Genomic DNA, 55,742 nt, shown 5'->3' on the forward strand with positions numbered 1-55,742 from the left:
CGACAGGCTCGTCCGGGCCGGAACGGTGGTCCGGGACCTGCTCGTCGTCGACGTGCTGCGTGGTAACCGCCCGGCCGCCTCGGAGCGCACGGTCGAACGCCGGTTTCGCGCCGCGACCGGGCTGTCGCGGGGCGCGGTCCGGCAGATCGAACGTGCCCGTACGGCGGCCGAGCTGCTGGCCGCCGGCCACCCGACTGCGGATGTCGTCGCCAAGCTCGCCTACTACGACGAGCCGCACCTGGCGAGGGCACTCCGCGCCTACGTCGGACGGACCGTCGGGCTGTTGCGCGCGGGCGTCGGCGGCCCGATCGCCCTCGACCTCGATCAGCGCCTGACGTCGTAGACCAGTTTCAGGATGCCGTTCGAGTAGCTCTCCGACTCCCGTAGCGTCAGTAGGTGCTTGTCCCGGTCGGCTCGGCCGAACAGGCACTTGCCGGCGCCGAGCAGCACTGGGAAGACCAACAGGTTGTACTGGTCGATGAGGCCCGCGTCGGACAGTCGCCGGGCCAGCTCCGCGCTGCCGTGAATGAAGATCGCGCCGCCCTCGCCCGCCTTGAGCGCCGCGACGTCCTCGGTCGACCGCAGGATCGTCGTCGGCCCCCACCCACCGACCAGGGCGTCGTCAGGCAGCGTGGCCGACACCACGTACTTGGGGAGGTCCTTGTAAGCGGCGTGGTCCTCCGAACCGGGCCAGACCGGCGCGAACGCCTCGTAGCTGCGGCGGCCGAACATCAGCGCCGTCGTGTCGGCGAGCTCCTCGCCCTTGAGCGACCAGGCTTCCGGGACGAACTCGAGATCCTTGAACACCCACCCGCCGCTGCGGTGCTCCTCCCCCGGCCCGCCGCCGGGAGAATCCACGACGCCGTCGAGCGACATGAAACCGGTGTAGACCAGGTCACGCATTGTGCCGTCTCCTCCTGCTCGGGCGGGCTGCCGGGTCCACACTAGATCGCGGCCCCGGCAGTCGTCTTGGACCAAAACGACAACAGGCCCGTCGGCGCCTTCGTCGAGGCTCAGGTGCCGACGTACGCCGCCAGGTGCTCGCCGGTGAGGGTGGAGCGGGCGGCGACGAGATCGGCCGGGGTGCCCTCGAAGACGATTCGGCCGCCGTCGTGGCCGGCGCCCGGGCCGAGGTCGATGATCCAGTCGGCGTGCGCCATGACGGCCTGGTGGTGCTCGACGACGATCACCGACGTGCCGGAGTCGACGAGCCGGTCCAGCAGGCCGAGCAGTTGCTCCACGTCGGCGAGGTGCAGGCCGGTGGTCGGCTCGTCGAGGACGTAGATGCCGCCCTTCTCGGCCATCCGGGTGGCCAGCTTGAGCCGCTGCCGCTCGCCGCCGGACAGGGTGGTCAGCGGCTGGCCGAGGCTGAGGTAGCCGAGCCCGACGTCGACGAGTCGGTCGAGGATGGCGTGCGCGGCCGGCGTACGCGCCTCGCCCGTGCCGAAGAACGCCTCCGCCTCGGTCACCGACATGGCGAGCACCTCGCTGATGTCGCGGCCGCCGAACCGGTACTCCAGTACGGACGCCTGGAAACGCCGCCCCTCGCACTCCTCGCAGGTGGCGGCGACGCCGGCCATCATCCCCAGGTCGGTGTAGATGACGCCGGCGCCGTTACAGCCGGGGCAGGCACCCTCGGAGTTGGCGCTGAACAGCGCGGGCTTCACACCGTTGGCCTTGGCGAACGCCTTGCGGATCGGTTCGAGCAGACCCGTGTACGTCGCGGGGTTGCTCCGCCGGGAGCCGCGGATCGCGCTCTGGTCGACCGACACCACACCGTCGGTGCTGGACACCGAGCCGTGGATGAGCGAGCTCTTGCCCGAACCGGCCACGCCGGTAACCACCACGAGCACGCCGAGCGGGATGTCGACGTCGACGTCCCGCAGGTTGTGGGTGTTCGCGCCCCGCACGGCGAGCGTGCCGGACGGTGTACGCACCGACGACTTCAGCGCGGCCCGGTCGTCCAGGTGCCGCCCGGTCAGGGTGTCGCTGGCGCGCAGCCCCTCGACGGTGCCCTCGAACACCACCTCACCACCGCCGGTGCCGGCGCCCGGACCGAGGTCGACGACGTGGTCGGCGATGGCGATGGCCTCCGGCTTGTGCTCCACGACCAGGACGGTGTTGCCCTTGTCGCGCAGGCGCAGCAGCAGGCCGTTCATGCGGGCGATGTCGTGCGGGTGCAGCCCGATCGTCGGCTCGTCGAAGACGTACGTGACGTCGGTGAGCGACGACCCGAGGTGGCGGATCATCTTGGTGCGCTGTGCCTCGCCACCGGAGAGCGTGCCGGACGGGCGGTCGAGCGACAGATAGCCCAGCCCAATCTCCTCGAAGGAGTCGAGGAGGTGTTGCAACCCGCTGAGCAGCGGCGCGACCGACGGGTCCTGGACGCCCCGGATCCAGGCCGCGAGGTCGCTGATCTGCATGGCGCAGACATCGGCGATGTTCTTGCCGGCGATCTTCGACGAGCGGGCCTCGGCGCTGAGCCGGGTGCCGTCGCAGTCGGGGCAGGTCGTGAACGTGACCGCCCGGTCCACGAAGGCACGGATGTGCGGCTGCAACGTGTCGATGTCCTTGGCGAGGAACGACTTCTGGATCTGCGGGATCAGGCCCGAGTACGTCAGGTTGATGCCCTCAACCTTGATCTTGGTCGGTTCCCGGTGGAGCAGGTCCTGCAACTCCCGCTTCGTGTACTTGCTGATGGGCTTGTCCGGGTCGAAGTAGCCGCAGCCCCGGAAGATCCGGCCGTACCAGCCCTCCATGCTGTAGCCGGGAATCGTGATCGCGCCCTCGTTGAGCGACTTGCTGTCGTCGTACAGCGCGGAGAGGTCGAAGTCGGTGACCGCGCCCATCCCCTCGCAGCGCGGGCACATGCCGCCCAGGCGGTTGAAGGTCGCCTTCTCGGTCTTCGTCTTGCCCGCGCCCCGCTCCACGGTGATCGCGCCACTGGCCCGGACCGACGGGACGTTGAAGGAGAAGGCGTTCGGCGAGCCGATGTGCGGCTGCCCGAGCCGGCTGAACAGGATGCGCAGCATCGCGTTGGCGTCGGTGGCGGTGCCGACGGTGGAGCGGGCGTTGGCCCCCATCCGCTCCTGGTCGACGATGATCGCGGTGGTGAGCCCGGCCAGCACGTCGACCTCGGGCCGGGTCAGCGTCGGCATGAAGCCCTGGAGGAAGGCGCTGTAGGTCTCGTTGATCATCCGCTGTGACTCGGCGGCGATGGTGCCGAACACCAGCGAGCTCTTGCCCGAGCCGGAGACACCGGTGAACACCGTGAGGCGACGTTTCGGCAGCTCGACCGTGACGTCCTTGAGGTTGTTGACGCGAGCGCCCTGCACCCGGATCAGGTCGTGGCGGTCGGCGACGTGTGCCGCGGGCGAGTCCGTGGCCTTGCTCATCGTCTCTCCATCTGCTCGGGTGGGCGGGGCCCCGGTCACGCTAGAGGTGGCCGCGTGACCTGCGCTTCTCGATTCCTGATGGGTCTGGTGACCTGCTTCGCCGTACAGGACGGCAGCCCGGCGGTCGACAGCGCCGCCTCCCGGCGGTAGGTGCTGGGGGGCATACCGACCAGTTCGGTGAAGCGGGTGCTGAAGGTGCCGAGCGACGAGCAGCCGACCGCGAAACATACATCGGTGACGCTCATGTCGCCACGACGCAGCAGGGCCATCGCGCGCTCGACGCGCCGGGTCATGAGATAGCTGTACGGGGACTCACCGTAGGCGAGCCGGAACTCCCGGCTGAGGTGCCCCGCCGACATGTGGACGCCCCGGGCGAGCGCCTCGACGTCCAGCGGCTGCGCGTACTCCCGGTCGATGCGGTCGCGGACGCGACGCAGCCGCGCGAGGTCGCTGAGGCGCTGGCTCTCCGTGGATCGGCTGGTCACCCGCAAAATCGTGCCACAGAACCCCGACAAGAAAGGCCCGCCGGACGGCCGAGCCGGACCCGAGCCGCGCGGCGGCGGGTGGGGCGGTCGTCGGGGCGTACCGTCAGGTGGTTTCGCGGCGGGCGCGGGCCCGGCGCTTGCCCTCGTGCATGGCCTGGACGCGGGCAACCGGGATGGCGCGGCCCTCGGTGACCAGGTCGGCGGGGATCTGCTGGGGTTCCGGCAGCAGCGCGAGCCACGGGTCGGTCCCGGCGAGCAGCGCCGGGACCGTCCGGATGGTGAAATCCGCCGGGGTCACCTCGGTCAGGTCGGCCCAGTCGACCGGGAAGGAGACTGGCATCCCGGGCCGTAGTCGCGGGCTGTACGCGGCGACGACCGTCGCCCCGCCGGAGCGGGTGGCGTCCACGAACACCTTCCCGCCCCGGTCCTCGCGGATGTACGCCGTGGTGGCGAGCGCCGGGTCGAGCCGTTCGGCGCGGACGGCGAGCGCCCTGGTGGCGGCCGCCAGCTCCTCGGCGGTGGCATCGCCCGTGACCGGGACGAAGACGTGCACGCCCTTGGCGCCGCTGGTCTTGACCGCTCCGACCAGGCCGGCGTCGGCGAGCGCCTGGCGGACGAGCAGGGCCGCGTCGACCGCCGCCCGGAACCCGTCGCCCTCGGGCGGGTCCAGGTCGAGCACCAGGTGGGTCGGTCGGTGCAGGTCGGCAACCGTGGCCAGGGTCGGGTGGTACTCGACCGCGCGCTGGTTGGCGAACCAGAGCAGGGTCCGCCGGTCGTCGCAGAGGGCGTACGAGATCTCCCGGTGCGACGCCTCGGCCCAGACCGGCGTCCGGCGTACCCAGTCCGGGGTGTAGCGGGGCAGGTTCTTCTGCATGAACGGCGGCTGGCCGGGGCGGACCCGGATCACCGACAGCGGCCGGTCCCGGAGTTGCCCGATGATCGGCTCTCGGACTGCGTCGAGGTAGTCGACGAGGTCGCGCTTGGTCGCGTTGTCACGGTCGGACAGCGGCTGGTCCAGATTGGTCAGGGCCACGCCGTCGCGGGTCTCGTCAGCCTCACTCACCCGATCACCCTCGCGGCCTCGGCGTCCTCGGTCAACCGGACGCGGCGCTTCGACCCCGAACGATCGCGAGGCCCGCCGTCGCCGGACCGCCCGGCGGCCGGCCGCGACCCGGTGACCAGCGCCAGCAGCAGCGCGGCGAGCACGAGGGCGGCGGCCACCGCGTACGCGACCCGGTAACCGCCGGCCAGCGCGGCCACCTCGGCCTGACCGGCGGCCCGCAGGCCGTCGCTGCGGGCCGCCGCGAGGGTCGCCAGCGTCGCCAGGCCGAGCGCTCCCCCGACCTGCTGGGTCGTGTTGGCCAGACCGGAGGCGAGCCCGGCGTCGGCGTCGGTCGCGCCGGCCATGGCCAGCGTGGTGACCGCCGGCAGGGTCAGGCCGCCGGCCACCCCGAAGATCAACATCGCCGGGAGTACGTCGCCGACGTAACTCCCGTCAGCGGACAGCCGGGCCAGCAGCAGGAAACCGACGGCGGCCAGGCCGAGCCCGGTCACCAGCACGGCTCGGGCGCCCCAACGGGCGATCAGTCGGCCCGCCAGGCCGAGCGACACCACCGCGATCACCACGGGGGTGGGCAGGAACGCCCAGCCGGTCGCCGCCGCGTCCAGCCCGAGCACCAGTTGCATCTCCACGGCGAGCAGGAACTGGAAGCCGAAGAACGCGGCCACCATGAGGAACTGCACGCCGTTCGCCGCGAGCAGGCCGGGCACACGCAGCAGCCGGGCCGGCAGCAGCGGGGTGGACGCCGCGCGCTGGCGTACCGCGAAGCCGCCGAGCAGCAGCGCGGCGAGCGCCACCGCGCCGAGGGTTCGCGGGCTGGTCCAACCGTGCTCGCCCGTACCCACGATGCCCAGCACGGCCGCCATCAGGCCGGCGGTGGCGAGCAGGGCGCCCGGCACGTCGAGGCCGGCCCGCAGACCGACGCCCCGCTCGGCGGGGAGCCGACGGACGGCGGCGAGCAGGATCGCCACCCCGATCGGGAGGTTCACCAGGAAGATCGAGCGCCAGCCTGCCAACTCGGTCAGCACTCCCCCGGCCACCGTGCCGACGGATGCGCCGGCCGCCCCGGTGAAGCTGTAGACGGCGATCGCGCGGGCCCGCTCGGCCGGCTCGGGGTAGAGCCGGACGATCATGCCGAGGCTGACCGCCATGGCCAGCGCGCCGCCGACGCCCTGGCCGAACCGCGCGCCGACGAGCAGGGCTGGATTGCCGGCCGCCGCGCAGGCCACCGAGGCCACGGTGAACAGCGCGACGCCGGCCAGGAAGACCCGACGTCGGCCGAGCAGGTCACCGAGGCGACCGGCGAGCAGCAGCAGCCCGCCGAACGCCACCAGGTAGGCGTTGACCACCCAGGCCAGCCCGGCGGCGGTGAAGCCCAGGTCGCGTTGCACGGCGGGCAGAGCCACCGACACGACACTGCCATCCAAGATGATCATGAGACTGCCGGCGCACAGCACCAGCAACGCCGGCCAGCGGGACGGGGTCGCTCGGGCCACGGAATCCTCCTTGGTGCACGGTTTGTTACCGACGCCATCGTCTGTGACCATGAGCGGGAGCGGAAGGAGGCACTGTCGTGTCCCAGAGGAACAGCGATGTGTCCGCCCTGGTGGAGGCCGAGCTGACCTGCTCACCCGGCAACGTGCCCTTCACTCCGGGGCAGGCGCGCGCCTGCACGGTCCGCGAGGTGCTCGACCGGGTCGGCGGCAAGTGGAGCATCGGCATCCTGGTGGCGGCCTCGCACGGACCGGTGCGCTTCACCGAGCTGGAACGGCACATCGAGGGCATCAGCCGCCGGATGCTCACGCTGACCCTGCGCAACCTGGAACGCGACGGCCTGCTGCACCGCACCGTCTATCCGACCGTGCCGCCCAAGGTCGAGTACGTGGCCACCCCGATGGCGCTGGAGCTGTACGAGTCGCTGGTGGCCCTCACGAGTTGGGCCGAGCGGCACCGCCGGGCGATCGCCGAGGCGCGGACCAGGTACGACGCGGAGCACGCGGACTAGACAGGAAACCGGGTGTGGGGAACGCCACCCGGTTTGTCTGACCGATCGGTCAGGGTCTGACCGATCGGTCAGGCATGCTGGTTCACGGAGGTGGACCGGTGATGGCGAGAGCGGTGTCCGAGACGCACGGCGAGATCCTGGCCGCGGCGGCGCGACGGTTCGCGGTGACCGGCTACCGGGGCACCTCGTTGCAGGACATCGCCCGCGAGGTCGGCTGCTCCAAGGCCACCGTGCTGTACCACTTCGCCAACAAGGAAGCCCTGCTCGCCGAGCTGATGGCACCGGCCATCACGGTGCTGACCGACCTCGACGACCAACTCAGCGGCCTGACCGGCGCGGCCGCCCAGGACGTCGCCGCGGTCGGTTTCGTCGACCTCGCGGTCCGGTTCCGGCGGGAGATCGCCGTCCTGCGCGGCGAGTTCCCGGAGCTGCTGTGCCAGCCGGCCTTCGCCCACATCCAGCAGATCTCCGAACGGCTGCGCGACGCGCTGGCCGGCCACTCCGACCGCCCCGGTGCCCGGATCGCCGCGCTGGTGCTGCTAGCCGGCATCTCCGAGGCGTGCGCCGAGTTCGTCGACATCCCCGACGACGAGCTGCGTCCCGCCCTGCTCACCCTCGCCCGGCGGGCCGTCGAACCCGTCGGAACACCCCAGCCCCAACCACCCACGACCGAGGACAAGGACTCCTGATGGCCACCCTGCTCTACCGGCTCGGCCGGGGCGCGTTGCGCCGGCGACGGCTCGTCGTCGCGCTCTGGCTCGTCGTACTCGTCGGTGCCGGCCTCGCCGCGGCGACCCTGCGCGGCCCGACGGCGAGCAACTTCACCATGCCCGGAACCGAGAGCCAGCGCGCGCTGGACCTGCTCAGCGAGCAGTTCCCCGCGGCCAGCGGCGCCACGGGCACGATCACGCTCAAGGCGCCCGGGGACGGCCAACTGGCCACCCCGGAGGGCCAGGCCGTGGTGCAGGAGCTGGTCCAGCAGGCCGGGACGCTGCCCGGCGTCGTCGGCGCGGTCAACCCGCTCCAGGTCGGTGCCGTCTCGCCCAACGGCCGGTACGCGCTGGTGCAGGTCCAGTTCGCCACCGGGGCGGACGAGGTGACCGACGCGCAGAAGACCGCGTACGAGGAGGTCGGCGCGGCCGCCAAGGCCAAGGGCTGGCAGGTCGCACCGGGCGGTGAGGTGCTGGGCGGGGAGCCGGAGATCGGCTCGACCGAGGCGCTCGGCGTCCTGGTCGCCGCGATCGTCCTGATCATCACGTTCGGCTCGCTGGTGGCCGCCGGCATGACCATGCTCAACGCGCTGATCGGCGTGGGCGTCGGCATGGCCGGCCTGTTCGCGCTGAGCGGCGTCATCGAGTTGACCAGCACGGCGCCGATCCTCGCGCTGATGCTCGGCCTCGCCGTGGGCATCGACTACTCGCTGTTCATCACGTCCCGGCACCGGCAGAACCTGCTCGACGGCCTGCCGCCGGACGAGGCCGTCGGCCGGGCCGTCGGCACCGCCGGCTCCGCGGTGGTCTTCGCGGGCGCCACCGTCGTCATCGCGCTCGCCGGACTGGCCGTGGTGGACATCCCGTTCCTCACCGTCATGGGTCTCGCCGCCGCCGGCACCGTCACCGTGGCCGTCCTCGTCGCCATCACCCTGCAGCCGGCGCTGCTCGGCTTCGCCGGCCGTCGGGTGCTCCCCGCCGGCTGCGGGCGCTCGCCAACGAGGGCACGCCGGCCACCGACGCGGACCTCGACCGGTCGGCCCCGGCCGAGGACCGCACCCGGTTCGGCTTCCGCTGGGCCCGGTTCGTCACCCGTTTCCGCGTACCCGTCATCCTGGTCGGGCTGCTCGGCCTGGGGCTGCTCGCGCTGCCCACGCCCGACATGCGGCTGGCGTTGCCGGGCGCGGCGACGGCCGCCGTCGGCTCTCCCGCCCGGGTGGCGAACGACCTGACCGTCGAGGGCTTCGGCCCGGGCTTCACGGGCCGACTCGCGGTGGTCGTGGCCGGCGACGACGCCCAGGCGACCGCAGCCGCCGTACCGCAGGTCACCGCGCTGCTGCAACGTACCGAGAACGTCCTCGCGGTGGCGCCGCCGCAGCTCAGCCCGGACGGCCGGACGGCGCTGCTCGGCGTGGTGCCCAAGACCGGCCCGACCGACGAGGCCACCGAGACGCTGGTGCACGACATCCGGGACTCGGTCAGCGGCATCCGCGGCGCGGACGTCCTGCTCACCGGCGTCACCGCGATCGGCATCGACGTCTCCGAGAAGCTCTCCGACGCGCTGCCGGTCTACCTGCTGCTGGTGGTCGGGCTGTCGGTCCTGCTGCTGATGCTGGTGTTCCGCTCGCTGCTGGTGCCGGTCAAGGCCGCGCTGGGCTTCCTGCTCACCGTCGCCGCCACGTTCGGCATCACGGTGGCGGTGTTCCAGCAGGGACACCTCGCCGACCTGGTCGGCCTGGACACGCCCGGCCCGCTGATCAGCTTCCTGCCGATCCTGCTCATCGGCATCCTCTTCGGGCTCGCCATGGACTACGAGGTGTTCCTGGTGTCCCGGATGCGGGAGGACTTCGTACACGGCGAGAGCGCCCGGGCGGCCACGATCAGCGGCATGGGGCACGGCGCCCGGGTGGTCACCGCCGCCGCGCTGATCATGATGTCGGTGTTCGGGGGCTTCGTCTTCCTCGACGACCCGGTGATCAAGTCGATGGGCTTCGCGCTCGCCATCGGCGTGGCGATCGACGCCTTCGTGGTCCGCATGACCATCGTCCCGGCCGTGATGTCCCTGCTCGGTGACCGCGCCTGGTGGCTGCCCCGCTGGCTGAACCGCGCCCTGCCCAACGTCGACATCGAAGGCGAAGGCCTCCGCGACCACCTAACGGCGCAGGAACCCACAAGGGTCTAGCCCCAGTCTGGTCGATCATGGAGTTGTGGTGCCCGTCGCGCCCTGACTCGGGCACTTCGTCCGGCACCACAACTCCATGATCGGCGCGGGCCCGGTCACACGCCGGCCGGGTACGTCTCCATCTCGCCGGGGACGGCGGGAACCGCCAGCGGGTGCAGGGCTGTCGTCTCGTCGCACCAGATCAACGCGTCGTAGCGCGCGGCCAGGCGCGTCGGCACATAGTTGCCCCAGGACTCGAACGACGGGTCGTAGACCACCCCGATCGCCCGGTGGTCCGCCGGCTCGGTGACCCAACCCGGCTGGTCGTCGCCGCCGAAGACGAGCACCGCCCGCTCGGGCATCAGCTCGTGCAGCCGCCGCTCCACCGAGCCCTCCCGTGCCGGCGGCACCACCATCGCCTCCCAGGGCGAGCCCCACCGCGGAGCGGCGATCACCGTGCCCCGGTAGGTGCCGAACCCGATCAGCGCCACCGCGTCGTCGCCGTGCCGTTCGCGGGCCAACTGACCAATGTTGACCATCCCGTCTGCGGCCATGTCGGTGGCCCGCGCGTCCCCCACGTGCGTGTTGTGCGCCCAGACGATCCCTCGGGCGTCCGGGCCGTAGCGATGCAGCAGCCGGTCCAAAGTGTCCTGCATGTGGGTGTCGCGGATGTTCCACGAGTCCGGACCGCCGGCCACCATCGCCCGGTAGTAGCGCTCCGCGCCGGCCACCACCTCCGCGTTCTGCCAGGCCGAGAAGCGGTCCGGGCCGTCCGACATGGCCTGTTCCCGGGTACGCGCCAACAGCCGGACCACCTCCTCCTCGCACCGGGCGGAGACGAACCGGCTCGCCGCGCCGTACTCCTCGACCCGCTTGCCGTACGGCTCGAAGCACCGGTACGCGTCCTGCGCCGCCTCCAGCGAGGTCGGGTCCTCCTCCCCCAGGTAGTCGAAGATCGCCTGCATCGACTCCCAGAGGCTGTAGACGTCGAGCCCGTGGAACCCGGTCCGCTCACCCTCCGGCCGTTGCAGGTTCCACGCCCGCAGCCATCGGCAGAAGCGCGCCACCTCGGCGTTGGCCCACATCCAGGTCGGCCAGCGCTCGAAGCGTTCCAGCGCGCTCTGCGGATCGAGAGCCCCGCCGGGCGCGGCGGTGACCGAGCGGTGCACCCGGTCGCAGTCCGGCCAGTCGCCCTCCACGGCCACGAACGAGAAGCCGCACTCCGCGATCAGCCGACGGGTCAACTGCTCACGGAGCCGGTAGTAGTCGTAACTGCCGTGCGTGGACTCGCCGATCATCACCACCCGGGCGTCCCGAACGCGCTCCAGCAACGGGTCGAAGTCGCTCGGCGCGCCGAGCCGCTGAACCAGCATGGCAGCGGCTACCCGGCGCTCACGCCGACAAACCGTCGGCGCGTCGCGAGCCGACACGCCGTCAGCGTGTACGCCTGACACGAGCGGGTAGCCAACCGACATGACCGTGTCAGGCGTGCAGTTGCAGGAGTACCTGGCCGGGCTCGACTACCCGGTCTCCCGCGAGGACCTCGTCCGCTGGGCGCAGGAGAACGGCGCCGACACGACCATGCTGCACCTGCTCCAGGCCCTACCACCCGAACAGTTCGACAATCCCGAAGAACTAACCGAGGCCCTAACAACCCCCACCTGACCCCACCCCTCCGGCGGCCCAGACCCCACGCCCCAGACCCCGTTGATCATGAAGTTATTGCCACCCGGCCCGGCGTGTCGGAGCAATAACTTCATGATCAACGGGGTCGAGCGAGGGGGTGCGGGGGTGGGACGGGGTTAGGGGAGGGGGATCGTGCGGGATTGTTGGCGGGCCTCCTCGGCGGCGGCGATGATCGTGACCACCTCACGGCCGAAGCGGACGTCGCAGCGATGGTCGCGGGCACCGGACTGGACCTGCTCGACGAGCTGGTCGATCGCCACGCCGAACGCCGTCGCGGCGTCGTTCTCGCCGTGCGGCACGGTCTCGATGCCGTTCTCGCCGTAGAACACGAACTCCCGGGCCATGGCCTCGGTCGGCGCGTCGAGGGAGAGCGAGGCGCTGCTGGTCGCGCCGCCCTCGTGGGTGAGCAGCAGGTGCACCATCCCGCTCGGGCCGTCCATCGCGGCCACCTGGGTCACCCTCCCCAGCACCGGCAGGAGGATCGAGAGCGCGTGCGGGGCGATGTCCCAGAGCGCGCCGTGCTCGCGACGCCACAGCGAGCCGCCGTACGGGCTGCCGTCCTGGAAGATCGACGCGAACGCCGTGGTGCGGCCGTGCTGCCAGCCACCGGCGGCGGCGGTCGACGCGAGGAACGCGGTGACGTTCGGCTGGAACCGCTGGGTGAAGAACACCACGGAGGCCACTCCCGACGCCTCGGCGGCGGCGACCACCCGGTCGGCGTCGTCCACGCTGAGCGCCAACGGCTTGTCGAGCAGCAGATGCCGGCCGGCGTTGGCGGCCCGGACCGCGATGTCGGCCTGCACGTCCGGCGGCAGCGCGACGGCGACGGCCTCGCACTGCTCAATGAGGGCGTCGACGTCGGCGTACGCGGGCACGCCGTACCGCTCGGCCAGCGCGGAGGCCCGCTCCGGGTTGCGCCCCCACACCCCGACCAGTTCCGCGTCCGGGTGTGCGTGCAGCGCCTTCCCGTGCGTCTCGATCGCCCAGTGACCGGTGCCGAACAAGCCGAACCGCAGCACGTGTACCTCCGCCGTCTCCCCCGCCGTGGCGGCGCCACGGACCTGATCCACGCTAGTCGCCCCGCAGGCCACGCCGGTGGCGGGTCGCCAACCCGACGAGTCTGGAGGTTCGCCGGCCGCCGTCCGGCGTGCTCGTGATGTCCCTGGTCTGGCGTCGCCCGCGTTGCCCGCGTCTCCCTGCGCCGGGGGGCGAGGGGTAGGTGACGTCCTTTGCTCTGCTTCAACCCAGGAAACACCCGACGTCCGATAATCGGACGCCAGGTGTTTCCTTGAGTGAAGCAGAGCAAAGGACGTGAGGTGGAGGGTGCCGTGCCCGCGCGACGGCAGCCGAGGGGCGCGACGGCCGGGCAGCGCGCGGCGGGTACTACGACGGTTAGTAGGCTGTGCCGGTGACCGAGGCGACGACCGGGTGGGCCCGATGACCAGCGCGGCGGCCGGCTCGCCGGTGGACGGGCTCCTCGCGACGGTGTCGATCGTGCTGTCGCTGCTCGTCGCTGTGTGGGCGCTGGTCGCGGCGGTACGCCACCGGCCGCCGGACCGGGTGCAGTTCGCCGGTCTGGCCGTACTCGAATTGGTGTTGCTCGCGTTGGGTGTGCTGGCCCTGGTGGCGGTCGGCGGCGGCGACCGGCCGGGCGAGCCGGGCGCGTTCTTCGGCTACCTGGTCACGCTGGTCTGCCTGCCACCGCTGGCCTGGGTGCTGGCCCGGATGGAACCGACCCGGTGGGGGTCGGCGATCGTCTGCGCGGTCTGCCTGGTGACGCCGGTCGTGGTGGTGCGGTTGCAGCAGACCTGGGAGGTCCTCGGTGGTTGAGACCCGTCCGGCCCGGCAGCGCACGAACTCCGGCCCCGGCCGTCTGTTGATCGCCGTCTACCTGCTGTTCGCCATCGCGGCGACGAGCCGGGCGGGCCTACAGATCGCCACGAAGTTCGACGAGGCGCCGGTGGCGTACCTGCTCTCCGCCCTGGCCGCGCTCATCTACATCGTGGCCGCGGTGGGGCTGGCCCGGGCCGGGCACACCGGTCGACGGGTGGCGCTGGTGTGTTGTTCGGTGGAGCTGGTCGGTGTCGTCGCGGTCGGCATCCTGAGCCTGGCAGACAAGGCCCTCTTCCCCGACGAGACGGTGTGGTCGCAGTTCGGTAGCGGGTACGGCTACATCCCGCTCGTCCTGCCGGTGCTGGGCCTCTTCTGGCTCTGGCGCACCCGCCGCGACCCGGCCTGACCGACCGGGCCGCGGGACGGAAGCGGAGCGGGTCAGGCCCGCGGGCCGCCGGCCACGTAGATGACCTGGCCGGAGACGAAGCCGGCGCCCTCGCTGGCCAGGAACGAGATGGTGTGGGCGACGTCCTCCGGGCGTCCCGGCCGGCGCACCGGGATCTCGGCGGCGGCGTGCTTCTGGAGGTCCTCGAAGTCGACCTTCATGCGAGCGGCGGTGGCCGCCGTCATGTCGGTGACGATGAAGCCGGGCGCGACGGCGTTGACGGTCACCCCGAACGGCCCCAGCTCGATGGCGAGCGTCTTGGTGAAGCCCTGGAGGCCCGCCTTGGCGGCGGCGTAGTTCGCCTGCCCCCGGTTGCCCAGCGCGGAGGTGCTGGACAGGTTGACGATCCGCCCCCACTTGCGGTCCACCATGTGCTTCTGAGCGGCCTGGCTGAACAGGAACGCCCCGCGCAGGTGTACGCCCATGACCGTGTCCCAGTCGGCGTTTGTCATCTTGAACAGCAGGTTGTCGCGCAGCACGCCGGCGTTGTTGACCAGGACGGTGGGAGCGCCCAGTTCGGCGGCGACCCGCTCGACGGCGGCCCCGACCTGGTCGCGGTCGGACACGTCGGCGCCCACGCCGAGCGCACGACCACCCACGCCGGCGATGGCGTCCACCGTCTCCTTGGTGGCGGCCTCGTCGATGTCGACGACCGCCACCGCCATTCCGTCGGCGGCCAGCCGCCGGGCGGTGGCGGCACCGATACCGCGCGCGGCTCCGGTGACGATGGCGACGCGCTGCTCCTCCGACATGATTACCTCCGGGTAACTTTGGGGTGATCGGAGGAGCTTAGCCTCAGAACCCCCGACCCCGGCATAGGCGAATCCACCGGTATCCGTACCCGGAGACCTTCACCGTGCCGAGCTTGCCCAGCTCGCCGTAGCCACGGTCGGTGAGCACGTCGATCGGCAGGTCGGCCTCCGCTTCGAGGCTGCTCAGATCCACCTCGACGTCGTCGGTACCCAGGTTGTGCAGGAAGACCATCGTGCCGGTCGGTCCGTCCGCGCGGTGCGCCAGCACCCCGGGCGGCATCGCCACGTCGATGTGCGTGGTGGAGCCGGAGCCGATCTCGGGGGCTTCCCGAAGGGTACGGATCATGCGCTCGAACCAGGCGAGCAGCGACTTCGGGTCGCCACGCTGAGCGGTGACGTTGACGTTCTGGTAACCGAACTCACCCTTGTCGATCACCGGGCGGACCAGCTTCTCCGCATCCGCCGTGGAGAAGCCGGCATTCGGCTTGTACGACCACTGCATCGGCGTACGGATCGCCTCCCGTCCGGGTAGCGACAGGTCCTCGCCCATCCCGATCTCCTCGCCGTAGCGCAGCACCGGAGTGCCGCGCAGGGAGAACTGCAGGGCGTACGCCAGCTCGATGCGCCGCCGGTCGTTGCCGAGCATCGGGGCGAGCCGACGGCGGATGCCCCGGTCGTAGATGCGCATGTTCTCGTCCGGGCCGAACTCGGCGTACACCTGGTTGCGCTGTTCGGTCGTCAACCGGGACAGATCGATCTCGTCGTGGTTGCGCAGGAAGGTGGCCCACTGCCCACCGACCGGGAGCTTCGGCGTGTCACGCAACGCCTCGATCAGCGACTCCGGGTCCTGCCGCGCGAGGGCGAGCATGAGCCGGCCGTTGAGCATGAAGTCGAAGAGCATGTGGATGCGGTTTCCGGAGCCGCTGGCGTCGCCGAAGAACGTCGGGAGCTGGTCCGGTTCGACGTTCGCCTCGGCGAGCAGGACGCCGTCCCCGCGCCGCCACTGCACGTGCTGGCGCATCTCGGTGAGGAACTCGAAGTCCTTCGGGGAGTCCGGGTTGCCCGGCTCGGTCAGCTCGATGATGAACGGCACCGCGTCCATCCGGAAGCCGGAGACCCCGAGCTGGAGCCAGAACGACATGATCTTCTTGACCTCGGCCCGGACCTCCGGGTTGGCGAAGTTCAGGTCCGGCTGGAACCGGTAGAAGCGGTGGTAGAACCACGCCTTCGCGGTGCGGTCGTAGCTCCACGTCTCCTTCTGCTCCCCGGGGAAGACCATGCCCTGGTGGCGGTCGTCCGGCTCGGTGTCGGACCAGACGAACCAGTCCCGGTACGGCGAGTCGGGCGAGGAACGGGCGGACTGGAACCAGGGGTGCTCGTCCGAGGTGTGGTTGACCACCAGGTCGATGATCACGCGGATGCCCCGGTTCTGCGCCTGGTGCAGCAACTCGGCGAAGTCACCGAGGGTGCCGAAGCGGGGGTCCACGTTGTAGAAGTCGGTGACGTCGTACCCGTCGTCGCGGTTCGGCGACGGGTGGATCGGGTGCAGCCACAGGCATGTCACGCCCAGCCGGGCCAGGTAGTCCAACCGGCCGATCAGACCACGGATGTCGCCCACACCGTCGCCGTCGGAGTCGGCGTACGTGTCGATGTCGAGGCAGTAGACGACGGCTTCGGAGTACCAACGGTCACCCATGCCGCGAAAATCTCTCCAGTTGATCTCCACGGCAAACCTGACGGACGGCGGCGGTCGGTACCCTGCCCGGCATGGAGACCGACCTCGTACCGCCGAGCGATGAGTTGGACTGGTCCGGGGGCCGGTGGTTGCACCCGCCGGTGCGCGCCGAACACGGTCCGGCCGGTGAGCTGCTCGTCGAAGCCGGGGCGGAGACCGACTTCTGGCGGCGGACCAGCTACGGCTTCGTCCACGACAACGGACCGGCGCTGCTCGCGCCGCTACCCGTCGGCGCGGCCATGGAGGTGAGCTTCCGGCTCGACTTCTCCGCGCAGTTCGACCAGGCCGGCGTGCTGGTCCGGGTGGACGAGCGAACGTGGGTCAAGGCGGGTGTCGAGGTGAGCGACGGCGAGTCGCAGCTCGGTGCCGTGGTGACCCGGGAGTTCTCCGACTGGTCGGTGGCCCCGGTGCCGGGGTGGGCGGGTCAGGAGGTGACCGTGCGGGTCAGTCGGGCCGGTGACGCGCTGACCGTACGGGCGCGGGTGGCCGACGCGCCGTGGCGGCTGGTCCGACTCGCCCCGCTGGACCCGGAGGCCGAGGCGATGGCCGGTCCGTTCTGCTGCGCGCCGACGCGCGGCGGCCTCACGGTGGCTTTCACCGCCTGGCGACAGGGCCCGGCCGACACCGCGCTGCACCCGGAGGGCTGAACCCGTCCGTGGCGCCGATCACCCGCAGGTGTGCCCCGCCGATCATTGGGTAAGACAACCCGATCCCCCCGCAGGACCGTCGGAAGGATGACCAATGGCGTACGCCCAGACTGGTGACCCCTCCGAGTTCACCGGCCTGACCGGATGGGTGGCGTCCGTCATCGAGGCGATGGGTCCGGTCGGCGTGGCCCTGCTGGTCGCGTTGGAGAGCATCGTCCCGCCGATCCCCAGCGAGATCGTGCTGGCGATGGCGGGTTTCCTGGCCCACGAGGGTCAGTTCAACGTCGTCCTCGTCATTGTCGCCGCGACGGTCGGCTCGCTGGTCGGCGCGCTGGTGCTCTACTGGCTCGGCGCGGCGCTCGGCGAGGAACGGCTCAAGCGCTGGCTCGACCGCATCCCCCTGGTGGACCGCGACGACCTGGAGAGGGCCGACCGCTGGTTCGAGCGGCACGGTCGTTGGGCGGTGCTGATCGGTCGGGTGGTGCCGGTGGTCCGCAGCCTGGTCTCCGTCCCGGCCGGGGCGAACCGGATGCCGCTGGGCCAGTTCGTCCTGCTCACCACGATCGGCAGCGGCGTGTGGAACGCCCTCATCGTCGGTTCCGGTTACGCGCTGGGCAGCCGGTGGCAGAACGTCGAGCGGTACAGCGACTGGTTCAACTACGCCATCGGCGCGGTCTTCGTCGTCATGGTGGTCAGCTGGGTGGCTCGCAAGATCCGCCGTCGCCGCCAACGCGACGACCGGCGGTCGGTGACCGCCGGTCGCTGATCCGCGTCCTCGCCGCGATCAGGGCACCTGATGCCCTACGGCGGGTGCCGGCGCTGCCTGCGGCCGGCGCAGCACCACCTGCTCCAGCGCCGACCATGCCGTCGTCGTCACCAGGTAGATCACCGCGGCGAGCGGCAGCACCAGCGCCACCACCACGGTCGTGAACGGCAGCAGGGGCAGCAGCCGACCGAGGGTGGCCGCCCCCGGCCCCTCGGTGGGCGTACCGGCCACCGTGCCGACCGCGGCCGACGCACGCCGAGCCCGGCGTGACGACCAGCAGGCCAGCGCCAGCAGCAGGACCAGCAGGCCGGCGAAGAGCGGTCCGGCCGCGCCGGCCAACCCGTCGCTGAGGTGGTGACCCAGCGGTACGCCGGCGAGCCGCTCGTCGAGCAGTCCCGTGCCACCCTCGTCGGTGGCGAACAGCCGGTACAGGACCAGCAGGAACGGCGCCTGGCTCAGCAGCGGCAGGCAGCCGGCGACCGGATTCGCGCCGGCCGAGCGGTACAGCGCGAACACCTCGCGCTGGAGGGTCGCCGGGTCGTCGGCGTACCGCTGCTGTAGCTCGCGGACCTGCGGGGCGAGCGCCGCGCGGCGTCGCTCCCCGCGGACCTGCGCGACGGTCAGCGGGGTGATCAGCAGCCGGACGGCGACGGTGAGCAGCACGATGGCGGCGACGGTCGCCGTTCCGTCGGCCAGCGGTTCGAGCAGATCGGCGAGCCAGGACAACGCGCTGCCGGCGACGCCGACGACGGTGGAAAGTGGTGCGAAGGCGAGCATGGGAAACCCCTCGGTCCGATTCCGGTGGGTCCTGGAGCCGTCCTGGACGGCACGTAGGACCGATGACGGTGGGATCGGCCGCGCGGCGAGGTCGCTACGCGGCGCGGGGGCGTCCGGGTGCGCGGGGGCGGGGTCGTCCGGCGGCGTCCGGATCGATCTGGCGGGGTGTCCGGCGGCTGCGGGCCCGGGCCCGCAGCCCGGCCCAGCGTCGCGCGACACCGGGTGCGCGGGACGGGCCGAGCGGGCGCGCGGCGAGCAGCGCGGCGACGAGGACCAGGGCGGTCAGCGCGGCCCCGGCGAGCAGGTCGGCCGGACGATCAGCGAGCACGCCGAGCTGGGCGAACGCGGACATCCACGTGGCCCAGAGGAATCCCAGCAGTACCGGCACGGGCTCAGCATATGACCCGTTGTCACGTCCCCCGGCCGGATCGCCGACGGTCCGGCCGACACGCCGGAGACGCCGTGCCGTCACCACGTTTCCGGGCGTTACCACCGTGGGTAACCACACGTCCGACCGGCGCGGATGGACCGCGGGCGGCAGAAACGGACGGTGGTGCGCGATGACGGGGCAGGTGGCGGAGGCGCACGGGACGACTGCGGGGACCGATGTGCTCACCGTTGGCGTCGAGGAGGAGTTCCTGCTCGTCGACCCACACACCGGCGCCGCGGTGCCCGCCGTCGACCTCGTGCTGGAGCAGGTCCCGGCGGAGCTACGCGGTCAGGTCGAGCGCGAGTTCCAGACCAGCCAGATCGAGATCGGCTCGCCGCCCGGGCTGGAGCTGTCCTCGATCCGGCACTCCCTCGGCGTACTCCGTAAGGCCCTTGCCGACGCGGCCGAGCGGGCCGGCGTACGGCTGCTGGCCATCGGCACCGGCCCGGTGGACGGCCCGGTGCCGCCGGTCGTCGACAAGCCCCGCTTCGACCGGATGATCGAACGGTTCCGGCTGCTCGTACCCGGTCCCGGCAACAACGGCATGCACGTGCACGTGGGCGTCCCCGATCCGGAGACCGGCGTGCAGGTGCTCAACCACGTCCGGCCGTGGCTGCCGACGCTGCACGCGGTCACCACCAACTCGCCGTTCTCCCGTGGCGAGGACACCGGCTACGCGAGCTGGCGGTCGGTGGAGTGGGAGCGCTGGCCGTCGGTCGCGCCGACGCCCTTCCTGGAGTCGCACGAGCACTACCAGCGGCTGATCCGCCAGTTGATCTCCAGCGGGGTGATGCTGGACGAGGGGATGCTCTACTGGTACGCCCGGCTGTCGGCGAAGTACCCGACCGTCGAGCTGCGCATCGGCGACGTCTGCCCGACCGTGGACGACGCGGTGCTGGTCGCCGCGCTGGTCCGCGCGCTCGTGGCCACCGCCATGGACGACGTCGAGGCCGGCCGCCCCGCGCTGCGGACCGACCACCACCTGCTGGTCGGCGCGCACTGGCGGGCCGCCCACGACGGCCTGGAGGGCGAGGGCGTCGACGTCACCACCGGCGAGTTGCGTCCCGCGTGGGAGTTGCTGGACGAGTTCGTGGAACGGCTGCGACCGGCGCTGGAGCGGCACGGTGACTGGGCCGAGGTGTCCGACCTGCTGGGCGGGCTGCGCCGCCACGGCACCGGCGCGGCCCGGCAGCGCGCCGTGTACGCCCGTACCGGACGGCTCGTCGACGTCGTGCAGGACGTGGCGCGACAGACCCGCGGTTGAGCGCCCACGTGACAGGATGATCCTGTGGCGCAACGACTGATCGTCATCGGCGGGGACGCCGCCGGCATGTCGGCGGCGTCCCAGGCACGCCGCCGCCGCGACCGGGACGACCTGGAGATCGTGGTCTTCGAGCGGGGCCACTTCACCTCCTACTCGGCCTGCGGCATCCCGTACTGGATCTCGGGGCTGGTGCCCGGCCCGGAGCATCTGATCGCCCGCGCGCCGGAGACGTTCCGCACGAAGTTCGACATCGACGTGCGGTTGCGCCACGAGGTGACGGCCATCGACCTCGAACGGCGCGAGGTGGTCGTCCGGGACCTGGACCACGGCGACGAGGTCTCCGAACGCTTCGACGAGCTGATGTACGCGACCGGCGCGACACCGACCAAGCCACCGTGGGCGCAGGCGGACGTGGCCGGTGTGTTCGGCATGCAGACCCTCGACGACGGCGCGGCGCTGCGCGACTGGCTGGACGCCGAACCGCAGCCCCGCCGGGCGGTGGTGGTCGGCGGCGGCTACATCGGCGTGGAGATGGCCGAGGCGATGATCCAGCGGGGCCTGTCCGTCACGCTCGTCGAGCAGGCCGCGCAACCCATGTCGACGGTCGACGAGGACATGGCCGAACTCGTCGCCGACGCCATGCGCGGCCTCGGCATCACCATCCGCAGCGGCATGGCGGTGACCGGCCTCGAGCAGCGGGACGGCCGGGTGTCCGCCGTGGTCACCGCCGAGGGGCCGATCCCGACCGACGTCGTGGTCCTGGGTCTGGGCGTACGCCCCAACGTCGCGCTCGCGGAGGCCGCCGGGCTGCCGCTCGGGCCGACCGGCGCGATCCGGGTGGACCGGCGGATGCGGGTCCCCGGCTTCCCGGGCGTCTGGGCGGGCGGCGACTGCGTGGAGACCCTGCACCGGGTCAGCGGGATGCCGGTGTACATCCCGTTGGGCACCCACGCCAACAAGCAGGGCCGGGTGGCCGGCATCAACATCGGCGGCGGGTACGCCACCTTCACCGGCGTGATCGGCACGGCCGTGACCAAGGTCTGCGAACTGGAGGTCGGTCGCACGGGCCTGCGGGAGCGGGACGCCTCGGCGGCCGGCTTCGACTTCGTCTCGGTGATCGCCGAATCGACCAGCCGCGCCGGCTACTACCCGGGCGCCCGGCCGATGACCGTCAAGCTGATCGCGGAACGACCCAGCGGCCGTCTGCTCGGCGCGCAGATCGTCGGGTGGTCCGAGGCCGCCAAGCGGATCGACACTCTGGCCGTCGCGTTGTGGAACGGCATGACCGTGGACGACATGACCGCACTGGACCTGGGCTACGCTCCGCCGTACGCACCGGTCTGGGATCCGGTGCTGATCGCCGCCCGCAAGGCGGTCGACGCGCTCGCCGCTCTCGATCGCTGACCCGCGCCCGCCGTGGAGGTCCACCCCGTGACCCAGACCCCGACCAGGTCCGCCGCGCGCCGACGACCGACCATGGTCGACGTCGCCCGGCACGCCGGAGTAAGCCTGAAGACGGTCTCCCGGGTGGTCAACGACGAGCCGGTGGGTCAGGAGCTGCTCGGCCGGGTGCTGGCCGCCATCACCGAGTTGGGCTTCCGGCGCAACGACATCGCGCGCAACCTGCGCTCGCGGCAGCTCAACGCCACCGTCGGGCTGTTGATCGAGGAGATCGCCAACCCGTTCTACGCCACGATCGCGAGCGTGGCCGCCGAGATCGCCGCCGCGCACGGCACGATGCTGATCACCGCCTCCTCCGAGGAGGATCCGGAGCGCGAACGCGCCGTCCTGCAGGACTTCACCCAGCGCCGCGTCGACGGGCTGCTGGTCGTACCGGCCGGCCCGGACCACTCGTTCCTGCGCCGCGAGGTCGAGCTGGGCATGCCGGTGGTCTTCCTGGACCGGCCACCGCAGGGGCTGCTCGCCGACACCGTGCTGCTGGACAACTCCGGTGGCGGCCGGGCCGGGGTCGAGGCCCTGCTCGACGAGGGGCACCGGAGGGTGGCACTCCTGCTCGGCGCGCCCAGCGTGCCCACCATGCGCGAGCGGCTGGTCGGCGCGCGTACGGCCCTGACGGCAGCCGGCATCGAGTCGGACGAGTCACTGGTCCGCGACCGCCTGATCGCCCCCGAGGACGCCGGGCGGGCGGTCGGCGCGCTGCTCGACTCCGCGAACCCGCCCACCGCCTTCTTCTGCGGCAACAACCGGCTGACGGTCGGCGCGTTGCAGGAGTTGCACCGCCGCGGCAGCGACGCGGCGCTGGTCGGCTTCGACGACTTCGAACTGGCCCACCTGATGCCCCGACCGCTGACCGTCGTCGCCTACGACACGCGCGAACTGGCCCGGGTGGCCACCGAGCGCCTCTTCGAGCGGATCGCCGGAGACGACTCCCCACCGTCGACGACGGTCCTCCCCACCCGCCTCCTACCCCGAGGCCTCCTCTAGCTCTCGGGGCGCCGCCCGCCGGCCTGCCGGCCTGCCCGCCTGCCCGCCGATCTTGCACTTTCTGTTGCCGTTTTGCGCGGGTCCGAACGTTTCGTCGGGACAGGAGGTGCAAGATCGCGGAGGTCTCGGGGTGGCGGCCACGGCGATCATGGACTGTCGGGTTGCGGGCCGGCACGGTTGGTGAGGCACGCGAAGGTTCAACACGAAACGGGCCCACCCGAATCAGTGCCCGCCGCAGCTCCGCACACGGCGCACCGACAACGACAGTCCCGCCCACCCGCCTCCAACACCGAGGCCGCGCCCGCGCCCGCGCCCGCGCCCGCGCCCGCCGATCTTGCACTTTCTGTCGCCGCCTTGCGCGGATCCGACCGTTTCGCCGGGACAGAAAGTGCAAGATCGCGGAGGTTCAGGGGTGGTGTCACGGCGATCATGGACTTGCGGTGCCTCGCTTATGCCGCAAAGCACCACGGAACGCCCACCACAAGTCCATGATCGACCCGGGCGGGGGCGGGGTGGCGGGGCGGAGTGGGGGCGGGGTGGGGTGGGTCAGGTTGTTGTGGTTAGGCGGGCTTTTACTTCGGCTTGGGTTGGGGGGTTGGCGCCTCGGCGGGCGCAGGTCAGGGCGGCCACCGTGGCCGCCTGGCGCAGCACCGTCGTCCACTGCTGCTCGGTCACGGCGGCGAGCCGTACGGTCGGCCGGTCGCCGAGCGCGTCGATGTCGGCCAGCGCGGCGAGCAGGCCACCGGTGAACGAGTCGCCCGCGCCGACGGTGTCCACCACCGTGGTGCGTACGGCCGGCTGCTCGTGCAGCACCCCGTTCGGGGCGAGCAGCCATACGCCCTCACCACCGCGGGTCACCACCGCGCAGGACACTCCGGCCTCGCGCCACTCGGCCATCACGTCGGCGATCGACCGGTCCGGGTAGAGCCAGGCCAGGTCCTCGTCGCTGGCCTTGACCAGGTGCGCGAGGGGCACCTGCCGGCGTACCCGCTCCTGCTCGGCGGCCCGGTCCGTGACGATGCTCGGGCGCAGGTTGAGGTCGATCGAGAGGGTGAGCCCGCCGCGGTCGCGTTCGTGGGCGAGCAGCCCTTCCAGCGCCTGCGCGCCGGGGGCGAGCGCGAGGGCGAGCGACCCGGTGTGCAGGGCCGTCGCCGAGGAGTCGGCGAGGTCGGGTAGTTCCTGCGGCGTCCACTGCCAGTCCGCCGCGCCGTCGAGCCGGAACTCGTAGCTGGCCTGGCCGGTGGCGTCCAGGGTGGCGACCGCCACCGAGGTGGGCTCGGACGCGCGGACGGCCCAGCGCAGGTCCACGTGGTTGGCCGCCAAGTAGTCGGCGATCTGCCGGCCGTATTCGTCGGGGCCGAGGCGGGCCAGCAGCCGTACCGGCTGGTCGAGCCGGGCCAGGGTGACCGCCACGTTCGCCGGCGAACCGCCCGGAACCGCCCGCTGCCCGTCGGCGGTGACCACCAGGTCGATGAGGGCCTCCCCCGCCACGACGATCATGCGGTCACCGTGCCCGGGGCGAGCGGGCCGGGGCCACCGAGGCCGTCGGCCGAGCGGGACAGCAGCACCGCCTGGTACGCGTGGTACACGTCGGGTCGACCGTGCCAGACCGTGTCGGCGGGCAGGTTCCGCGCGTCCAGCTCGTGCCGCCAGCCGGTGCCGTCGATGAGGTAGCGGCGCGCGTACGCCCAGAAGACCCGGTACCAGTCGGCGTACACGGCGTCTCCGGTGCGGCGGTGCAGGGTGACCGCCGCACCGATGGCCTCGGCCAGCACCCAGTGCATCCGGGAGCGGACCACGGGCCGGTCGTCCCAGTCGATCGTGTAGACGAAGCCGTCCGCGCCGTCGACCGCCCAGCCGCGCCGCAGGGCGGCGGCGAACAGGGTACGGGCGTCGGCGAGCAGCCAGCCCGGCGGTTGCGGCAGGACGGCTTCCAGTTCGAGGAGCAGCCGTGCCCACTCCAGCCAGTGGCCCATCGTCGAGCCGTACGGCCGGAACGGGTCGGCGGGCTGGTCCCGGTTGTAGTCGAGCAGCGGCGTCCAGTCGGCCGTGAAGTGCTCGGGCAGCCGCCAGTCGTGCCGGGCGGCCTCCGTGTGCACCAGGTGGGTGGCGATCCGCAGCGCCCGGTCGGTCCAGCTCGTGTCCCCGGTGGCGGCGGCAGCGGCGAGGAACGCCTCGACCATGTGCATGCTGCTGTTCGCGCCCCGGTAGTCCTCGGTGACCGTCCAGTCCCGGTTCCACGACTCGCGGACCGCGCCCGCCTCGTCGTCCCAGAACCGGTCCAGGATCACGCTGAGCGCGTCGGCGAGCAGCCGGTCCGCGCCGGGTCGTCCGGCCCGGGCGGCGCTCGACGCGGCGAGCAGCACGAAGGCGTGGTCGTACCCGGCCTTGCGCTCGTCGATCGGTGTGCCCTGCTGGTCGACCGCGTTGAACCAGCCGCCGTACCGGTCGTCGCGCAGCAGCGTGTCGAGCGCGGCGACGCCGTGGTCGACGATGGCGGCGGCATCCGGGTCGCCGTTGCGGTGGGCGAGCGCGGCCACGTGGGTCATCCGGCAGGTGATCCAGGTGTAGACGGCTTCACCCCGGTCCGGGGTGCGGTCGTCGGTCAGCCACCAGAAGCCACCCTCGGGTCGGACCGAGCGGCGGGCCGTGTCGAGCAGCGTGCGGGTCTGGTCGGCGAGGAACCCGTCCAGGTCGGGCAGGTCGGGCACCCCTGCCGGGGCAGGGGTCGGTTCGGCGTCGAAGCGGGGCGCGTCGGTCATCTCAGCTGGTCACCGTCGAGGTGCGAAGGGGCATACGGCAAGGATCGGCGGACGGACCGGGTCCGCGCCGGCAAACCCGCTAACGGTACGCCCGGAGCTGGTCGACCGAAGGGGGTACGGCGCAACGAGGATCATGAGGAACATCATCCCGTTTGCCCGTTGACATCGTTGTCACCCCTCAACCCTGCTCCGACGGCCGGCTCACTGTCAATTCGCGTCCCGTGCCTAGTAGTGATCGTCGATCGGCCGACGCGCCTCCTCGAACAGCGCCGGCCCCTCGTAGCGCACCGGAGGCAGCGGCGGGGTGGCCGGCTTGACCTCCTCGAACTGCTCGCTGGAGAGCGCGTACACGACCCGGCCGAGGCCGGAGCGGTCGATCGCCGTCGCGCACATCGGGCAGGGCTGGCAACTCGTGAACATGGTGGTGCCGGCGGCCACCTCGGCGGACAGCTCCCGGGCGGCCCAGCGGGCCAACTTCAACTCCGGGTGGGCGGTGATGTCCGAATCCGAGACCACGGTGTTGTGGTCCTCGACGAGGACGACACCGTCCGCGTCGACCAGCAACGAGCCGAACGGCCGTTCGCCGGACGCCCCGGCCTGGCTGGCGATCTCCACGGCGCGGCGGAGGAACTTCTCGTCGTCGGGTGTCACACGGCCTCCCGGGTCACGTCCTGCTGCGGAACGGGGCGAGTGTGGCGCGAATCTGGTCGCCCGCGCCCCAATCGTCGTCGAACTGGGCCAGCACCGCGAGGTGCTGTCGCAATTGGACGATCGGCATCCGGGCCCGCCAATCATCATCGAGCGACGTCAGCTCGGCGTAGACGTCGAAGAACCGCCGCGCCTCGGGCGGGGGCGACGTCGTCCAGACGTGGGCGAGGTCGACCTCGGCCCACAGGTAGGACACCGCCGGGTCGATCAGCGCCGGCTCCCCGTCCGGCGTGGACAGGATGTTCTGCGCCCACAGGTCGCCGTGCGTGAGGCACGCGGGCCGGGCCGGCAGCAACTCGGGCAGCCGCGAACAGAGCCGTTCCAGCGCCACCCGGTCCTGCCGGTCGAGCGCGGCGTCGACACGGGGCTCGCCGAGCCACCGGAGCAGCCGGTGCTGCGCGAAGAACGCGAACCCGTCGTCGTTCCAGGTGTTGACCTGTCGGCGACGCCCCAGCCAGTTGTCCCGGTGCCAACCGAAGCGCGGATGCGTCGTGCTCAGGTGCAGGTGGGCCAGCAGATGCGCGAACCGCTCCCAGAACGCCTCGCTGCTCGGCCTCGGCCGCAGCAGCGACAGCACCAGCACGTCCCGGTCCGCGAGGAGCACCTCGGGCGTCGGCACGCCGCCCAGGTCGCGCAGCGCGGCCAACCCGTCGGCCTCGGCGGGGAAGACGTCGTCGGCCGGCGGCTCGGCGAACGCCTTGACGAACACCGGCGGCGCGTCCCGGCGGGTGGCGATGCCCGCGAGCGCCGCGAGCCCGCCCGCCGCCGGCTCGACGGCGACGACATCGCGCATCCCGGCGCGCAGCAGGCTCTCCCGTAAGAACGGCCCCGGTCGCATCACGACAGGCTCCCGGATGTCCGATCCGGTGTCCACCCGGTATGCCACCCGCCCAGGGCGCGGGCAGGATGGCGGGATGGAACTGCCCGAGGGGCTGGGTTGGGTACGAGCGTCAGCGGTGGGCCGGGCCTGGCTGACCGCGCTGCCCACGCTGGTGGCGGAGTGTGCCGAGAGGTGGTCGCTGCGGCTCGGTCCGCCGTTCCGGTACGCGTACGCCTCGCTGGCGCTCCCCGCCGATCTGCCGGACGGTACGGCGGCGGTGCTCAAGGTCCAGTTCCCGGACGAGGACAGCCGGTACGAGGCCCACGCGCTCGGCCACTGGGCCGGCGACGGCGCGATCCGGCTGCTCGCCCACGACCCCGAACGGCGCGCGCTGCTGGTGGAGCGCTGCCGACCCGGTACGCCCCTGCACGAGCTACCGATGGACCGGGCGCTGGACGCGGCGGTCGACCTGCTGCCCCGGCTCTGGCGACCGGCCGGCGCGCCGTTCACCCCGCTCACCGAGGAGGCCGCCGGCTGGCTCGACCGGATGCCGCGCAGTTGGGAACGGGCCGGCCGGCCGTACGAGCGGCGACTCCTCGACGCGGCGCTCGCCCTGCTGGTCGACCTGTCGGCGAGCCAGGGCGAGCAGGTACTCGTCAACCAGGACCTGCACGCCGGCAACGTGCTCGCCGCCGAGCGCGCCCCCTGGCTGGCGATCGACCCGAAGCCGCTGATCGGCGAGCGGGAGTTCTCGGTGGTGCCCCTCGTACGCGGTCCGGAGCTGGGTCACTCGCCGGCCGCCGTCCGGCACCGGCTCGACCGGCTCAGCGCCGACCTGGGGCTGGACGTCGACCGGGTCCGGGGTTGGACGATCGGTCACTGCCTGGCCTGGAGCATCGCCGACCAGGTCGTCTTCGCGCACCAGGTCGAGGTGGTCCGCTGGCTGCTCGGAAACGACTGACGCCGAGGGTCAGCCGGCCTGGCAGGTACGGCACCAGTAGAGGTTGCGGCCGACCAGCTCGCCGCGACTGACCTCGGTGCCGCAGATGTGGCAGGGGGCGCCGGCGCGGCGGTAGACGTACACCTCGCCGCCGTGGCGGTCGACGCGCGCCGGCCGACCCATCGCCCCGGGTAGGTGGGCGTCGCGGACGGTGTCGATCCGACCGTGGTCCAGGGCGAGCCGCATCAGCGCGACCAGGTCGGCCCAGAGGGCGTCCCAGCCGGCCCGGGTCAGCGTCCGACCGGGCATCGTGGGTGGCAACCCGGCCCGGAACAGCGCCTCGGTCACAAAGATCAGGCCGGTGCCGGCCACCACCGACTGATCCAGCAGCAGGGCCGCGAGGGGCGTCGGGCTGCGGGAGATCCGGGCGTACGCCCGCTCGGGGTCGGCGTCGGCGCGCAGCGGATCCGGGCCGAGGCGGGCCCGCAGGGCGTCGACCTCGGGCGGGGTGAGCAGTTCGCAGGCGGTCGGACCGCGCAGATCCAACCAGTGCCGGTCACTGGCCAGTCGCAGCCGCACCTGGCCGACGGGTTCGGGGGGCGTCCCTGATCCGTCGGTGAACTTGCCGTACAGCCCGAGGTGCACGTGCAGGGTCACCTCGTCGGCGAAGTGGTGCAGCAGGTGCTTGCCGTACGCCTCGGTGCCGTCCAGGACGGTCCCGGAGAGCCGCGCGGCGCCGTCGGCGAAGCGGCCCTGCGGGCTGGCGGCGTGCAGCTTGTCACCGGCGAACAGCTCGGCGTGCCGGGCCGCCAGGCGGTGGATCGTGTGTCCCTCTGGCACGGGTGCCAAGGATAGCCAGTCGCACCCGGGGCGACCGGGTCAGCCGTGGCGCTACTCCTTCGCGCCACGCGCCGGGCGGATCGGCACCTGATCGGCGGGCATACCCGGAATCGGTGTCAGGAAACGCCCAGGTGGGTAATTCGGGGTCGCAGCGCGTGGGTGCCACCCCTGAACGTCGGCCACCACGCATTCAACAGGAGGTGTGCAGTGGTCAGGATTCCTTCGCTGTCCCGGCGGTCCGAGCAGACGCCGACGAGGGACGAGAGCCTTGACGGTCCCGATACCCCGGTCACCGAGACGGGCCGGACCGACGACGACGGCCGACCGGTCGTGACCGACCGGGACGCCGACCAGACGACGTACCGCAGCACCACGGCGACCGGCGACGCCACCGCGACCGCCGGACGGACCGGGCGCACCGGCGAGGCCGAGCGACGGGCCGCGGAGCGCGCGGCCGTGGCCCGCGCCGCCACCGCCCGGCCGGTGGAGACCGACACCGCCCGCACGACGGAGGGTGAGAGCCGGTCCGACGTTGCCCGCTCAGGTGCCGCCGCCGCGACCGTCGCGGCTCCGACCATCGAGCGCGACAAGGACCTCGACGGTACGAGCCGAGGGCCGGAGCGCGACACGGACCTCGACCGGACGACGACCCGGCGGCCCGACGTGACCGACCGTCCGGTCGACACGACCCCCGCTCGCGACACCGAGCCGGAGCCGGTGACGCGCGGCCCGAAGCCGCGGGCCAGCCTGCTCGCCACCCTCGGCCTGATCGTCTCCGTCGTCGGCGCGCTGTTCGTGCTGAGCGGCACCCTGGCCGGGTACGGCATCGGGCTCGGCGCGTTCGGCGCGGTGCTGTCGGTGCTCGGCCTGATGGCGACCCGCCGCCGGCACGTCGCCGGCAAGACCGACGCGCTGTTCGGCATCCTCATCGGCCTGGCGGCCGTGGTGGTCGGCGTGCTGGCGATGACCGGTCAGTTCGTCTGGCCGACCACGGACGGCGACTGGGTGCAGCGCCTCCGCGAGTGGCTTGACTCACAGTTTGTGGATCGTTTCTAGCGGGCACTGTTCCGCTCGCCGGTGGTGCACCGGCGAAGAGCCGGCGGTTCGCCGGCAGCCCGACGGTGGTTCACCAGCAGGGCGACACCCTTTCAGGGGCGGCGATTCGCCGCCCCTGAAGTGTGTCCGGGGCCCGCGCCGGCCGTCTCGAGCGGGGGACATCGCCCGCACCCGCACCCCTCCCCCTCCCTCAACCCCCGCATTGCGGTCCCTCCCCGCCTCTCCCTCCCGTTCCCCGCTCCTCCCCCTCCCCCCTCCGTTCGTCCTTTGCTCTGCCTCCCCCTCCCTCCTTTCGTCCTTTGCTCTGCTTCAACCCAGGCAACACCGTCTGTCCGATTACCGGACAGCGGGTGTTGCCTCCGCTGAAGCAGAGCAAAGGACGCGCTCACTACCCTCGCCCCCGGGGCCGCGCCGGCCCGTGCACGGACGGTGTCGCGCCCACGGACGACGTCACGGGCATGCGGACGGTGTCGTCGCACAGCGGTGGCGCGGCTGCCCCGGAGCACCGGCCAGCACTGACCCGCCCATCCACGCAACGAATCGCAGCCGAACAGCCATCAGACGCAACGGATCTACGGTCTGCGCAACTCTCGGTGGTGGATCCTTTCGCTGACGCCGCATAACGTTGAGCAACGGCGCCAGCCCGTGGGCCACGGTGGCCGGGCGCGCCCGACCCCTGGGAGCAGGACAATGACGATGGACGCCACCAGCCAGCGCCTGTTGATGTGCCGGCCGACGTACTTCGCCGTCGACTACGCCATCAACCCCTGGATGGACCCGAGCGCGCCGGTCGACGCCGCGCTGGCCGTCCGGCAGTGGGAACAGCTTCGCCAGACGTACCTTGACCTGGGCCACACCGTCGAGGAGATCACTCCGGTGCCCGGCCTGCCCGACATGGTCTTCGCCGCCAACGGCGGCACCGTGATCGACGGCAGGGCCATGGCCGTGCAGTTCCGCGACCCGCAGCGCGCCGACGAAGCGCCGGCCTACCGGGCCTGGTTCGAGGCCGCCGGGTTCGAGATCTACGACCCGAAGCACGTCAACGAGGGTGAAGGCGACGTCCTGCTGGCCGGCGACCACCTGCTGGCGGGCACCGGCTTCCGGACCGCCCACGCCGCGCACGCCCAGTTGCAGGAGGTCTTCGGCTACCCGGTGATCACCATGCAGCTCGTCGACCCGCGCTTCTACCACCTGGACACCGCGCTGACCGTCCTCGACGAGCGGACCGTGGCGTACCTGCCGGAGGCCTTCTCCCCCGGCAGCCAGGCCGTGCTGCGTCGGCTCTTCCCCGACGCCGTGCACGCCACCATGGCCGACGCCGAGGTGCTGGGCCTGAACGCGGTCAGCGACGGACGGCACGTCGTGCTGCCCGCGCAGGCCACCGACCTGGCCGCCAAGCTGCGCGACCGGGGTTACGAGACCATCGGTGTCGACCTGTCCGAGCTGCGTAAGGCCGGCGGCGGACCGAAGTGCTGCACGCTGCGACTCCGTCAGGGAAAGGCAAGCAAGTGATCGTGGACGACAAGCTGCGTACGCCGGGAGCGGTCCGGGACGCCGAGCGCTGGACGGCGCACAACTACCACCCGCTGCCGGTGGTGATCTCGTCGGCCGAGGGCGCGTGGCTCACCGACGTGGACGGCAAGCGCTACCTGGACTGCCTGGCCGGCTACTCGGCGCTGAACTTCGGCCACCGGCACCCACAGCTCATCGCCGCCGCGCACGCGCAGCTCGACCGGCTCACGCTGACCAGCCGCGCGTTCATCCACGACCAGTTCGCCGACTTCTGCCGGGAGCTGGCCGAGTTGTGCGGCAAGGACCTCGTGCTCCCGATGAACACCGGCGCCGAGGCCGTGGAGACCGGGATCAAGGTGGCCCGCAAGTGGGGTTACCAGGTCAAGGGCGTAGCGGCCGGTCAGGCGAACATCGTGGTGGCCGACGGCAACTTCCACGGCCGGACGACCACCATCGTCAGCTTCTCCACCGACGAGGACGCCCGCGCCGACTTCGGGCCGTACACCCCGGGGTTCACGGTCGTGCCGTACGGCGACCTGGACGCGCTCGCCGCCGCGATCGACGAGAACACCGTCGCCGTGCTGCTGGAGCCGATCCAGGGCGAGCAAGGCGTGGTGGTGCCGCCGGAGGGTTACCTGCCGGGCGTACGCCAGGTCTGCACCGAACGGAACGTGCTGTTCATCGCCGACGAGATCCAGTCGGGTCTGGGGCGTACCGGCCGGACCTTCGCCTGTGACCACGAGGGCGTCGTGCCCGACATGTACCTGCTGGGCAAGGCGCTCGGCGGCGGCATCGTGCCAGTCTCCGCGGTGGCCGCGAACACCGACGTGCTGGGCGTGCTCAAGCCCGGCCAGCACGGCTCCACCTTCGGTGGCAACCCCCTGGCCTGCGCGGTGGCCACCGAGGTCGTACGGCTGCTGGCGACCGGCGAGTTCCAGCGCCGCTCGGCCGAGCTGGGCGAGCGGCTGCGGGCCGGCCTGGAAGGGCTGGTCGGCAAGGGCCTCGTCGGCGTACGTGTCCGGGGCCTGTGGGCCGGTCTGGACATCGACCCGGCGCTGATGAGCGGACGCGAGGCGTGCGAGCGCCTGATGGAGCGCGGCATCCTCGCCAAGGACACCCACGGCTCCACGATCCGGCTAGCCCCGCCCCTGGTGATCACCGAAGAGGAGATCGACCAGGCCATCACGACGCTAGCGGAGGTACTGGCCGCGTAACCCGCCCGGCCTCCCTCCCTCCCACCCACCGCCCCCACGCTGATCATGAAGTTATTGCCCGCCGCCTCGGCGTGTCGTGGCAATAACTTCATGATCAACCGGGGTGGCGTGGGCCCGGCGGCGCCGGGGAGGGGAGGGTGGGGTCAGGGGCGGGGTAGGCGCATCGCCATGGTGGGGGCCTCGGCCATCACCGAGGTGGGGGTGAACGGGGCGCCGGTGGGCAACTCCTCGGCGCGGCCGATCTGCACGCCGGGGTACAGCTCGATCATGTCGTTCTCGCCCAGGACCCGGGACTGCTGCGGCGCGAGCGGGATCCGGTCCGACTCGGCCATCGAGCCGGCCGGTCGGATGCCCGAGCCGTTGGTGCTGATGTCGGTGACGATGACCTCGCCGACCCGCAGCTCGAAGTGGACGTGACCACGGCTGATCCACCGCCGGGCCTCGTCGTTGAGCCACTGCCCGAGCATGATGCCGCCCTCCTGCTCGGGTGCCCGGCCGGCCACCACCGGCTGCTCCTCGCTGAGCACGAACCGCCGCCGGACCAGGCCGCCGACGCGTACCGCGAGCACCTCCGTACGCGGACGCGGGCCCACATCACCGAGCCGCGCGCCGTGCCGGGGGCAGGTCGGTACGCCGTTGCGCAGCGAGGGCGGCGGCTGCGCGGCCGGACTGCGGTCCGCGCCGCCGGCGAGGTCGGCGAACGCGCCACCCCCACCACCGCCGCCGAACAGCGCGCACCCCGACTCCGGGCACCGCCACTCACGGGCCAGCAGCTTCGCTCCGGTGGGCGAGCGCTTGCCGGCGACCGGGGCGTGCCCGCCGCCGACGTGCGCGATGAACGCCGGGCCACCCGCGCCCGGCACCGGGGCGACCACCCGACCCGGCTGCTCGACCAGCCACGGGAACCGTCCACGCAGCCCGTCGAAACGGACCCGGGTGAGCACCGGCACGCCGAGCAGATCGGCCACCTCCAGCATCCGGTCACCGGGATTGTCGAGCACCTCGACCAGCCCGTCGTCCGCCCAGCGGCGGACCACCATCCGCTCGTTGGACGTCAGGTCGGCGTCGGAGAGCAGCGCGCGGTGCACCACCGCGTACACCTGGACGCTGTCCTCCTCCAGCTCGCGGGAGAGCGCGTCGATGACCATGCCGAGGCGCAGCAGGCTCGCCGGCCGACCGCCGTCGATGTCCTGGTAGCGGATGATCTCGGCCAGGTCGAGCACCGCCCGGGCCAGCGACGGGTCCGTGCAGACCCGCCCCTCGATGGCGTCGAGCACCTTGCTGATCTCGAATCTCATGCCGCGCTCCGGACGATGTCGTCAATCCGCCTGGCCAGCTCGATGTCCCGGAGGGTGACCCCGCCGGCCGAGTGCGTGACACAGCGGAAGGTCAGGGTCCGCCATCGGATGTCGATGTCGGGATGGTGGTCGAATTCCTCGGCCACCGCCGCCACCCGGTCCACCACCGCGATGGCGTCCGGGAAACTGCCGAGCTGGGCGGTACGGCCGATGCCGGTCGGGTCACCCGACCAGTCGGACAACCCGCCCAGCTCTTTCCGCACCGCGTCCGCGGTGAGCAGGTCTGCCATGACCAGACCCTACCGGTGGCGCGTCCGCCGGGTCGGACGCGCCACCGGTGGACGGCACAGCGGGACGCGTCAGCCGCGCAACGGCCGGCCCACCTCGTGCAGGTGGGCGAGCGCCTGCCGGTACGACTCGACCAGACCCGTCTCCGCGTACGAGATGCCCTGCTCGGCGCAGTAGGCGCGCACGATCGGCTGCGCCCGGCGCAGGTTGGCCCGGGGCATGTTGGGGAACAGGTGGTGCTCGATCTGGTAGTTGAGTCCGCCCAGCGCGGTGTCGACCAGCCGGCTGCCCCGCACGTTGCGTGAGGTCAGCACCTGCTTGCGGAGGAAGTCCAACTCGTCCTCGGCGGTCGGCATCGGCATGCCCTTGTGGTTCGGCGCGAACGCGCAGCCCATGTAGAGGCCCCACAGCGCCTGGTGCACGGCGGCGAAGAGCAGCGCCTTGCCCGGCGACATGACCGCCAGCAGCAGCGCCACGTAGCCGACGCTGTGTGCCACGAGCAGCGCCGCCTCGACCGCGCGGTGCCGCATCGGGGTGGCGTACCGCCCGTCCGGCCCTCGGCCGACGATCGCCCGGATGCTCGCCGCGTGCAGGTTCAGGCCCTCCAACAGCAGCATCGGAAAGAACAGGTACGCCTGCCGTCGCGCCAGCCACCGACCGAACCCTCGGGTGCCGAGTGCCTGCTCGTACGTCCACACCAGGGCACCCGCCCCGACGTCCGGGTCCTCGTCCTCGTGGTTCGGGTTGGCGTGGTGCCGGTTGTGCTTGTCGACCCACCAGCCGTAGCTGAGCCCGACCGCCGCGTTGCCGGCGACCAACCCGACCAGCTCGCTGGGAAGACGACGACGGAACATCTGACGGTGTCCCGCGTCGTGGCCCAGGAACGCGACCTGGGTGGTGGCCACCGCCAGCACGACGGCGAGCGCCACCTGCCACCACGAGTCGCCGACGAGGACCACGGCGGCCCAGACGGCCACGAACGCGCCGAGGGTGAGCACGATCCGGGCGACGTACGAGGCGGGCCGCCGCTCCAGCAGACCGGCTTGACTGACCCGTCGGGACAACTGTGCGTAGTCACTACCCCGCCGTCGTGCGGGCCGTTCCGCCACCGCTCCGAGCGCCATCGCTGCTCCCCGCTTCATGTGGATCGGACCGGACGGTCCGGGCTTACCGTCAACCCTGCCCAAAAAAGTTGCGCTGAGTAACCCTGGGAACCCCCGTACGGGGGGTAGGGCGAGCCCTACCCCCGAGCTCGACTCAGCCCAGCCGGGCCACCACGGCACGCAGTCGGGCCAGGTCACGCCGCCGCCGCTCGTAGCTCGCGGCCAACCCGATCAACGCCAACCCGCCGACGCCCAGATAGATCCACCGGGGCAGCAGGTCCCAGCCACGGGCCAGCTCGTGCAGCGCCAGGACCGCCAGCACCGCACCCCCGACCAGCACTGGCGCCTGCCAGCGGCGGCGGGCGCCGGCCAGCACGATGCCCAGCGCCGCCGCCCCGAGCAGCAACCGCCGCCACGGCTGCGGGTCCGGCCCGGCCAGCACCGACACCAGGCTCGGCACCAGCGCCGCGACCAGCCCCGGACCGAGCGCCGGCCAACTGGTCAGCCCCGACCGGGTCCGCATCGCCAGCAGCCCCGCCCCGACGGCGAGCGCCGCCGCCGGCAGGGTGTACGCCTCCGGCACGGTCACCCCGCCCGCCGCCAGCAGCACCCACGCCCCGAGCAGCTCGCTGCCGGCGGCGACGGCCGCGAACCGCCACCGTCGACCGGCCGGCTCGCCCCGTCGCAGCAGCCGCAGCGCCACGGCCACCCCCACAGCACGCAGACGGTCGCGAATTGCCGGGCCGACTCGACGGCGAGCACCGCCGCCACCAGCGCCACCGCCTGCGCGGCGGCATCCAGCACCCGGCCGACGAGCACCCGCCGGCCGCTCGCGGCGGCAACGGCGAGGACCAGCACGGCCACCCCCAGCAGCGGGTACGCCGCCGCCCGCACCGGCAGCCCGCCGGCGAGCGTCGCCGACACCGCCAACGCGCACGCCGCCCCCACCGCCGCGACGCTGCCGGCGACGCGTACCCCGGCCAGCCGCGCCCCGACGCCGACGACCACGGCCGCCACGACGAGCGTGCTCTCCGCCACGAGCGTGCCGGACCGGGTGGCCAGGAACCCCGTCACCCCGGACACGGCCAGCACCGCCCCCGTCGGTGCGACGAGCGACGCGAGCGCCCGTCGAGGCGTCCGCAGCGCGGCGAGGAGCAGCGCGGACACCCCGGCGAGCAGGGTGGCCGCCGGCAGCACCGGCCAGGGCGCGCCCAGCGCGACGAGCAGCACCGGCAGCGCGGCACCGGCGAACGGCACGGCGGCCAGCACGGGTGGGCGTACCCGCCGACCGGCCAGCACCGCCGCCACCGCCAGCGTGACGAGCGCCAGCCCGGCGGGGAGCAGCCCACGGTCGGCGACGACGGTCGGCGCGCCGGACCAGACCGGCCCGGGGATCCCGTACGGCGCGAAGAGCGCCCCCACACCGCCGGCAACGCGGCCAGCACCGCGACCCCCGCCAGCACGGCACCCGCCACCAGCACGCCCGACGCGCCGACCACCGACGGCCCCCGACCGACGGCTGCTCCCCGGCCCGACCGGCTCGTCACCGGTCGTCGACAGGCCGCCCCAACGGGCGACGAACGCGACACCGAGCGCCGCCAGCGCGGCGTACAGCGTCACCGGCTCGTCCCCCGCCGCCCACAGCGGCGCGGCGCCGGCCGCCAGCGCGACGACCACCGAGCCCGTCACCGCGTACCCGAGCAGGTCGGTCCGGCGGCGACGCACCGCGAGCGCCGCGACCAGCGAGAGCCCGCCGGCGGCCAGGGCCGCCCGGGCCTGCCACCACGGCGGCGCGCCGGCCGCGAACACCGCCGTCGCGGCGACGCCGGGCAGCGCGAGCTGCGCGACCAGCACACCCACACCCGCCACCCGGCGGTACGCCCCGACCCCCGCCGCGACGCGAGGGCCACCCCGAGCACCCCGGTGGTGCCCAACGCCACCGCCACGCCGACCGGATCGGCGAGCGCCACCAGCAGCGCGTGCCCGAGCAGGACCGCGCCGCCGGACGCCCAGCCGAGCAGGATCGCCGGTCGGGTCGCCGGACGGGCCAGCACGGCGAGCAGCAGCACGGCGCCACCCACCAGGTCCACGGCCACCACCGTCGCCCACGACGCCGTCCAGCCGGCCGGTACGGCGAGCAGCACCGCCACCGCACCGGCCGAGGCGAGCACCGCCCACAGGCGTCGAGGCAGCAGCGACACGGTCGCGGCCAGCGCCAGTGCCACGGCGGGCGCCACCTGCCAGCCCCAACTCAGGTCCGGCCCCCGACCGGCCCCGTGCCACGGTGGCAGCGACCGGGCGGCGGCGGCCACCGCCAACGCGCCGGTGATCAGCACCGTGATCTGCGCCGTGCCAGCGGCGACCAGCAGCGCGCCGGCACGCGGCCCGGCACGCCAACCGGCGGGCAGCAACCGCACCACCCCCGCCAGGACGAGCGCCACCGTCGACGCCGCGAGCAGCAGCAGCGACGGACGCAGCTCGCCCACCGGGCGCAGCAGCGCGGCGGCGAGCACCGGAACCAGCAGCCCCGCGGCCACCGCCCGCAGCGCCGCGCCACCGACCAGCCACGCCGCGCCGACCCCCGTCACCGCGACCAGCAGCAACGGCCCCCGGCCAGCAGCGGCGTACCCGCCGCCCGGCCCAGCAGCAACGGCACCAGCGCACCCGCGGCCGCAGCGGCCAGCGCGCCGACGTGACCCACCCCGGCGAGAACCCGCCCGGCGAGCCGGGCGCCCGCCACGCCGTCACGCAGCGCGACCAGCACCCCGAGGTCGAGCAGCGCCACCCCGAGCAACACCAGCGCCCAGCCGTCCGCGCCGACCTCGGCCTCCACCGCGAGCAGCGGCAGCACCGGCTGGGCCGCCACCAGCGCGGTGAACCAGGGCCCGGCCAACCCGCTGAGCCGCCCGTACGCGACGGCGACCACCGCGCTGGCCCCCCCGACCAGCGCGGCGTACCGGGTACCCGGCCAACCGGACACCCCGGCCAGGTCCACCGACCAGGCGGCGTACCCGTCGAGCAGCACCAGCAGCAGGCCCACCGCGGCGAACGTCTCCGCCGTCCCCCGTAGACCCCGCCGGACCACCAGCAGCGGGACGGTCAGGACCAGGGCCGTGACCGCCGCCAGGATCAGCGCCCGGCCACCGACCCCCACGGCCGCCCAGGCCACCGCCGTGAAGACCACCGCCGCCGTGCCGAGCAGCAGTCCACCCAGGACGAACAGCAACCCCTGGACGGTCCGCGTCGAGGTCTCCGCCACGCCGGGTGCCGGCGTGGCCACCGCCGGCGTCGACGCGGCGAGCGGCGTCGCCGGCACCACCGGAGTCCCCGCCGCCCGCTGTGCCCGCACGACGGCGGCCAGCTCGGCGCGCCGCCGCGAGGTCGCCGCCAGCAGGCCCGCCAACTCGGTGTACGTCCGGCGGGCCCGCTCGACCTCGGGTTCGAGTCGAGCCACCTCGCGGCCGAGTCGGACCACCTCGGCCGCCGTCGGGTCCGGTGGGCGGTGGCAGCCGGCGCAACCGGCGCTCAGGTCGGCCGGGCCGCCACAGGCGGGGCAGGGATAGCGGGTGTCGTCCACCCGGTCATCATCGAGAAGCCGGTGGGGTACGGCCCAGAGTAGGCGTACCTAGGGTCGGGTGTGGTCGTGCACCCAGGCCGCGTAAGCGGGGTCCCCGCTCTCCACTCTCGACACGAGGATCTCCGGAACCTCGTACGGGTGGCTGGCCCGGATCTGGTCCACCAGCGCGGCCAACCGGTCCGGCGCGGTCTTGAACTGCACGGACCACTCGGTGCTGGTCTCCACCCCGGAACGCCACCAGTAGGTGCTGTCCACCTGACCGCCGACCTGGGCACAGGCGGCGAGCCGCCCGGCGACGGCCGCGGCCGCCAACACGTCCGCGACCGAACGCGCATCCACCACCGTCGTCACCACGCAGATCTGCTCCACGAGCGCACCCTACGCGGAGACCTCACGGTTGGCGGCGATCCACGTGTCGATCTGCGCCCACCAGTCGAAGAGCCAGTCGATGCGCTGCTGCCGCTCGGTCGGCACCTCCTCCGGCGGCACCGACCAGAACCGCATCACGATCCGCTTGTCCATGGGCAGTTCCCGCCACACGTCGCCGATGCTGACCAGCTGGTCCAGACCGGTGTGGGCGACGAAGATGACCCCGGCGTCCGGTGCGGCGTCCAACGCGGCGAGCACCCCACCGGGCTGCGGGGCGAGCACGTGGCGCATCCGTTCGGCACGCCTCGCCATGCGTTCCAGACCGAGCGAGCGGAGCCGGGCGATGGCGCGCAGTCGCCGCCTCGGGGTGAAGTTGCCGCCCTCCGGGAAGATCACGAAGGCGTCGTTGTCGTCCAGGCCGGTGGCCAGGTGCCCGACCTGGCGTACGGTCTCCTCGCCACGCTGTGCCGTGGGCGCGATGAACCGGTTGGGCAACCGGTTGAGCAGCACGTCGATCGCCGGGTCCCACTGGAGGCTGTCCTTGAGGACGATCCGCGGCTCCCGCTTGAACCAGTTGACCAGCCCGTGGATCAGGATGAACGAGTCGCCCGGCCCGGCGTGCCGGCACAGCACCAGCTCGGGCCGGCCGGGCAGGGCAGTGTCCGGGTCGGTGCCGACCACGTCGATGCTCAGCCGCAGCGACCAGCGGGCCTGCCAGAACAGCACCCGCAGGAACCAGCCGGCCAGCACGTAGTGCGCGCGCTGGAAGGCCGGCGACCGGCTACGCCAACCGAAGCCGGAGGCCAGCCAGAGGACGAACAGGGCGAGCAGCGCCGCGGCGTCCCAGACCAGGTAGACACAGCCGATCCAGAGCAGCCGCAGGGGACGCAGCCGGCCCGGGACCAGCGGTGAGGCAGCCGCGGCCAGCAACGCCCAGACCGGCAGCGTGGTCACCACGACGACCGCGAGCAGCACCACGCCGGGAGCGATCAGCAGCCGCCGCAACCACCTGGGAGGAAGCGGCATCAACGTTCCACGTGGGTGGCGAGGTAGCGGCGGGAAGCGGTGTACGCCCGGCTGATCCGGCGGCCCACCGCCGCCATGTCCCGGTACGCCCACGGCGTGTCGTCGCGCGGATTCAGCCCACCGGTCGGAAGGACGTGCACCTCCACCCCCTCGGGCAGCGCGGCCATCTCCCGGAAGAAGCGGTGCCGGCGGGAGATCTCGAACGCCACCTGCGCGATCTCCCACGGCCGCCGGGGCGGCGTCAGCTCCCGTTCGATCCGGCCCACCTGGAGGACGAAGACCTGACTCGCGCCCGCGGCCACCGCCTCGCCGATCGGGATGGAGTTGACGATGCCGCCGTCGATGTAGTGCGCGCCGTCGATCTCCGTGGGCGGGAGCAGACCCGGCACCGACGCCGACGCCAGGACGGCCGGCACGACCGGGCCGCTGGTGAACCAGTGTTCGGCGGCCCGCTCGATGTGGGCGGCGCAGCAGCGGAACGGCACCCGCAGGTCGGCGAAGGTGGTGTCCACGCCCAGCTCGGATTCGAGCAGCCGGCGCAGCGGCCGGGGCGAGTGCAGATGGGTACGGGCGGCGAAGCGGCGCAGTTGCCGGGCGACCGAGTCGCCGTACACCTCGCTGGCCTCGGGGGACGCCCAGAGCCGGACCAGCCGGTCGGTCACCGCCTCGGACGGGTCGGCGGCGACCAGCGCGCCGTTGACCGCGCCGATCGACGTGCCGAGCACCATGTCGGGCTGGATGCCGGCGCGGAACAGGGCGCGCAGCATGCCCACCTCGACGGCGCCGAGCACCCCGCCGCCGCCGAGTACGAACGCCACCGGTCCCGGAGCCATGTCCTCATCCTGGCACGGGCCCGCCGCCCACCCACGGGCCGCCGCCACCGGACGGTCGGCGCACCCCAGCCACCGTCCGCCGACGATCCGTACCGTCGGCGTTGACAGGGTGGACACATTCGCGCAACCTGATACCGCTCCCACCCCGAGGGCAGGTGCGATCCGTGAAGGCAGCATTGCATCCGGGCCGCTTGCTGGCCCGCAGGTACCGACTCATCGACCAGATCGGTGCCGGCGGCATGTCGGTCATCTGGCGCGCGCGGGACGAGGTGCTCGACCGCTTCGTGGCGCTCAAGGTGCTCGCCGCCTCGCTGGCCGCCGACGCGCGGTTCCGCGACATGGTGCGGGAGGAGGCGCGCGCCGCCGCCCAGTTGGTGCACCCGCACGTGACGTCGGTGCACGACTACGGCGAGACGGTCGACCCGGACGGCTCCATCACCTCGTTCGTCGTGATGGAGCTGCTCAGCGGCGAGGAGTTGGAGCTACGGCTCACCGAGGGGCCACTGCCGTGGGCCGAGGCCGTCGAGGTGGGCGCCCAGGTCGCCGACGCGCTGGCCGCCGCGCACCGGCTCGGCATCGTGCACCGGGACATCACCCCGGCCAACGTCATGATGACGGCGATGGGGGTAAAGGTCCTCGACTTCGGCATCGCCACCCGGATCGGCGCACCGGACGAGGACGAGGACGGCGGCACGTTCGGCACCCCGGCGTACGTCGCCCCGGAACGCCTCGACGGCGCGCCCGCCCAGCCGGCCACCGACGTCTACTCGCTCGGCGTACTGCTGTACGAGGCGTTGACCGGGCGGGTGCCGTACCCGGCGGACACCTGGGAACAGCTCAGTGCCGCGCTCGCCGACGGCCCCGCGCCGACGCTGGCCGGCGTGCCGGAGCTGCCCACCGAGGTCGCCCGGATCTGCCTGCGCAGCCTCGCCCGCGACCCGGCCGACCGGCCGACGGCCCGGCAGGTCGCCACCGTGCTGCGCGGCCACCTGCTGGCGCCCGACCCGCCGAACGCCACGATCGCGGTGCCGGTCCTGACCCCGTCGGGCTCGTCGCCGCAGCCGACCGTCGCTCCGGCCGCGCGGGCGGGCGTCATGACGGTGGTACGCGCCGACGACGTGGCCCGGCCGCTGACCTCGCCCGGCGACGGTCCCGGCCGGTCGTTCCGACGTCCGGCGCTGCTCCTGATCCCGGTGGTCCTGGCCGTCGCCGTGGCGCTCGCCGGGGTGGCCCTGCTCCCCGACGACCAGCCGCGTCGCCAGGTGCGGCCCAGTGCCGGCCCGACGACGCCCGCACCCAGCGAGCCGCCGACCGATCCGCCCGCCGCCGCACCGTTCCAACCGGCGCCGGCGAGGTCGTCGGCGCCGCCCAGCGCCGCGTCCACCGCCGGGCCGGGCACCCTCGCCGAGGCTGGCATCCGCGTCAACGCGCTTGTCGACGCCGGGGTGCGCGACGGGGAGATCCGTAGCGATGTCGGCCTCGACCTGCGCCAGTCGCTGGGCAATCTGCTCGTCGCCGTCAGCTCCGGCCAGGACGAACTGGCACCATCGGTGGCGCGGCTGCGGGCGAAGGTCGCCGTCCGGCTCGGCGAGGGAGCGATCAGCCCGGCGTACGCGCAGCGGCTCGACGCCGCGATCGCCGAACTGGGCGCGGCACGTGTCTGAACCGGGGCGCGGCGGTCAGCGCACCGCGACGGTGGCCGTGCCCCGCACGTCGGCCCGGCCGAGGGCGAAGCGCTGGTAGACCTCCTCGTAGCCGTACGCCATCCGCTCGACCGAGAAGTTCTCGGCGACGTGCTCGACACAGTCGAGTGGGTCCAGCTCCCGGGCGGCCAGCAGCGCGGCGGGCAACTCCTCAGGCCCGCGGCAGACCAACCCGGTACGTCCCGGACGCACCAGTTCCGGCACCGCGCCCCGGTCCAGGGCGACCACTGGCGTACCGGTCGCCATCGCCTCCAGCATCACCATGCCGAACGGCTCGTCCCACTGGATCGGCATGATCAGGCAGCGGGCGTCGACGAGCATCCGCAGGGTCTCGGCACGGTCGGCGTTGAGGACGACTGTCACGTCCTCGTCGAGAAGCGGCTCGACGACCTGCTCGTAGTAGCGCCGCTCGGCCGGCTCGTTGCACTTGCCGGCCAGCAGCAGCGGTAGGCCCGCCTCCCGGCAGGCGCGGATGGCGACGTCCGGGCCCTTGTCCGGGCTGAACCGGGCCAGCCACAGCACCGGCCCGGGACCCGGCTCGGTCTTACGCGGAAAGCCCCGCAGGTCCAGCGCGTTGTGCACGGTGCCGGCCCAGGGCAGACCCGTGTTGAGTCGACGCTGGGCGTGCGAGATGGCCACCAGAGCGACGTTCTCGTCGGCGTCGCCGAGCACGTCGCCGTACTCCCCCACCGGGTTGCCGTGCACGGTCGCCACCGTCGGCACCGACCGGCGACCGGCCACCAGCGGGCCGATCGTGCTGTGGTCGTGGATCACGTCGAAGTCGGCCGGCGTGATCAGGCGGTTCACCCGGGCCAGGTGCGCCAGCTCCGGCAGCGACTCGCCGAGTCGTTCGTACTGCACCTCCGCCACGGTGGAGACGAAGCCGCTGGCCGCGGTGCCATGCTGCTCACCGGCGCCGAACAGCGTCAGCGCGTGACCGTGCGCGGTCAATGCGTCCACCAGGCCGGCCACCACCTGTTCCAGGCCGCCGTAGCCGGGCGGCGGCACGGAGAGCCAGGGCGGTACCACCATCGCGATGCGCAACGACCGCTCCGGCGGGCGGTCGGCGGGCGGGTGGTTCACGGCCACGAGTCCTCCCCGTTGGTCCCCCGGTCGGCATGGTTCGCGGCGGGTTCCCCCCGCGACCACCGATAAACCGGACAAGACGGACGCTCACCCGCCGACCAGGAGTTGGTCGTGCACGACCCGCACACCCGGCGTGGACCACGCCACCCGCTCCACCTGGTCCCGTTCCCACCATGAGCGGACCACCCCGGCGAGGACCAGCGTGTCACCGTCCACCTCCACCGTCACCCGTTCGCCGCCGAGCGTCCGCGCCAGCGCGCGCTGGACGTCCTGCCGTGTCCGCTCGTCCGGCGGCGGCGTCGACGGTCGCACCTCGACGAGGTTCGTGACACCCCGTACGCCTTCCAGGCGGCGCAGCTCCCCCTCGGCGGCGCGGCGCTGCCAGCCGAACTCGACCTCGCCGCGCAGCATCAACCAGCCGTTGGCCACGCTGACGTCCAACCGCTCGGCGGGCACGAAACTGTCCCATTCGAGGGCGCGGGACGCCGCGAGGGCGATGTCACCGTCGGTACGCCCCGGCGTCCCCGGTAGCCGTACCTCGATCTCGTCGGCCACCGCGCGTACGCCCCGGACCCGCTGGGCGCACCGGGTGGCCGCCCAGCCACGGGCAGCGCCGTCGACGTACCCGGTGAGGGTGACCACCCCCTGGTCGACGGTCACCCCGATCTCGTTCGGCAGCACCTGCGGATCCCAGGCCAGCTCGGCCAGGACGTCCCGCTGGATCCGCTGGTCGTCCTCGACATCCACCGTGCTCATCGGCCCACCCCCGTACGCTCGCCGGCTCGCCCCACGAGCCTTCCGGGCACACGGGTGACGGCGGTTCACCCGAACCGGGTGAAACCGCCGTGGAAAAAAGCGGCGGGTGACGGAGCCAACCCCCTTGGCTCCGCCACCCGCCGCCGGAGGGAGGCAGGTTCTGTGGTGTCGGTCAGGACGTCTCGGTGAGCGTCACCGTCGCGGTCTTCTCGGCCCCGTTGCGCTTGAAGTGCAGCTCGACCCGGTCGCCGACCTTGCCGGCCTGCACCGCGCCGACCAGGTCGTCGGAGTCGTTGATCGCCTTGTCGCCGAAGCGGGTGACCACGTCGCCCTGCTGGAGGCCGGCCTTCTCGGCGGGGCTGCCCGGGGTGACCGAGGCGACCAGCGCGCCGCCACCCTCGGCCTGGTTGACACCGACCCCGAGCGACGGGTGGCTGACCTTCTCGCCGCGCTGGAGCTTGCCCGCCACGTCCTTGGCCTTGTTGCTCGGGATGGCGAAGCCGACGCCGATGTTGCCGGTGCTCTGCCCGGAGGTGGCGATGGCGGTGTTGACGCCGATCACCTCACCCCGGGTGTTGACCAGCGCGCCACCGGAGTTGCCGGGGTTGATCGGCGCGTCGGTCTGCAGCAGCCCGGAGATCGAGCTGACCGCCTGGCCCTGCTGCCTCGGGTCCTGCTGCTGGCCCTCGCCGGCCCGGATGGTGCGGTCCCGGGCGCTGAGGATTCCGGCGGTCACCGAGCCCTGGAGGCCAAGCGGGCTACCCAGGGCGAGAACCTGGTCGCCGACCTGCATGGCGTCGCTGTCGCCGAACTTTGCCGGCTTGAGGTCGCTCACGCCGTTGGCCTTGACCACCGCCAGGTCGGTCTTCGGGTCGGTGCCGACGATCTTCGCCTGGACGTTCCTGCCGTCGGCGAAGACGACCTGCACGGTGTCCCCGCTCGCGGAGGCGACCACGTGGTTGTTGGTGAGCACGTAGCCGTCGGCGGTGAGCACCACACCGGAGCCCTCACCGCTGTCGGTGGCGATGGAGACGACGCTGTCCTGTACGGCGGCGGCGATCTTCGGCAGGTCCGCGCTGTTGAGCACCGGCGCTGCCGTGTAGGTGCGGGTGACGCCGCCACGGTCGCCGTCGAGGGCGAGCGCGAGCGCCCCACCGGCCACGCCGGAGCCGAGCATCAGGGCGAACACCGCCACACCGGCGCCCGCGAACTTGGCGATCCGGCCCGGTCGGGGCCCGGAACCGGGCGGCGTGGCCTGCGGGCCCCAGGGCGGCACGGGCTGTCCCGGGTGCTGCGCGTGCTGTCCGAGGTGCTGCGGGTGCTGGGCGTGCTGTCCGGGGTGCTGCGGGTAGGCCCCGCCCGGCTGGCCCCCGCCGGCCCAGCCGGACTGCTGGCCCGCGTACCAGGGGGCACCCGGGTAGCGACCGTCGGTCGGCTGCGGGTAGCCGTGCTGGCCGGGCGCCGGGTGGCCGGAGACCGGGTACGGCGGCGCGGACGCGCCGGCGGTCGGCGGCTCGTACCCGGTGGGCTGGCCGGCGGCCGGCTGGTACCCGGAGGTCGAGGGCTCGTACCCGGTGGGCTGCGCGGCGGTCGGCGGCTCGTACCCGGTGGGCTGGCCGACCGGCGCGGTCGGCGCGTCGTCGGCGGCCGGGGTGGCGGCGGCCGGGGTGGCGGTCCCGTCGGCCGAAACGACCGGAACGGGCGTGGTGGGAGAGTCGGACTGCGCGCGCTCGTCGCGCGGCAGCTCGGCGGTGGGGTGCGACGGCTCGGCGTCGGTGGGGGCCGGCCGGCGCTGCGGGTCGGACTCAAACTCGGTCATGTCCCTACCTTCTCCCCCGGCACTGCGACCAAGCTGGAACCGTCCTGGAAGTTGGCTGAAAGTCACTCGCCGCTCTCCTCGGTCGACGGCAGCAGCGGCAGCCGGACCCGGAAGGTCGCCCCACCACCCGGCGTCTCCGCCACCTCGACCGAACCGTGGTGGGCGGTCACCAGAGCCGCCACGATGGCCAGGCCGAGGCCCGTACCGGTGTTGCCGTCGGCGCGTCGGGTCCGCGCCGCGTCGGCGCGGTAGAACCGCTCGAACACCCGCTCCGCCTGCTCCGGGGAGAGCCCCGGGCCGGTGTCCGCCACCTCGATGACGGCGAGGTTGCCCGTCTCGGCGCGCAGTCGCAGGCGGATCTCGGCGTCCGGTGGGGTATGGGTGAGGGCGTTGGTGACGAGGTTGCCGATGACCTGGCGCAGGCGCGCGTCGTCGGCGAAGACGACGAGCGGACCCGATCCGGGCTCGATGTCCAGGTCGATCCGCCGGTCCGGGGCCATCGCGCGGGCCGCCTGCACCGCGTCGGAGGCGAGCACCGGCAGCTCCACCGGGGCCAGCGAGAGCGGGCGCTCCCGGTCCAGCCGGGCCAGCAGCAGCAGGTCCTCCACCAGCAGACCCATCCGGGCCGCCTCGTCCTCGATCCGGCGCAGCAGGCCGGCGGTCTGCTCCGGCGCACGGGCCGCGCCCTGCCGGTACAGCTCGGCGAAGCCGCGGATGGTGGTCAGCGGGGTCCGCAGCTCGTGCGAGGCGTCCGCCACGAACTGCCGCATCCGCTCCTCGGAGCGCCGGGCCCGCGCCTCGGACGTCTGGGCCGCGGCGGCCGCGTCCCGGGCGCTGCTCTCCGCCGAACGGGCGGCTGTCTCGGACGCCGCGCGAGCGGTGAACGCCGCCTCGATCTGGGTGAGCATCGCGTTCAAAGCGCGGGACAACCGCCCCAGCTCGGAGGTGGGATGCTCCTGGCCCTGTTCGGGGTCGGGCACCCGGCGGGTGAGGTCGCCCCCGGCGATGGCGGCGGCGGTCTGTTCGATCTCGACGAGGGGTTTGAGGCTGGTCCGGACGATCGCCGCGCCGACCGACGCCAGCATGATCAGCACCGCGCCACCGACCAGGAGGTCTATCCAGACGAGCTGCTTCACCGCCCGGTCCACGTCGGTGAGCGGCTGACCCACGGCCAGCACGGAACCGTCCGGCTGGGGGGCGTAGTACACCCGCCAGCGGGTGTAGCCGTTGTGGGCCAGGACGGTCTGCGGCTCGCCCTCCTCCGCCTCGAAACCCGCGCGGCTGGTGGGGAACGCGGGCAGTTGGTCGGGGTCGTAGCTGAGACGGTCGTATTTGGGCTGGTACACCTGCTGCTCGTCGGCCACGATGACGACGTAGTCGCTGGGCAGCATCGCGCCGACCTCACCGCTGCGCAGCTTCGGGAGCAACTGGCCGAGGCCCTGGGCGGTCGACCTGACCTGCCCGTCGACCTGGCCCTGTAGGTAGTTGCGCAGGAAGTAGGCGGTCAGCGAGCTGATCACCAACAGCGCGACGGCGACGAGCGTGAGCACCGAGGTGACCAGCTTGAGCCGCAGCGGCACGCTGCGGACCCGCACCCTCGCCTGCTGGACCGGGTTCACGCCGCCGGCTTGCGCAGCACGTACCCCACGCCCCGGAGGGTGTGGATCAACCGGGGCTGCCCGGTATCCACCTTGCGGCGCAGGTAGGAGATGTAGGACTCGACGATGTTGTCGTCGCCCCGGAAGTCGTAGTTCCAGACGTGGTCGAGGATCTGCGCCTTGCTCAGCACCCGGTTGGCGTTGAGCATCAGGTAGCGCAGCAGCTTGAACTCGGTCGGGGAGAGCTGCACCCGCTGCCCGGCGCGGTGCACCTCGTGGGTCTCCTCGTCCAGCTCCAGATCGGCGAAGGTGAGCCGGGACGGTGCCTGCTCGCCGGTGGTGGTGCGACGCAGCACGGCGCGGATCCGGGCGGTCAACTCCTCCAGGCTGAACGGCTTGGTGACGTAGTCGTCGCCGCCCAGGGTGAGCCCGCGGATCTTGTCGTCGGTGGCGTCCCGCGCGGTCAGGAAGACCACCGGGGTACGCGTACCGCCCTCGCGCAGCATCCGGATGACCTCGAAGCCGTCCAGGTCCGGCAGCATCACGTCGAGCACGACGAGGTCGGGCCGGTGGTCCTTGGCGGCGTTCAGGGCCGCGCTGCCGCTGGTCGCGGTGGCCACGTCGAAGCCCGCGAAGCGCAGGCTCGCGGAGAGCAGTTCGAGGATGTTCGGGTCGTCCTCGACGACGAGAAGTCGCGCCTCGGTCTGGGTAGCGGGCATGGGCCCAATCATCGGTGAACTCACTGCACCGGCGCTGGACGCTTCCTGGAAAAATCCTGTGAGTCGCCGAACGGTCAGCGCAGCAGCCGGCGCAGCCCGTCCAGGGCCCCGTCGAGCAGCCGGATCGCCGTGCGCAGTTGAGTGTCGCTGAACTGCCGCCCGCGCGCCAGGCGGCTCACCTCGCCGGTGAACGAGGCCAGCCGCTCGTCGAACTCGTCGAGCAGGGCGGCGCGTGGCGCGTCGGGCGGTGGCGGTCGGTGCGACGACGCGGAGGGTGCCCACCGCGCCCGCCGGGTCTGCCGGGCGGCCTCGCTCAGCTCCCGCTTGAGGTCACGCGTCGAGCCGCGCACCTCGCTGCGGATCTCGCCGGCCAGGGTGGAAAGATCCGCCACCGAGGCCGCGATGTCCGCCTCCAACGCGGCCAGCTCACCGGCGCGTTGGCGCAGCTCGTCAAGGCCGGCGTCGGTGATGGAGTACGTCTTGCGACCACCGGCGGCGGTGTGGCTGACCAGCCCTTCGGCCTCCAACCGTTGCAGCCGGGGATAGATGGTGCCGGCGCTGGGCGCGTAGAGCCCGAGGAACCGGTCCTCCAGGAGGCGGATCAGCTCGTAGCCGTGCTTGGGACCGTCGTCCAGGAGCTTGAGCAGGTAGAGCCGGAGCCGTCCGTGGCTGAACACGGCGGTCACGGCAGCTCCTCGGAATCGTCGTCGACCGCTCGGGCGAGCAGGGCGATGCTGCCCGAGGTCGCGGAGGCCCAGAGCTTACCGTCACCGCTGCCGAGCACCCCCTCGCTGTTCGGCAGCGGGAAGGTCGAGCTGCGGACCTGCGGGAAGCCGCTGGTGATCCGGCCGGCGGCGGTGTTCAGCCGGACGGAGAGGTCGCTGTCCTCGCGGACCCGGACGGTGATGCTGCCGGAGATCGTGGCGAGCCGGATGTCGCTGCGTCGGGGATTGTCCAGGTCGCAGGTGATCGCGCCGGAGACCGTCTGCGCCCGCACCCGCTCGGCGGCGCTGTCGGCGAGGATCACCTCCCCGGAGACGGTCTCCAGGGTGAGGTCGCCGCGCACCCCGAGCGCCTCCACCGGCCCCGAGGTGAGCTTCGCGAAGGTGGTGCCGCGCAGCCCCATGAGAGTGATCTGGCCGGCGGCGAGGTCGACGGTGGTTTGCCGGCGCAGCCCGGAGACGACCACCGAGCCGGCGCCCAGGCCCAGGTCGGCGAGGACGTCGGCGGGTACGGCCACCGAGACGTCCACCCGGGGGAAGCGGTGGATCGCCCGGAGGCCGCGCAGGAAGTTCGGCCAGCCCCAGTCCCGCTCCTGGCGGATGCTGAGGCGACCGTCGGAGTGGTCGATCAGGACGGGTCGACGGCCGACCTCGGTGATGTCGATCCGGGCCGGCCCGTCGGCGGCGACCACGTTGAGCCGTCCGCTCACGAGGCGGACGTCCAGCCGGGTGACCGGACCGTCCAGGGTGAGCCGCTGCGGCGTCTCGACCGTCCATCCGGCCATGGCTGTGCTCCTCTCGAGGACACGGAGGGTGCCTCCCGAGAAGACAGTAACGCGATACATCGCGATACGACAAGACTGTCGCGAGACGTTGTGCCTCGGCACCCGCCAAGACCGGGCAGTTTCCCGGATGTTGCTGCCTCCGGCGCGCCGGAGGCAGCAACATCCCGGTTGTTGCGCGGATCTTGACCGGCGTTCCCGCACGCAAGCGGACGCGTCACGCGAGGCGGGGGCCGGCACCGCGAGCGAGGGCCGGCACAGGGCGGAGGCCGGCACAGGACGGGGGCCGGCCACAGGACGGGGGCCGGCCACAGGACGGGGGCCGGTTCAGGCGGCCAGGTCCAGTTCCCGACCGGGGTTGGGCGTCGGCTCTGGGAGGGCCGGGGGCAGGGTGGCGACGGGCCGCAGCCGGGTCCGCGCCGGGACGGCCGCCACCAGGTGTACGGCCGACTCGGCGGCCCGGGCCAGCAACCGCCGGTCGGCGTCCTGCCCCGGGTGCAGCGCGGCGGCGATCGTCACCGACACCACCAGGTGCCGGGCCGCGACCACCCGGGCCACCGAGCGCAGCAGGGTGTCCGCGCCGAGGAACGCGGCGACCGTGGTGCACGCCCCGGTGTCCGCGATCCGGTACCCGAGACGCAGCGGCACCACCGGAGCGCCCGCGTCGATCGCCGCCTGGAACATGGCCGGACGGAAGCCGCCCCCGGGGCGACACTCGGCCGCGCCGTTCCCGGCACACCAGGTCGTACCCTCGGGAAAGACCGCGACCGACCGGCCGGCGCGCAGCGTGTCGGCGAGCCGGCGCACGGTGGCCGGCAGCGCGCGCGGGCGCGACCGGTCCACGAAGACGGTGCCCGCGGCGGCGGCCAGCAGCCCCACCACCGGCCACGACCGGATCTCCCGCTTCGCCACCATCCGGGTGGGCGCGACCGAAAGCACGGCGAGGATGTCCAGCCACGACACGTGGTTGGCGACCAGCAGCGCGCGCCGCCGGGGCAGCCGCCCCTTGATCACCAGCCGGACGCCGAAGGCGCGCACGGTGCCACGGGCCCAGGCGCGCAGCAGGGCCTGCCGCTCCGACGCCGGCAGTACGGGCAGCAGCACCGCCACGCCCACCCCGGCCAGCAACATGCCGCCCGCCGCGACCAGCCGGAGCACCCGGCGGGCCACCGACACCGTGGGCACCTCGCCGGTTGCCGGCAGGCAGTCGTCGTCGCAGCCCGACGAGGGCCGCCACAGGTCGTGCGCCGCGACGCTCACCGCTCGTCCCCGCCCAGGAAGTGCCGCAGGTAGCGCGGGTTCATCCGGTCGAGGGAGAAGAGCACGTAGAAGTCGGCGCACCCGAAGTCGGGGTCGTACGACGGCTCACCGCAGATCCACGCGCCGAGTCGCAGGTAACCGCGCAGCAGCGGCGGGACCGCCACCCGGGCGGCCGGATCGGTGGCGGGAGTCAGGGCGGCGGCCGGCTCGGCGAACCACGGACGCAGCGGCCGGACCCGCAGCGGCGGCGGCGACAGGTGCCGGGCCTGGGCCTGGGCCCACACCCCGGCGACCGTACGACCGCCGTCGTCGACCGGTACCGAGGCGCAGCCGCCGAGCCAGCGCGAGCCGCGCAGGTGCAGGTAGCGGGTGAGCCCCGCCCACATCAGGTTGATCACCGCGCCGGAGCGGTGGTCCGGATGCACGCAGGACCGGCCCGTCTCGACGAGGTCGTCGCGCAGTGGGTCCAGCGCGGCGAGGTCGAACTCGCTCTCGGCGTACCGCCGGTCGGTACGCCCCGGCGGCAGCAGCCGGTACGTGCCGACCACCTGCCCGGTGCTGTCCTCCCGGACGATGAGGTGGTCGCAGTGGGCGTCGAAGGGGTCCACGTCCAACCCGGCTCCACCGGGTGCGAGGGTGGCGCCCAACTCGGTGGCGAACACCTCGTGGCGCAGGCGTTGCGCGGCCGCGACCTGGGTGGGGTCGTCGGCGATCAGCAGGGTGTATCCGCTGGTCGTCAGTGGCGTGCCAGCGACATGCAGAACGGCCATGGGATCTGTGTAAGGGCCCTGGGTGCCATCGGCGGGCACCGCTGGTGTCGGACGGATGAACGCCGGTCGGCGGATGCCTGCGGGATGCCGTCGTGCGAGGCTGCGGGACGGACCGGCGACGATGCCGGTCCACGCTTCACGGAGGTCACCCATGCGCGTCGAGTCCCGCTACAACGGGCCCACCGGCTCCGGCAACGGCGGGTGGAGCGCCGGGCTCTTCGCCACCGCGGCGGGGCCCGGACCGGTCGAGGTGACGCTGCGTCGACCACCGCCGCTGGAGACGGAGCTGACCCTCGTCGACGGCGAGGTCCGGGACCCGGCCGGCGACCTGGTGGCCGAGGTCCGCCCGGCCGGTGTCGTGGACGCCGTCGTACCACCGGTCGACGCCCGGACGGCGGCGGAGGCGGCGACCCGCTACGCCGGGTTCGTCGCGCACCCGTACCCCGGGTGTTTCGTCTGTGGTCCGGGCCGGACCGACGGCTTGCGGATCTTCCCCGGACGGCTGCCGGACGGCCGGACCGCCGCGCCGTTCCGCGCGCCCGAGCAGGTCGACGACGCCACCGTCTGGGCCGCGCTGGACTGTCCCGGGGCTGGACGGTGCTCGCGTCGGACCGCCCGTACCTGCTGGGTCGGATCGCCGCCGTGGTCGCGGCCCGGCCGGCGCCCGGCGACGAGTGCGTGGTGACCGGCGCGCTGATCGGTGTCGACGGCCGCAAGGCGCTGGTGCACACCAGCCTGTACGGCCCGGACGGCGCGTTGCTCGGCGCGGCCCGGGCCACCTGGATCGCCCGCTGAGGTCCGTCGTCGTGCCGGACGTCGTTCCCAAGGAGGACCACGCCGTAGGTACTCGGGCTGATTGACCTTGTTGCTCGGTACCGTCACGCTGTGCCACGGCGTACCTCGACGCCACACGGGAGGAGAACGATGACTGACGGGCAGCGAAGCCCCACCAGCGACGGTCAGATCGTGGTGTCCGGTCTGACGAAGCAGTACAAGAACGTGCGGGCGGTGAACAACCTGTCCTTCACCGTGGCACCGGGGCGGGTGACCGGCTTCCTCGGCCCGAACGGCGCCGGCAAGACCACCACGCTGCGCATGCTGCTGAACCTGGTCACGCCGACCGGGGGCACGGCCACCATCAGCGGCCACCGCTACGCCGACCTGACCGACCCGCTGCGGCACGTCGGCGCGATCCTGGAGGCGTCCAGCGCGCACAAGGGCCGCACCGGCATCAACCACCTGCGGGTGATCTGCGCGGCGGCCGGTCTGCCCCGCAGCCGGGCCGACGAGGTGCTGGAACTGGTCGGGCTGACCCCGGCCGCGAAGCGCAAGTTCAAGGGCTACTCGCTGGGCATGAAGCAGCGGCTCGGTATCGCCGCCGCGATGCTCGGCAACCCGCGGGTGCTGATCCTCGACGAGCCGGCCAACGGGCTCGACCCGGAGGGCATCCGGTGGATGCGCGGGTTCCTCAAGAACCTCGCCCACGAGGGCCGTACGGTGCTGGTCTCCAGCCACCTGCTGTCCGAGATGCAGCTCCTCGCCGACGACGTGGTGATCATCGCGGCCGGGCAGCTCGTCCGGCAGGGGCCGGTCGAGCAGGTGCTCGGGTCGATGGCGCAGGGCGCCCAGGTCCGGGTCCGCACCCCGCAGGCCGAGGCGCTGACCACCGCGCTGAAGGCGCAGTCGGCCACCGTCACCACGGACGAGCACGGCGTGCTGCTGGTCTCCGGGGTGGACGCCCCGACGATCGGCCGGGCCGCCCTGGCCGCCGGCGTGGAACTGCACGAACTGTCCACCGAACGACCCGACCTGGAACGGGTCTTCCTGGAGCTGACGGCCGGAAAGGCGGGCATCCGATGAACCTGGTCCGATCCGAGCTGCTCAAGATCCGTACCACCAACACCTGGTGGATCTTCGCGCTGATCAGCCTGCCGCTGTGGGCGCTCACGCTGCTCATCAACTGGTTGCAGGCCGACGCCCTCACCAGCACCGACCCCGCCCAGGTGGGCGATCAGGCGGACCAGTTCGCCGCGGCGGCCACTCCGGACGCGCTCTCGTCGAACCTGTTCACCACCGGGCAGTTCTTCGGCCTGCTCATCGTCATGCTGCTCGGCATCATCGTGGTGACCAGCGAATTCTTCCACCAGACGGTCACCACCACGTTCCTCACGAGCCCGCACCGCACCGCGGTGATGCTCGCCAAGTTGGTCGCGGCGGGTGTGCTGGCGCTGCTCTTCTGGCTGGTCACCACCGTGTTCAACCTGATCGCCGGGTCGGCGGTGCTGAGCGCGGTCGGGGTGGACGGGCAACTGGGCAACGACGCGGCCTGGCGGGCGATCGGGTTGAACCTGCTCGCGTACCTGCTGTGGGCCGTGTTCGGCGTCGGCATCGGCGTGCTGATCCGTAGCCAGATCGGCGCGACCGTGACCGGCATCCTGCTCTACCTGGGCGGCTCGATCGGCGCCATCTTCGTCATCGCCATCCTGGCGGATCGTTGGGGCGACTGGATCAACAACCTGCAACTGCTGGTGCCGTCGCTGGCCTCGGCGCTGATGGTCACCGGGGCGGACATCCCCGGCAACCCGCCGCGCTGGGCCGGCGCGGCCGTGCTGATCGGATACGCGGTGGTCACCGGCGTCGCCGGCTCCCTGCTGATCCGCCGGCGCGACATCTCCTGACCGAGAGGTTCCCCCGAAGGAAGGGCCCCTTACTAACGCCTGGTGTCTAGTAAGGGGCCCTTCCTCTCGTAATCGGGGGTGGTGGCGGCACGGCCGCACGGGCGTCAGCCGCCGGGGCAGCCCCGGCCGCCGCTGATGGGTATGCACTGGGTGATCTGCGGTGCCGGCTCCTGGTCGGCGGGGACGTGCCCGATCAGGGCGCTGGTCGCCATGCCGCTCACCAGCGCGACCGCCACGTAGATCAGCGCCACCCCGCCGAATGCCCCGGCGAAGTGGCGACGCCACCGTTCGTCCCCGGCCAGCCCGGCCAGGAGCAGACCGATCACCGGAAGCACCGCGTTGAGCACGAGCCCGGTCGTCAACAGGGCGTCGGTGGTCGCGCCGAAGGCCTTGGCTTCGGCGTACGTCGGCGTGTAGGGCGCGGAGACGCGGCGGATCAGCCCCACCATCAGCAGGAACGGCACCCCGTAGAGCCAGGCGAAGAAGACCCCTCCGAGGCCGAGGCGCTTCATGCCAGCCCCGCGAGGACGGCGCCGCAGAGCGTGAGGCTGACCACCGCGGACAGGGTCCCGGCGATCACGGCCGACGGGACGAGCCGGGCGGCCAGCGCGGCCACCAGCGCCGTCACGAACATCACCCCGACGAATATCGGTGCTCCCCACACCAGCGCGACGAACGCCAGCGACTCCCCCGGCGACAGGCAACTGAACCAGGCCGCGCAGTCGTCGCCCACCGGTGTGCTCGGCACGCTCGTGGTGCCCACCGCCACGGCCGCGATGGCGGTGACGTACCAACCGGCCGCCACCCCCATGCTCCTGCCGTAGCGCCCCCCTGCCCCGTGTCCATCCATGCGCCCGATCCTGGTGGAGGAGGGCCGGCCGAGACATCCGTCGGGATACTCAATCCC

At 72.8% G+C, this 55,742-nt stretch carries 53 protein-coding genes and 3 pseudogenes (1 of these 56 cut by a window edge); 20 read left to right on the plus strand and 36 right to left on the minus strand.

Going from position 1 to position 55,742, the window contains the following annotated elements; all coding sequences use genetic code 11:
- A pseudogene (locus tag ACQP0N_RS27430) lies at positions 1–343 on the plus strand (helix-turn-helix domain-containing protein) (its annotated part extends 167 nt beyond the left edge of the window); the annotation flags it as partial.
- Here ACQP0N_RS27430 and ACQP0N_RS27435 read toward each other — a convergent pair.
- The 5 genes from ACQP0N_RS27435 to ACQP0N_RS27455 all read right to left on the minus strand — a co-directional run bounded on the left by ACQP0N_RS27435 (position 325) and on the right by ACQP0N_RS27455 (position 6,436).
- Positions 325–903: a dihydrofolate reductase family protein gene (locus ACQP0N_RS27435; protein WP_433115171.1), complete on the minus strand. Its 579-nt coding sequence runs from the start codon at positions 901–903 to the stop codon at positions 325–327. The pseudogene ACQP0N_RS27430 and the gene ACQP0N_RS27435 sit on opposite strands and share 19 nt — an antisense overlap.
- Before the next feature lie 110 nt (positions 904–1,013).
- The gene (locus ACQP0N_RS27440) at positions 1,014–3,395 is read right to left on the minus strand and encodes an ATP-binding cassette domain-containing protein (RefSeq protein WP_433115173.1); all 2,382 of its coding nucleotides are present in this window, start codon (positions 3,393–3,395) and stop codon (positions 1,014–1,016) included.
- A 35-nt stretch (positions 3,396–3,430) separates the two neighbouring features.
- The gene (locus tag ACQP0N_RS27445; protein ID WP_396804337.1) at positions 3,431–3,880 is read right to left on the minus strand and encodes a helix-turn-helix transcriptional regulator; all 450 of its coding nucleotides are present in this window, start codon (positions 3,878–3,880) and stop codon (positions 3,431–3,433) included.
- A 103-nt stretch (positions 3,881–3,983) separates the two neighbouring features.
- Positions 3,984–4,943, minus strand: a complete 960-nt coding sequence (locus ACQP0N_RS27450; protein WP_433115175.1) for a DNA polymerase domain-containing protein — start codon at positions 4,941–4,943, stop codon at positions 3,984–3,986.
- A complete protein-coding gene (locus ACQP0N_RS27455; protein ID WP_433115177.1) occupies positions 4,940–6,436 on the minus strand; it encodes an MFS transporter in 1,497 nt (498 codons plus the stop codon). Before ACQP0N_RS27455 ends, ACQP0N_RS27450 begins: the two co-directional genes overlap by 4 nt.
- 122 nt (positions 6,437–6,558) lie before the next feature.
- Between ACQP0N_RS27455 and ACQP0N_RS27460 the strand changes: the two genes are divergently transcribed.
- The 3 genes and pseudogenes from ACQP0N_RS27460 (at position 6,559) to ACQP0N_RS27470 (ending at position 9,837) form a co-directional block, all read left to right on the plus strand.
- Positions 6,559–6,945: a winged helix-turn-helix transcriptional regulator gene (locus ACQP0N_RS27460; RefSeq protein ID WP_355052881.1), complete on the plus strand. Its 387-nt coding sequence runs from the start codon at positions 6,559–6,561 to the stop codon at positions 6,943–6,945.
- Between the two features lie 101 nt (positions 6,946–7,046).
- On the plus strand, positions 7,047–7,634 hold the full coding sequence (locus ACQP0N_RS27465; protein WP_357133898.1) for a TetR/AcrR family transcriptional regulator: 588 nt from the start codon (positions 7,047–7,049) through the stop codon (positions 7,632–7,634).
- Positions 7,634–9,837 (plus strand): annotated as a pseudogene (locus ACQP0N_RS27470) (MMPL family transporter). Before ACQP0N_RS27465 ends, ACQP0N_RS27470 begins: the two are co-directional and overlap by 1 nt.
- Before the next feature lie 95 nt (positions 9,838–9,932).
- On the opposite strand, the gene ACQP0N_RS27475 reads toward ACQP0N_RS27470, so the two are convergent.
- Positions 9,933–11,189, minus strand: a complete 1,257-nt coding sequence (locus ACQP0N_RS27475; protein WP_433115179.1) for an erythromycin esterase family protein — start codon at positions 11,187–11,189, stop codon at positions 9,933–9,935.
- A gap of 100 nt (positions 11,190–11,289) precedes the next feature.
- Between ACQP0N_RS27475 and ACQP0N_RS27480 the strand changes: the two genes are divergently transcribed.
- Complete coding sequence (locus ACQP0N_RS27480; RefSeq protein WP_433115181.1) at positions 11,290–11,481, plus strand: DUF2795 domain-containing protein; 192 nt, start codon at positions 11,290–11,292, stop codon at positions 11,479–11,481.
- A 137-nt stretch (positions 11,482–11,618) separates the two neighbouring features.
- On the opposite strand, the gene ACQP0N_RS27485 is transcribed toward ACQP0N_RS27480, so the two are convergent.
- On the minus strand, positions 11,619–12,521 hold the full coding sequence (locus tag ACQP0N_RS27485) for a Gfo/Idh/MocA family protein (protein WP_433121853.1): 903 nt from the start codon (positions 12,519–12,521) through the stop codon (positions 11,619–11,621).
- A 418-nt stretch (positions 12,522–12,939) separates the two neighbouring features.
- Here ACQP0N_RS27485 and ACQP0N_RS27490 point away from each other — a divergent pair, with 418 nt between their 5' ends.
- Complete coding sequence (locus ACQP0N_RS27490; protein WP_425734426.1) at positions 12,940–13,332, plus strand: hypothetical protein; 393 nt, start codon at positions 12,940–12,942, stop codon at positions 13,330–13,332.
- Positions 13,325–13,741 (plus strand): hypothetical protein, encoded by a 417-nt coding sequence (locus ACQP0N_RS27495; RefSeq protein ID WP_355052829.1) that lies wholly within the window; start codon positions 13,325–13,327, stop codon positions 13,739–13,741. The genes ACQP0N_RS27490 and ACQP0N_RS27495 overlap by 8 nt, the downstream gene beginning before the upstream one ends.
- 32 nt (positions 13,742–13,773) lie before the next feature.
- Here the strand turns inward: ACQP0N_RS27495 and fabG are convergent, their stop codons facing one another.
- Positions 13,774–14,532: a 3-oxoacyl-ACP reductase FabG gene (gene fabG, locus ACQP0N_RS27500; RefSeq protein WP_433115183.1), complete on the minus strand. Its 759-nt coding sequence runs from the start codon at positions 14,530–14,532 to the stop codon at positions 13,774–13,776.
- A gap of 43 nt (positions 14,533–14,575) precedes the next feature.
- On the minus strand, positions 14,576–16,228 hold the full coding sequence (locus ACQP0N_RS27505) for an alpha-amylase family protein (protein ID WP_433115185.1): 1,653 nt from the start codon (positions 16,226–16,228) through the stop codon (positions 14,576–14,578).
- A 71-nt stretch (positions 16,229–16,299) separates the two neighbouring features.
- Between ACQP0N_RS27505 and ACQP0N_RS27510 the strand changes: the two genes are divergently transcribed.
- Together ACQP0N_RS27510 and ACQP0N_RS27515 are read left to right on the plus strand one after the other, a co-directional pair.
- Positions 16,300–16,914: a DUF1349 domain-containing protein gene (locus ACQP0N_RS27510; protein ID WP_433115187.1), complete on the plus strand. Its 615-nt coding sequence runs from the start codon at positions 16,300–16,302 to the stop codon at positions 16,912–16,914.
- Between the two features lie 94 nt (positions 16,915–17,008).
- Positions 17,009–17,680, plus strand: coding sequence for a DedA family protein (locus tag ACQP0N_RS27515; protein WP_355052825.1), 672 nt, complete (start codon positions 17,009–17,011; stop codon positions 17,678–17,680).
- Between the two features lie 18 nt (positions 17,681–17,698).
- Here ACQP0N_RS27515 and ACQP0N_RS27520 read toward each other — a convergent pair whose 3' ends face one another.
- Positions 17,699–18,457: a YidC/Oxa1 family membrane protein insertase gene (locus tag ACQP0N_RS27520; RefSeq protein ID WP_433115189.1), complete on the minus strand. Its 759-nt coding sequence runs from the start codon at positions 18,455–18,457 to the stop codon at positions 17,699–17,701.
- A 94-nt stretch (positions 18,458–18,551) separates the two neighbouring features.
- Entirely contained in the window at positions 18,552–18,845 is a 294-nt protein-coding gene (locus ACQP0N_RS27525) for a DUF6412 domain-containing protein (protein ID WP_433115191.1), read from the minus strand.
- 172 nt (positions 18,846–19,017) lie between these two features.
- Between ACQP0N_RS27525 and ACQP0N_RS27530 the strand changes: the two genes are divergently transcribed.
- The 3 genes from ACQP0N_RS27530 (at position 19,018) to ACQP0N_RS27540 (ending at position 22,596) form a co-directional block, all read left to right on the plus strand.
- Complete coding sequence (locus ACQP0N_RS27530; protein WP_355052822.1) at positions 19,018–20,151, plus strand: carboxylate-amine ligase; 1,134 nt, start codon at positions 19,018–19,020, stop codon at positions 20,149–20,151.
- Positions 20,152–20,175: 24 nt separating this feature from the next.
- A complete protein-coding gene (locus tag ACQP0N_RS27535) occupies positions 20,176–21,555 on the plus strand; it encodes an FAD-dependent oxidoreductase (protein WP_433115193.1) in 1,380 nt (459 codons plus the stop codon).
- Between the two features lie 72 nt (positions 21,556–21,627).
- The gene (locus ACQP0N_RS27540) at positions 21,628–22,596 is read left to right on the plus strand and encodes a LacI family DNA-binding transcriptional regulator (RefSeq protein WP_433121855.1); all 969 of its coding nucleotides are present in this window, start codon (positions 21,628–21,630) and stop codon (positions 22,594–22,596) included.
- A 546-nt stretch (positions 22,597–23,142) separates the two neighbouring features.
- Here the strand turns inward: ACQP0N_RS27540 and ACQP0N_RS27545 are convergent.
- The 4 genes from ACQP0N_RS27545 to ACQP0N_RS27560 form a co-directional block, all read right to left on the minus strand.
- On the minus strand, positions 23,143–24,096 hold the full coding sequence (locus ACQP0N_RS27545; protein ID WP_433115195.1) for a carbohydrate kinase family protein: 954 nt from the start codon (positions 24,094–24,096) through the stop codon (positions 23,143–23,145).
- Positions 24,093–25,358 (minus strand): AGE family epimerase/isomerase, encoded by a 1,266-nt coding sequence (locus ACQP0N_RS27550; RefSeq protein ID WP_433115197.1) that lies wholly within the window; start codon positions 25,356–25,358, stop codon positions 24,093–24,095. The genes ACQP0N_RS27545 and ACQP0N_RS27550 overlap by 4 nt, the downstream gene beginning before the upstream one ends.
- Positions 25,359–25,583: 225 nt before the next feature.
- Entirely contained in the window at positions 25,584–26,009 is a 426-nt protein-coding gene (locus ACQP0N_RS27555) for a nucleoside deaminase (RefSeq protein ID WP_396804355.1), read from the minus strand.
- 13 nt (positions 26,010–26,022) lie between these two features.
- Positions 26,023–26,904 (minus strand): fructosamine kinase family protein, encoded by an 882-nt coding sequence (locus tag ACQP0N_RS27560; RefSeq protein WP_433115199.1) that lies wholly within the window; start codon positions 26,902–26,904, stop codon positions 26,023–26,025.
- Positions 26,905–26,980: 76 nt separating this feature from the next.
- On the opposite strand from ACQP0N_RS27560, the gene ACQP0N_RS27565 reads away from it, so the two are divergent.
- A complete protein-coding gene (locus ACQP0N_RS27565) occupies positions 26,981–27,847 on the plus strand; it encodes an aminoglycoside phosphotransferase family protein (RefSeq protein WP_433115201.1) in 867 nt (288 codons plus the stop codon).
- Positions 27,848–27,856: 9 nt separating this feature from the next.
- On the opposite strand, the gene ACQP0N_RS27570 is transcribed toward ACQP0N_RS27565, so the two are convergent.
- Positions 27,857–28,666 carry an Fpg/Nei family DNA glycosylase gene (locus ACQP0N_RS27570; protein WP_433115202.1) on the minus strand — a complete coding sequence of 270 codons (810 nt, stop codon included), beginning with the start codon at positions 28,664–28,666 and terminating at the stop codon, positions 27,857–27,859.
- 207 nt (positions 28,667–28,873) lie between these two features.
- Here ACQP0N_RS27570 and ACQP0N_RS27575 point away from each other — a divergent pair, with 207 nt between their 5' ends.
- The 3 genes from ACQP0N_RS27575 (at position 28,874) to rocD (ending at position 32,448) form a co-directional block, all read left to right on the plus strand.
- The gene (locus tag ACQP0N_RS27575) at positions 28,874–29,722 is read left to right on the plus strand and encodes a thrombospondin (protein ID WP_433115204.1); all 849 of its coding nucleotides are present in this window, start codon (positions 28,874–28,876) and stop codon (positions 29,720–29,722) included.
- A 696-nt stretch (positions 29,723–30,418) separates the two neighbouring features.
- Positions 30,419–31,234, plus strand: coding sequence for a dimethylargininase (gene ddaH, locus ACQP0N_RS27580; RefSeq protein WP_433121857.1), 816 nt, complete (start codon positions 30,419–30,421; stop codon positions 31,232–31,234).
- Positions 31,234–32,448 (plus strand): ornithine--oxo-acid transaminase, encoded by a 1,215-nt coding sequence (rocD, locus tag ACQP0N_RS27585; RefSeq protein WP_433121859.1) that lies wholly within the window; start codon positions 31,234–31,236, stop codon positions 32,446–32,448. Before ddaH ends, rocD begins: the two co-directional genes overlap by 1 nt.
- A 143-nt stretch (positions 32,449–32,591) precedes the next feature.
- On the opposite strand, the gene ACQP0N_RS27590 is transcribed toward rocD, so the two are convergent.
- The 9 genes from ACQP0N_RS27590 to ACQP0N_RS27630 form a co-directional block, all read right to left on the minus strand.
- Positions 32,592–33,746, minus strand: a complete 1,155-nt coding sequence (locus tag ACQP0N_RS27590) for an FHA domain-containing protein (protein ID WP_355052809.1) — start codon at positions 33,744–33,746, stop codon at positions 32,592–32,594.
- Positions 33,743–34,036, minus strand: a complete 294-nt coding sequence (locus tag ACQP0N_RS27595) for a 4a-hydroxytetrahydrobiopterin dehydratase (RefSeq protein ID WP_433115206.1) — start codon at positions 34,034–34,036, stop codon at positions 33,743–33,745. Before ACQP0N_RS27595 ends, ACQP0N_RS27590 begins: the two co-directional genes overlap by 4 nt.
- A 69-nt stretch (positions 34,037–34,105) precedes the next feature.
- Positions 34,106–35,158 (minus strand): fatty acid desaturase family protein, encoded by a 1,053-nt coding sequence (locus tag ACQP0N_RS27600; RefSeq protein WP_433115208.1) that lies wholly within the window; start codon positions 35,156–35,158, stop codon positions 34,106–34,108.
- Between the two features lie 133 nt (positions 35,159–35,291).
- Entirely contained in the window at positions 35,292–35,840 is a 549-nt protein-coding gene (locus ACQP0N_RS27605; RefSeq protein WP_433115210.1) for an SCO7613 C-terminal domain-containing membrane protein, read from the minus strand.
- On the minus strand, positions 35,723–36,997 hold the full coding sequence (locus tag ACQP0N_RS27610) for a hypothetical protein (RefSeq protein WP_433115212.1): 1,275 nt from the start codon (positions 36,995–36,997) through the stop codon (positions 35,723–35,725). Before ACQP0N_RS27610 ends, ACQP0N_RS27605 begins: the two co-directional genes overlap by 118 nt.
- A 724-nt stretch (positions 36,998–37,721) precedes the next feature.
- Positions 37,722–38,714: a hypothetical protein gene (locus ACQP0N_RS27615; protein ID WP_433115213.1), complete on the minus strand. Its 993-nt coding sequence runs from the start codon at positions 38,712–38,714 to the stop codon at positions 37,722–37,724.
- Between the two features lie 48 nt (positions 38,715–38,762).
- The gene (gene cutA, locus ACQP0N_RS27620) at positions 38,763–39,083 is read right to left on the minus strand and encodes a divalent-cation tolerance protein CutA (protein ID WP_355052805.1); all 321 of its coding nucleotides are present in this window, start codon (positions 39,081–39,083) and stop codon (positions 38,763–38,765) included.
- A 9-nt stretch (positions 39,084–39,092) separates the two neighbouring features.
- Entirely contained in the window at positions 39,093–40,109 is a 1,017-nt protein-coding gene (locus ACQP0N_RS27625) for a 1-acyl-sn-glycerol-3-phosphate acyltransferase (protein ID WP_433115216.1), read from the minus strand.
- Positions 40,109–40,942 carry a patatin-like phospholipase family protein gene (locus tag ACQP0N_RS27630; protein ID WP_355052803.1) on the minus strand — a complete coding sequence of 278 codons (834 nt, stop codon included), beginning with the start codon at positions 40,940–40,942 and terminating at the stop codon, positions 40,109–40,111. Before ACQP0N_RS27630 ends, ACQP0N_RS27625 begins: the two co-directional genes overlap by 1 nt.
- A 164-nt stretch (positions 40,943–41,106) precedes the next feature.
- Here ACQP0N_RS27630 and ACQP0N_RS27635 point away from each other — a divergent pair, with 164 nt between their 5' ends.
- A complete protein-coding gene (locus ACQP0N_RS27635) occupies positions 41,107–42,606 on the plus strand; it encodes a protein kinase domain-containing protein (RefSeq protein ID WP_433115218.1) in 1,500 nt (499 codons plus the stop codon).
- Positions 42,607–42,621: 15 nt separating this feature from the next.
- Here ACQP0N_RS27635 and ACQP0N_RS27640 read toward each other — a convergent pair whose 3' ends face one another.
- From ACQP0N_RS27640 to ACQP0N_RS27680, 9 genes are all read right to left on the minus strand, one after another.
- The gene (locus ACQP0N_RS27640; RefSeq protein WP_433121861.1) at positions 42,622–43,677 is read right to left on the minus strand and encodes a glycosyltransferase family 4 protein; all 1,056 of its coding nucleotides are present in this window, start codon (positions 43,675–43,677) and stop codon (positions 42,622–42,624) included.
- 141 nt (positions 43,678–43,818) lie between these two features.
- The gene (locus ACQP0N_RS27645) at positions 43,819–44,487 is read right to left on the minus strand and encodes a BON domain-containing protein (protein WP_433115220.1); all 669 of its coding nucleotides are present in this window, start codon (positions 44,485–44,487) and stop codon (positions 43,819–43,821) included.
- A gap of 172 nt (positions 44,488–44,659) precedes the next feature.
- Positions 44,660–46,306: a trypsin-like peptidase domain-containing protein gene (locus ACQP0N_RS27650; RefSeq protein ID WP_433115221.1), complete on the minus strand. Its 1,647-nt coding sequence runs from the start codon at positions 46,304–46,306 to the stop codon at positions 44,660–44,662.
- Positions 46,307–46,368: 62 nt separating this feature from the next.
- Positions 46,369–47,925: a sensor histidine kinase gene (locus ACQP0N_RS27655; RefSeq protein ID WP_433115223.1), complete on the minus strand. Its 1,557-nt coding sequence runs from the start codon at positions 47,923–47,925 to the stop codon at positions 46,369–46,371.
- Positions 47,922–48,623 (minus strand): response regulator transcription factor, encoded by a 702-nt coding sequence (locus ACQP0N_RS27660; protein WP_355052798.1) that lies wholly within the window; start codon positions 48,621–48,623, stop codon positions 47,922–47,924. Before ACQP0N_RS27660 ends, ACQP0N_RS27655 begins: the two co-directional genes overlap by 4 nt.
- 74 nt (positions 48,624–48,697) lie before the next feature.
- Positions 48,698–49,309 (minus strand): PadR family transcriptional regulator, encoded by a 612-nt coding sequence (locus ACQP0N_RS27665; RefSeq protein ID WP_355052797.1) that lies wholly within the window; start codon positions 49,307–49,309, stop codon positions 48,698–48,700.
- Positions 49,306–50,130 carry a DUF4097 family beta strand repeat-containing protein gene (locus ACQP0N_RS27670; protein WP_433115226.1) on the minus strand — a complete coding sequence of 275 codons (825 nt, stop codon included), beginning with the start codon at positions 50,128–50,130 and terminating at the stop codon, positions 49,306–49,308. The genes ACQP0N_RS27665 and ACQP0N_RS27670 overlap by 4 nt, the downstream gene beginning before the upstream one ends.
- Positions 50,131–50,454: 324 nt before the next feature.
- Positions 50,455–51,387, minus strand: a complete 933-nt coding sequence (locus ACQP0N_RS27675) for a lysophospholipid acyltransferase family protein (RefSeq protein ID WP_433115227.1) — start codon at positions 51,385–51,387, stop codon at positions 50,455–50,457.
- Positions 51,384–52,157, minus strand: a complete 774-nt coding sequence (locus tag ACQP0N_RS27680; RefSeq protein ID WP_433115229.1) for a GNAT family N-acetyltransferase — start codon at positions 52,155–52,157, stop codon at positions 51,384–51,386. Before ACQP0N_RS27680 ends, ACQP0N_RS27675 begins: the two co-directional genes overlap by 4 nt.
- Before the next feature lie 151 nt (positions 52,158–52,308).
- Here ACQP0N_RS27680 and ACQP0N_RS27685 point away from each other — a divergent pair.
- From ACQP0N_RS27685 to ACQP0N_RS27695, 3 genes and pseudogenes are all read left to right on the plus strand, one after another.
- A pseudogene (locus ACQP0N_RS27685) lies at positions 52,309–52,952 on the plus strand (hypothetical protein).
- Between the two features lie 129 nt (positions 52,953–53,081).
- Complete coding sequence (locus ACQP0N_RS27690; protein WP_357125781.1) at positions 53,082–54,017, plus strand: ABC transporter ATP-binding protein; 936 nt, start codon at positions 53,082–53,084, stop codon at positions 54,015–54,017.
- On the plus strand, positions 54,014–54,835 hold the full coding sequence (locus ACQP0N_RS27695) for an ABC transporter permease (RefSeq protein WP_433115232.1): 822 nt from the start codon (positions 54,014–54,016) through the stop codon (positions 54,833–54,835). Before ACQP0N_RS27690 ends, ACQP0N_RS27695 begins: the two co-directional genes overlap by 4 nt.
- A 104-nt stretch (positions 54,836–54,939) precedes the next feature.
- Here the strand turns inward: ACQP0N_RS27695 and ACQP0N_RS27700 are convergent, their stop codons facing one another.
- A complete protein-coding gene (locus tag ACQP0N_RS27700) occupies positions 54,940–55,347 on the minus strand; it encodes a hypothetical protein (RefSeq protein ID WP_433115234.1) in 408 nt (135 codons plus the stop codon).
- The gene (locus ACQP0N_RS27705) at positions 55,344–55,640 is read right to left on the minus strand and encodes a hypothetical protein (protein ID WP_433115236.1); all 297 of its coding nucleotides are present in this window, start codon (positions 55,638–55,640) and stop codon (positions 55,344–55,346) included. Before ACQP0N_RS27705 ends, ACQP0N_RS27700 begins: the two co-directional genes overlap by 4 nt.
- Positions 55,641–55,742 lie beyond the last annotated feature (102 nt).

This window comes from Micromonospora sp. CA-246542 (assembly GCF_050942905.1).
GTDB lineage: Bacteria > Actinomycetota > Actinomycetes > Mycobacteriales > Micromonosporaceae > Micromonospora.

Excerpts from the sequence above, each read along its gene's own strand:
- ACQP0N_RS27625 (WP_433115216.1), bottom strand. The coding sequence starts at position 40,109 with ATGCCGCTTCCTCCCAGGTGGTTGCGGCGGCTGCTGATCGCTCCCGGC.
- ACQP0N_RS27630 (WP_355052803.1), bottom strand. The coding sequence starts at position 40,942 with ATGGCTCCGGGACCGGTGGCGTTCGTACTCGGCGGCGGCGGGGTGCTC.
- ACQP0N_RS27595 (WP_433115206.1), bottom strand. The coding sequence starts at position 34,036 with ATGGCAGACCTGCTCACCGCGGACGCGGTGCGGAAAGAGCTGGGCGGG.
- ACQP0N_RS27645 (WP_433115220.1), bottom strand. The coding sequence starts at position 44,487 with ATGAGCACGGTGGATGTCGAGGACGACCAGCGGATCCAGCGGGACGTC.
- ACQP0N_RS27540 (WP_433121855.1), top strand. The coding sequence starts at position 21,628 with ATGGTCGACGTCGCCCGGCACGCCGGAGTAAGCCTGAAGACGGTCTCC.
- ACQP0N_RS27465 (WP_357133898.1), top strand. The coding sequence starts at position 7,047 with ATGGCGAGAGCGGTGTCCGAGACGCACGGCGAGATCCTGGCCGCGGCG.
- ACQP0N_RS27680 (WP_433115229.1), bottom strand. The coding sequence starts at position 52,157 with ATGGCCGTTCTGCATGTCGCTGGCACGCCACTGACGACCAGCGGATAC.
- ACQP0N_RS27565 (WP_433115201.1), top strand. The coding sequence starts at position 26,981 with ATGGAACTGCCCGAGGGGCTGGGTTGGGTACGAGCGTCAGCGGTGGGC.
- ACQP0N_RS27475 (WP_433115179.1), bottom strand. The coding sequence starts at position 11,189 with ATGCTGGTTCAGCGGCTCGGCGCGCCGAGCGACTTCGACCCGTTGCTG.
- ACQP0N_RS27650 (WP_433115221.1), bottom strand. The coding sequence starts at position 46,306 with ATGACCGAGTTTGAGTCCGACCCGCAGCGCCGGCCGGCCCCCACCGAC.
- ACQP0N_RS27480 (WP_433115181.1), top strand. The coding sequence starts at position 11,290 with ATGACCGTGTCAGGCGTGCAGTTGCAGGAGTACCTGGCCGGGCTCGAC.
- ACQP0N_RS27490 (WP_425734426.1), top strand. The coding sequence starts at position 12,940 with ATGACCAGCGCGGCGGCCGGCTCGCCGGTGGACGGGCTCCTCGCGACG.
- ACQP0N_RS27550 (WP_433115197.1), bottom strand. The coding sequence starts at position 25,358 with ATGACCGACGCGCCCCGCTTCGACGCCGAACCGACCCCTGCCCCGGCA.
- ACQP0N_RS27600 (WP_433115208.1), bottom strand. The coding sequence starts at position 35,158 with ATGGCGCTCGGAGCGGTGGCGGAACGGCCCGCACGACGGCGGGGTAGT.
- ddaH (WP_433121857.1), top strand. The coding sequence starts at position 30,419 with ATGGACGCCACCAGCCAGCGCCTGTTGATGTGCCGGCCGACGTACTTC.
- ACQP0N_RS27530 (WP_355052822.1), top strand. The coding sequence starts at position 19,018 with ATGACGGGGCAGGTGGCGGAGGCGCACGGGACGACTGCGGGGACCGAT.
- ACQP0N_RS27505 (WP_433115185.1), bottom strand. The coding sequence starts at position 16,228 with ATGGGTGACCGTTGGTACTCCGAAGCCGTCGTCTACTGCCTCGACATC.
- ACQP0N_RS27640 (WP_433121861.1), bottom strand. The coding sequence starts at position 43,677 with ATGGTGGTACCGCCCTGGCTCTCCGTGCCGCCGCCCGGCTACGGCGGC.
- ACQP0N_RS27545 (WP_433115195.1), bottom strand. The coding sequence starts at position 24,096 with ATGATCGTCGTGGCGGGGGAGGCCCTCATCGACCTGGTGGTCACCGCC.
- ACQP0N_RS27510 (WP_433115187.1), top strand. The coding sequence starts at position 16,300 with ATGGAGACCGACCTCGTACCGCCGAGCGATGAGTTGGACTGGTCCGGG.
- ACQP0N_RS27520 (WP_433115189.1), bottom strand. The coding sequence starts at position 18,457 with ATGCTCGCCTTCGCACCACTTTCCACCGTCGTCGGCGTCGCCGGCAGC.
- ACQP0N_RS27560 (WP_433115199.1), bottom strand. The coding sequence starts at position 26,904 with ATGCGACCGGGGCCGTTCTTACGGGAGAGCCTGCTGCGCGCCGGGATG.
- ACQP0N_RS27440 (WP_433115173.1), bottom strand. The coding sequence starts at position 3,395 with ATGAGCAAGGCCACGGACTCGCCCGCGGCACACGTCGCCGACCGCCAC.
- ACQP0N_RS27590 (WP_355052809.1), bottom strand. The coding sequence starts at position 33,746 with ATGAGATTCGAGATCAGCAAGGTGCTCGACGCCATCGAGGGGCGGGTC.
- ACQP0N_RS27660 (WP_355052798.1), bottom strand. The coding sequence starts at position 48,623 with ATGCCCGCTACCCAGACCGAGGCGCGACTTCTCGTCGTCGAGGACGAC.
- ACQP0N_RS27515 (WP_355052825.1), top strand. The coding sequence starts at position 17,009 with ATGGCGTACGCCCAGACTGGTGACCCCTCCGAGTTCACCGGCCTGACC.
- fabG (WP_433115183.1), bottom strand. The coding sequence starts at position 14,532 with ATGTCGGAGGAGCAGCGCGTCGCCATCGTCACCGGAGCCGCGCGCGGT.
- ACQP0N_RS27695 (WP_433115232.1), top strand. The coding sequence starts at position 54,014 with ATGAACCTGGTCCGATCCGAGCTGCTCAAGATCCGTACCACCAACACC.
- ACQP0N_RS27670 (WP_433115226.1), bottom strand. The coding sequence starts at position 50,130 with ATGGCCGGATGGACGGTCGAGACGCCGCAGCGGCTCACCCTGGACGGT.
- ACQP0N_RS27435 (WP_433115171.1), bottom strand. The coding sequence starts at position 903 with ATGCGTGACCTGGTCTACACCGGTTTCATGTCGCTCGACGGCGTCGTG.
- ACQP0N_RS27700 (WP_433115234.1), bottom strand. The coding sequence starts at position 55,347 with ATGAAGCGCCTCGGCCTCGGAGGGGTCTTCTTCGCCTGGCTCTACGGG.
- ACQP0N_RS27690 (WP_357125781.1), top strand. The coding sequence starts at position 53,082 with ATGACTGACGGGCAGCGAAGCCCCACCAGCGACGGTCAGATCGTGGTG.